48 protein-coding genes (1 of these 48 running past the window's edge) are annotated in these 57671 nt (G+C 72.4%); 19 read left to right on the forward strand and 29 right to left on the reverse strand.

Annotated elements, in window-relative coordinates:
- Together AB0I21_RS03285 and AB0I21_RS03290 are read left to right on the forward strand one after the other, a co-directional pair.
- A partial coding sequence (locus tag AB0I21_RS03285) for a hypothetical protein (RefSeq protein WP_360558689.1) occupies positions 1-320 on the forward strand: 320 nt, incomplete at its 5' end.
- Between the two features lie 504 nt (positions 321-824).
- Positions 825-1433, forward strand: coding sequence for a hypothetical protein (locus AB0I21_RS03290; protein ID WP_360558690.1), 609 nt, complete (start codon positions 825-827; stop codon positions 1431-1433).
- 1057 nt (positions 1434-2490) lie between these two features.
- Here the strand turns inward: AB0I21_RS03290 and AB0I21_RS03295 are convergent.
- Positions 2491-5001 carry a SpoIIE family protein phosphatase gene (locus AB0I21_RS03295; protein WP_360558692.1) on the reverse strand — a complete coding sequence of 837 codons (2511 nt, stop codon included), beginning with the start codon at positions 4999-5001 and terminating at the stop codon, positions 2491-2493.
- 263 nt (positions 5002-5264) lie between these two features.
- Between AB0I21_RS03295 and AB0I21_RS03300 the strand changes: the two genes are divergently transcribed.
- Positions 5265-6515, forward strand: coding sequence for a glycosyltransferase (locus AB0I21_RS03300; protein ID WP_360558694.1), 1251 nt, complete (start codon positions 5265-5267; stop codon positions 6513-6515).
- Positions 6516-6727: 212 nt separating this feature from the next.
- Entirely contained in the window at positions 6728-7552 is an 825-nt protein-coding gene (locus AB0I21_RS03305; RefSeq protein ID WP_360558696.1) for an RNA polymerase sigma factor SigF, read from the forward strand.
- 15 nt (positions 7553-7567) lie between these two features.
- On the opposite strand, the gene AB0I21_RS03310 is transcribed toward AB0I21_RS03305, so the two are convergent.
- The 4 genes from AB0I21_RS03310 to AB0I21_RS03325 are packed head-to-tail and all read right to left on the reverse strand — an operon-like array spanning position 7568 to position 9578.
- Positions 7568-8329 (reverse strand): metallophosphoesterase, encoded by a 762-nt coding sequence (locus AB0I21_RS03310; protein WP_360558698.1) that lies wholly within the window; start codon positions 8327-8329, stop codon positions 7568-7570.
- Positions 8326-8571: a hypothetical protein gene (locus AB0I21_RS03315; protein WP_344506131.1), complete on the reverse strand. Its 246-nt coding sequence runs from the start codon at positions 8569-8571 to the stop codon at positions 8326-8328. Before AB0I21_RS03315 ends, AB0I21_RS03310 begins: the two co-directional genes overlap by 4 nt.
- A 10-nt stretch (positions 8572-8581) precedes the next feature.
- The gene (locus AB0I21_RS03320; protein ID WP_344506132.1) at positions 8582-9181 is read right to left on the reverse strand and encodes a nucleotidyltransferase family protein; all 600 of its coding nucleotides are present in this window, start codon (positions 9179-9181) and stop codon (positions 8582-8584) included.
- A gap of 22 nt (positions 9182-9203) precedes the next feature.
- Positions 9204-9578: a hemerythrin domain-containing protein gene (locus tag AB0I21_RS03325; protein ID WP_360558700.1), complete on the reverse strand. Its 375-nt coding sequence runs from the start codon at positions 9576-9578 to the stop codon at positions 9204-9206.
- A 142-nt stretch (positions 9579-9720) separates the two neighbouring features.
- On the opposite strand from AB0I21_RS03325, the gene AB0I21_RS03330 reads away from it, so the two are divergent.
- The 3 genes from AB0I21_RS03330 (at position 9721) to rocD (ending at position 12142) form a co-directional block, all read left to right on the forward strand.
- Positions 9721-9936, forward strand: coding sequence for a hypothetical protein (locus tag AB0I21_RS03330; protein WP_344506134.1), 216 nt, complete (start codon positions 9721-9723; stop codon positions 9934-9936).
- A 197-nt stretch (positions 9937-10133) separates the two neighbouring features.
- Complete coding sequence (ddaH, locus tag AB0I21_RS03335; RefSeq protein ID WP_360558702.1) at positions 10134-10934, forward strand: dimethylargininase; 801 nt, start codon at positions 10134-10136, stop codon at positions 10932-10934.
- Positions 10931-12142, forward strand: a complete 1212-nt coding sequence (gene rocD / locus AB0I21_RS03340) for an ornithine--oxo-acid transaminase (RefSeq protein ID WP_360558704.1) — start codon at positions 10931-10933, stop codon at positions 12140-12142. The genes ddaH and rocD overlap by 4 nt, the downstream gene beginning before the upstream one ends.
- A gap of 90 nt (positions 12143-12232) precedes the next feature.
- On the opposite strand, the gene AB0I21_RS03345 is transcribed toward rocD, so the two are convergent.
- From AB0I21_RS03345 to AB0I21_RS03365, 5 genes are all read right to left on the reverse strand, one after another.
- The gene (locus AB0I21_RS03345) at positions 12233-13510 is read right to left on the reverse strand and encodes a nitric oxide synthase oxygenase (protein WP_360558705.1); all 1278 of its coding nucleotides are present in this window, start codon (positions 13508-13510) and stop codon (positions 12233-12235) included.
- 191 nt (positions 13511-13701) lie between these two features.
- Positions 13702-14709: an ABC transporter permease gene (locus tag AB0I21_RS03350; RefSeq protein WP_360558707.1), complete on the reverse strand. Its 1008-nt coding sequence runs from the start codon at positions 14707-14709 to the stop codon at positions 13702-13704.
- Entirely contained in the window at positions 14706-15671 is a 966-nt protein-coding gene (locus tag AB0I21_RS03355; RefSeq protein WP_360558708.1) for an ABC transporter permease, read from the reverse strand. The genes AB0I21_RS03350 and AB0I21_RS03355 overlap by 4 nt, the downstream gene beginning before the upstream one ends.
- The gene (locus AB0I21_RS03360; protein ID WP_360558710.1) at positions 15668-17194 is read right to left on the reverse strand and encodes a sugar ABC transporter ATP-binding protein; all 1527 of its coding nucleotides are present in this window, start codon (positions 17192-17194) and stop codon (positions 15668-15670) included. Before AB0I21_RS03360 ends, AB0I21_RS03355 begins: the two co-directional genes overlap by 4 nt.
- A gap of 89 nt (positions 17195-17283) precedes the next feature.
- The gene (locus AB0I21_RS03365; RefSeq protein WP_360558711.1) at positions 17284-18369 is read right to left on the reverse strand and encodes an ABC transporter substrate-binding protein; all 1086 of its coding nucleotides are present in this window, start codon (positions 18367-18369) and stop codon (positions 17284-17286) included.
- A 252-nt stretch (positions 18370-18621) separates the two neighbouring features.
- Here AB0I21_RS03365 and AB0I21_RS03370 point away from each other — a divergent pair, with 252 nt between their 5' ends.
- Entirely contained in the window at positions 18622-20724 is a 2103-nt protein-coding gene (locus AB0I21_RS03370) for an NPCBM/NEW2 domain-containing protein (protein WP_360558712.1), read from the forward strand.
- A 1-nt stretch (position 20725) separates the two neighbouring features.
- Here the strand turns inward: AB0I21_RS03370 and galK are convergent, their stop codons facing one another.
- From galK to AB0I21_RS03395, 5 genes are all read right to left on the reverse strand, one after another.
- Positions 20726-21847, reverse strand: a complete 1122-nt coding sequence (gene galK / locus AB0I21_RS03375; RefSeq protein WP_360558713.1) for a galactokinase — start codon at positions 21845-21847, stop codon at positions 20726-20728.
- Entirely contained in the window at positions 21844-22914 is a 1071-nt protein-coding gene (galT, locus tag AB0I21_RS03380; protein WP_360558715.1) for a galactose-1-phosphate uridylyltransferase, read from the reverse strand. Before galT ends, galK begins: the two co-directional genes overlap by 4 nt.
- Before the next feature lie 20 nt (positions 22915-22934).
- Positions 22935-23714 carry a DeoR/GlpR family DNA-binding transcription regulator gene (locus tag AB0I21_RS03385; RefSeq protein WP_033362424.1) on the reverse strand — a complete coding sequence of 260 codons (780 nt, stop codon included), beginning with the start codon at positions 23712-23714 and terminating at the stop codon, positions 22935-22937.
- Positions 23715-23955: 241 nt separating this feature from the next.
- Positions 23956-26118: an ATP-dependent DNA helicase gene (locus AB0I21_RS03390; RefSeq protein WP_360558717.1), complete on the reverse strand. Its 2163-nt coding sequence runs from the start codon at positions 26116-26118 to the stop codon at positions 23956-23958.
- Between the two features lie 102 nt (positions 26119-26220).
- Entirely contained in the window at positions 26221-26871 is a 651-nt protein-coding gene (locus tag AB0I21_RS03395) for a DedA family protein (protein ID WP_360558718.1), read from the reverse strand.
- Between the two features lie 117 nt (positions 26872-26988).
- On the opposite strand from AB0I21_RS03395, the gene AB0I21_RS03400 reads away from it, so the two are divergent.
- Positions 26989-27987 carry a saccharopine dehydrogenase NADP-binding domain-containing protein gene (locus AB0I21_RS03400; protein WP_360558955.1) on the forward strand — a complete coding sequence of 333 codons (999 nt, stop codon included), beginning with the start codon at positions 26989-26991 and terminating at the stop codon, positions 27985-27987.
- Between the two features lie 632 nt (positions 27988-28619).
- Here AB0I21_RS03400 and AB0I21_RS03405 read toward each other — a convergent pair.
- Together AB0I21_RS03405 and AB0I21_RS03410 are read right to left on the reverse strand one after the other, a co-directional pair.
- The gene (locus AB0I21_RS03405) at positions 28620-30146 is read right to left on the reverse strand and encodes an alpha/beta hydrolase (RefSeq protein ID WP_360558720.1); all 1527 of its coding nucleotides are present in this window, start codon (positions 30144-30146) and stop codon (positions 28620-28622) included.
- Between the two features lie 160 nt (positions 30147-30306).
- On the reverse strand, positions 30307-30636 hold the full coding sequence (locus AB0I21_RS03410; protein WP_360558722.1) for a hypothetical protein: 330 nt from the start codon (positions 30634-30636) through the stop codon (positions 30307-30309).
- 317 nt (positions 30637-30953) lie between these two features.
- On the opposite strand from AB0I21_RS03410, the gene AB0I21_RS03415 reads away from it, so the two are divergent.
- A complete protein-coding gene (locus AB0I21_RS03415) occupies positions 30954-31445 on the forward strand; it encodes a DUF3145 domain-containing protein (protein WP_344506148.1) in 492 nt (163 codons plus the stop codon).
- 252 nt (positions 31446-31697) lie between these two features.
- The gene (locus tag AB0I21_RS03420) at positions 31698-33383 is read left to right on the forward strand and encodes a glycoside hydrolase family 3 N-terminal domain-containing protein (RefSeq protein WP_360558957.1); all 1686 of its coding nucleotides are present in this window, start codon (positions 31698-31700) and stop codon (positions 33381-33383) included.
- A 586-nt stretch (positions 33384-33969) separates the two neighbouring features.
- Here AB0I21_RS03420 and fabF read toward each other — a convergent pair.
- From fabF to AB0I21_RS03450, 6 genes are all read right to left on the reverse strand, one after another.
- Complete coding sequence (gene fabF, locus AB0I21_RS03425; protein ID WP_360558724.1) at positions 33970-35187, reverse strand: beta-ketoacyl-ACP synthase II; 1218 nt, start codon at positions 35185-35187, stop codon at positions 33970-33972.
- Positions 35188-35292: 105 nt separating this feature from the next.
- On the reverse strand, positions 35293-35538 hold the full coding sequence (locus tag AB0I21_RS03430) for an acyl carrier protein (protein WP_033362432.1): 246 nt from the start codon (positions 35536-35538) through the stop codon (positions 35293-35295).
- Positions 35539-35611: 73 nt separating this feature from the next.
- Entirely contained in the window at positions 35612-36565 is a 954-nt protein-coding gene (locus AB0I21_RS03435; protein ID WP_360558727.1) for a beta-ketoacyl-ACP synthase III, read from the reverse strand.
- Complete coding sequence (locus AB0I21_RS03440; RefSeq protein WP_360558729.1) at positions 36562-37722, reverse strand: acyltransferase domain-containing protein; 1161 nt, start codon at positions 37720-37722, stop codon at positions 36562-36564. The genes AB0I21_RS03435 and AB0I21_RS03440 overlap by 4 nt, the downstream gene beginning before the upstream one ends.
- 216 nt (positions 37723-37938) lie before the next feature.
- The gene (locus AB0I21_RS03445) at positions 37939-39165 is read right to left on the reverse strand and encodes a helix-turn-helix domain-containing protein (RefSeq protein WP_360558731.1); all 1227 of its coding nucleotides are present in this window, start codon (positions 39163-39165) and stop codon (positions 37939-37941) included.
- Positions 39166-39177: 12 nt separating this feature from the next.
- Positions 39178-40185, reverse strand: coding sequence for a cellulase family glycosylhydrolase (locus tag AB0I21_RS03450; protein WP_360558733.1), 1008 nt, complete (start codon positions 40183-40185; stop codon positions 39178-39180).
- A gap of 112 nt (positions 40186-40297) precedes the next feature.
- Here AB0I21_RS03450 and AB0I21_RS03455 point away from each other — a divergent pair, with 112 nt between their 5' ends.
- Positions 40298-42544, forward strand: coding sequence for a UvrD-helicase domain-containing protein (locus AB0I21_RS03455; protein ID WP_360558734.1), 2247 nt, complete (start codon positions 40298-40300; stop codon positions 42542-42544).
- A gap of 41 nt (positions 42545-42585) precedes the next feature.
- Here AB0I21_RS03455 and AB0I21_RS03460 read toward each other — a convergent pair whose 3' ends face one another.
- Complete coding sequence (locus tag AB0I21_RS03460; protein ID WP_360558736.1) at positions 42586-43470, reverse strand: hypothetical protein; 885 nt, start codon at positions 43468-43470, stop codon at positions 42586-42588.
- A gap of 9 nt (positions 43471-43479) precedes the next feature.
- On the reverse strand, positions 43480-44412 hold the full coding sequence (locus AB0I21_RS03465; protein ID WP_360558738.1) for a sulfotransferase: 933 nt from the start codon (positions 44410-44412) through the stop codon (positions 43480-43482).
- Positions 44413-44505: 93 nt separating this feature from the next.
- On the opposite strand from AB0I21_RS03465, the gene AB0I21_RS03470 reads away from it, so the two are divergent.
- The 7 genes from AB0I21_RS03470 to AB0I21_RS03500 all read left to right on the forward strand — a co-directional run bounded on the left by AB0I21_RS03470 (position 44506) and on the right by AB0I21_RS03500 (position 52177).
- Entirely contained in the window at positions 44506-45402 is an 897-nt protein-coding gene (locus tag AB0I21_RS03470) for a ParA family protein (protein WP_360558739.1), read from the forward strand.
- 13 nt (positions 45403-45415) lie between these two features.
- Positions 45416-45811, forward strand: coding sequence for a Rho termination factor N-terminal domain-containing protein (locus tag AB0I21_RS03475; RefSeq protein ID WP_360558741.1), 396 nt, complete (start codon positions 45416-45418; stop codon positions 45809-45811).
- Positions 45812-46290: 479 nt separating this feature from the next.
- The gene (locus AB0I21_RS03480; RefSeq protein ID WP_360558742.1) at positions 46291-47331 is read left to right on the forward strand and encodes a hypothetical protein; all 1041 of its coding nucleotides are present in this window, start codon (positions 46291-46293) and stop codon (positions 47329-47331) included.
- 64 nt (positions 47332-47395) lie between these two features.
- Entirely contained in the window at positions 47396-48739 is a 1344-nt protein-coding gene (locus AB0I21_RS03485) for a protein phosphatase 2C domain-containing protein (RefSeq protein WP_360558743.1), read from the forward strand.
- The gene (locus AB0I21_RS03490; protein WP_360558745.1) at positions 48736-50061 is read left to right on the forward strand and encodes a hypothetical protein; all 1326 of its coding nucleotides are present in this window, start codon (positions 48736-48738) and stop codon (positions 50059-50061) included. The genes AB0I21_RS03485 and AB0I21_RS03490 overlap by 4 nt, the downstream gene beginning before the upstream one ends.
- An 82-nt stretch (positions 50062-50143) precedes the next feature.
- A complete protein-coding gene (locus AB0I21_RS03495; RefSeq protein WP_344506162.1) occupies positions 50144-50812 on the forward strand; it encodes a VWA domain-containing protein in 669 nt (222 codons plus the stop codon).
- A gap of 63 nt (positions 50813-50875) precedes the next feature.
- Entirely contained in the window at positions 50876-52177 is a 1302-nt protein-coding gene (locus tag AB0I21_RS03500; protein WP_360558747.1) for a TIGR04013 family B12-binding domain/radical SAM domain-containing protein, read from the forward strand.
- A gap of 106 nt (positions 52178-52283) precedes the next feature.
- Here the strand turns inward: AB0I21_RS03500 and AB0I21_RS03505 are convergent, their stop codons facing one another.
- From AB0I21_RS03505 to AB0I21_RS03520, 4 genes are all read right to left on the reverse strand, one after another.
- Positions 52284-54251, reverse strand: a complete 1968-nt coding sequence (locus AB0I21_RS03505; protein WP_360558749.1) for a cutinase family protein — start codon at positions 54249-54251, stop codon at positions 52284-52286.
- A 289-nt stretch (positions 54252-54540) separates the two neighbouring features.
- Positions 54541-55818, reverse strand: coding sequence for a cellulase family glycosylhydrolase (locus AB0I21_RS03510; RefSeq protein ID WP_360558751.1), 1278 nt, complete (start codon positions 55816-55818; stop codon positions 54541-54543).
- An 85-nt stretch (positions 55819-55903) separates the two neighbouring features.
- Positions 55904-57325, reverse strand: coding sequence for a glutamate--tRNA ligase (gene gltX / locus AB0I21_RS03515; protein ID WP_360558752.1), 1422 nt, complete (start codon positions 57323-57325; stop codon positions 55904-55906).
- A 9-nt stretch (positions 57326-57334) separates the two neighbouring features.
- Positions 57335-57671 carry the 3' portion of a MarR family transcriptional regulator gene (locus AB0I21_RS03520; protein ID WP_360558753.1) on the reverse strand. Its footprint extends 155 nt past the window's final position, so 337 of the gene's 492 nt are visible here — the last part of the coding sequence; its start codon lies off the right edge, out of view — the gene reads right to left on this strand; its stop codon occupies positions 57335-57337.

Genomic DNA, 57671 nt, shown 5'->3' on the forward strand with positions numbered 1-57671 from the left:
AGCTCGACGAGCCGGGTGCGCGGGACGGCGACGTCGTCGACCATGATGCCGCCGCTGCCGCTGCCGTCGCCGTCGCTGCCGTCGCCGTCGCCGTCGCTGCCGTCGCCGTCGCTGCCGTCGCCGCCGCTGCCGTCGCCGTCGCCGTCGCCGTCGCTGCCGTCGCCGTCGCTGCCGTCGCCGTCGCCGCCGCTGCCGTCGCCGTCGCTGCTGCCGCCGCCGCCGCCGCTGCCGCCGTCGCCGTCGCCGTCGCCGCCGTCGCCGTCGCCGTCGCCGTCGCCGCCGTCGCCGTCGCCGTCGCCGTTGACGCCCCCGCCTGTTGACGCGGCTGCCGTTGACGCGGCTGCCGTTGACGCTGCTGCCTGTTGACGCGGCCGCCTGTTGACCCCGGTCGCCCGTTGACGCCCCCGCCACAACCCTCATTCCCCTGACCGCACCGTCCGCTGCGCCGCTCTCGCATGGTCCAGCGCGGCCGAGGAAGGAGGGCAGCGCGGCCTGCGCGGTCGCGTAGATCACCGCGCGGGTCGCGGGCTGCTCCAGCGCGAGCAGCACGCTGATCACCAGCAGTGACGCGAAGTGGTAACGAACCGGCCCAGCAGCGCCCACAGCGACGTCCAGCGGGGTGCCGTAGAAGCCGCTCTGCGAGTTCAGCGGAAAGGCGCACGCCACTGGCCGCCCTGCGCGAGTGGGCGGAACACCTGCCACAGGACGAGCGCGGGGGTGGCGGCGGCGACGACCGTGACGCCGGCCTCGACCGCCCCGCCGAGCCGCCGCCCGGGCGTTGGTCGCGAACGGGCAACGGTGGGTCACAGGGCATGATTTGGGGCGTGTACGAGCTCGACGTGATCGCCGACGACAGCCTCGGTCGCTTCGTCTCCCGCTGGTACGGCCTGCCCGACCGCCCCCGCCGCGACCTCGACCTGCCGCCCGGCCTGCCCGCCGCGCTCGCCGACTGGCACCGCGTCGCGTCCCGCTACTGCCTGCCGTTGAGCCGTGACCACGTGATGCTCGCCCCCGCCGACCTCACGGAGTCCGCCGGCCTGGTCCGCTTCTGGTCCGGCACCGACGACTGGTACTCGTACGCCCCCGGCCCCGCCGACCCGCTCGTCGTGGAGAGCGACACGATCGAGACCGGCCTGCCGTTGTCGAGGTTTCTCGTGTACGCCGCTGTCTACGAGGCCACGTACACCCCGCTGCACGGCCTCGTCTGCCTGTCCCCGGACCCCGACGGCCTCCGCCAGGTCCAGCTCCGCCTCCGCGAACTGGACGACCCGCTGTGGCGCTGGCCGTCCCCGGACACCCGCTACTACGGCGACGACGACCTCCTCGCCCACCTCGGCCCCGACCGCATCGTCATCTCCGCCCGCCACCGGGACGCCCTGGGCCGCTTCGACAACCTCGGCCTCCCCTGGACCTGGGACTCCCGAACCCCCTGACCCGCCCCGAACGACGACACGGACGTGCCACCCCCACGACCTGGACGGAGGCGAGCAGCGACCCGCGCCCCGCATGGCGGAGCCCGCGGCCGACGGCGGACGCCAGCGGTCCGGGGTGTGGATGGGTGCCGCGACTCCCGGCCGGCCGAGACCCGGCGCTGGGTAGTGGCGGCTTCGGGGCTGCCGGAACGGCCGGGAGTTGGTGGAGATCGGAGCCGGGCGCCCGCTTGTCGGCGGCGTGCGCGTGGCGGCCGGCGGATTCGGGGTGGTGGGAGGTGCAATCGGGCGACTTGTCGGCGGTGGCGTCGGCCCGGTGGGTGGTGGCTTCGGAGGTGCGGGAAGGACTGCGGCTGTTGCGGCGGCGGGGTTTGGAGCTGGGCGGATGCTTGTCGGTGGTGTGAGCGCAGCGGTCGGCGGGTTCCGGGAGGCGCCGGGGTGCGGTAGCGCGCGGCGTGGCTGCTTGTCGGTGGTGTGGGTGTGGTGGCCGGCGGATTCGGGGTGGTGGGAGGTGCGGTCGGGCGACTGGTCCGCGGCGGTGTCGGTCCGATGGGTGGTGGCTTCGGAGGTGCTGGAAGGGGCTGCGGCAGTTGCGGCGGCGGGGATTGGGACTGGGGGCTGTTTGTCGGCGTGGTGGCTGGCGGATCCGGGGTGGTGGGGGGTGCGGTTGGGCGGCATGTCGGCGGCGGGATGGTTGGGGAAGGGGTTGCGGCGGCCAGCTCGCGGGCGTTGCGCAGGCGGGTCAGCTTCGTGGTGTGGCGGGCGGCCAGGCCGTGTGCGCGAGCCGCCGCGAACTCCGCCTTGGCGCGGTGGCGGTCCGTGCGGCGGCGGGCGGACTCAAAGGCCTGCGTGGCGAGGCGGGCGGCCTGGGCGGCGAGCAGGGCGGCCTGCGTGGGGATGCGGGTGGTCGGGCACAACGCCCCCGCGCCCGGTGCTTCCAGCGAAAAACATGGTCGTGGCACAGGCTGCCTCCCCCGATAGCCGCCTCCCACATTCTCCCGCCCGCCCAAACCCCCGTCCAGCGTGGTATCACCATGTGGGCACAAGCACCTCAGGTGGGTCAGGGGACGTGCACGAGCATGGCGCAGACGTCTTCGTCGTCGGGGATGTTGAGGCTGGTGACGAGGTGGGTGACGACGGCGTCGAAGTTGGACAGGTCGATGTGTTCGCCGGCGCGGCGGACGAGGTCCAGGCCGCCGCCGCGGCGGCGGTCGACGCGGGCCTGGCCGCCGGTGTAGAGCAGGACGCGGTCGCCCGGGTCCAGGGTCACGGTCGTGTCGGAGTAGCGCATCTCGGTGACCTCGCCCAGGGGGAGGCCGAGGGGGCCTGACAGCACGGTGCCCTGGCCGGTGGCGGTGTAGCGGATGGGGGCGACCTGGCCCGCGGCGGCCCAGCGGAGCTCGCGGGTCGTGGGGGAGTAGCGGGCCACGACGAGGCAGGCGGTGTGCTCGACCTCCATCGCGCAGAGCATCCCGTTGACGGCGCTGAGGATGTCGCCGGGGGTCATGTCCAGGGCCGCGTAGGCGCGCACCGCGTACCGGAGCCTCGCCGCCGTCGTCATGGAGGACAGGCCGCGGTCGTCGACGTCGCCGAGGACGAGGATCGTGCCGCCGTCGGGGAGGGAGGTGGCGTCGAACCAGTCGCCGTCGACGGTGCCGACGCGTTCGGGGGAGCGGCAGTGGCCGCAGATCTCGACGCCTTCCATGTGGCCGAGCTCGGGGTCGGTGGGCAGGAGCGCCTTCTGCAGGGCCTGGGCGGCGCGGCGCTCGTCGGCGACCCGGTGCCGCTGCGCGGCCAGGGCCTCCTCGGCGCGGCGGAGGCGGGCCTCGATGGCGCGCTCCTCGGTGACGTCCTGGACGGTGCCGCGCACGGCGGTGACGTTGCCGGTGTCGTCGAAGAGCGGCTCGGCGGTGAGGCGCAGGCGGCGGCCGTTGACCCGGCCGGCGCCGCGGACCTCGGCGAGCAGGTGCTTGCCCTCCACGACGGTGCGGCGGACGGCGTCCTGGACGGCGAGGAGGTCGTCGGCGTGCACGCTGGCGGTGAGCTCGTCGACGGGGACGCGGGCGGCGTCGCGGCCGCCGTGGAAGAGCCGGATCAGCTCCGGTGAGCAGCGCGGCTCGGGGTCGCGCAGCTCCCAGCAGAACGAGCCGACGCCGGCGATCCGCTCGGCCTGCAGGAGCTGGTCGTACAGGAGGTCGGCCTCGGTCGCGATCCGCCACACCGCGAACACCCGGTCCCACAGGCGCACGGCGTGCATGGAGATCGACTGTGTGGTCGGCACGCCGTCCGCCCGCGGGTCGGCGCGCAGGCCTTCCATCCGGCGGGGCTGGCCGTCCTGGAGCATGCGGGCGAACTCCGGCAGCAGGGTGGCGCTGCCGAGGGTCGGGTAGGCGGCGAGCAGCGTGGCCTCGTCGGGGTCGACCCGGGCGGTGGCGAGGACCTGCCTGGCCATGACGTTGGCGTACTCGACGCGGAAGTCCACCAGCTGGCCGTCGACGGTCACCGGGGACAGCAACGCGGCGGGGTTGTGCAGGACGTCGACGACGGTCGGCAGCCACACCTGCGCCGGGGCGGCCTGCGCGCTCTCCTCGCCCTCGACGTGGAACCAGGCGCTGGCGATCTCGTCGCCGATGAGCGCGTCGACCTGCCGCGCGACGGGTTCGAGCAGGGCCGCCACGTACCGCCGCAGCTCGTCGCCGTCGGGGAGGCCCTCGGCCCAGCTCATGATGATGGCGCCGAGCACCCGCTCGCCGGAGATGAGCGGCGAGGCGAGGACGGTGTCGCCGCTGAACGGCAGCTGGTCCATCACCGGGAACCGGCGGGTGACCTCCTCGCCGCCGACGAGCCAGATCGTCTCGACGTCCTGGACGGCGACGACGAGCGGCAGCGCCGGGTCCGGGGGGATCCGGGACCAGCGGCTGCGGACCTCGCCGGGGATGCCGAACGCGCCGACGCCGCGCTGTGCGCCGTCCGGGTCGAGCAGCGTGATCATGATCGAGGTGGGGGCGGGCCACGCGGTCGGCGCGGTGCCGAGGACCTCGGCGATCTCGTCGTAGCCGCGGGCGGCCGCGATCCGGGCGCTGAGCAGCTGGTGCTGGGACTGCAGCGCCTCGACCTCGGGGGAGCGGCTGGCCCGCCGGCGGGGCTTCTCCACCGCCGGTGCGGGGACGCCGGAGGGCGCCGCGGTGCGGGCACGGCTGCGCGCGACGTGCTGGCGCAGCTCGTCATCGATGAGATTCACCACATCGGGCGCGTCCGGGTCGGGCGAGGTGGTGCCGACGATCGCGGCGGCGACCTCGATCAGCTTGATGTTGGTGCGCTGCGACAGCCGGACCAGCTGGTCGAACCCCTGGTCGGGGCTGACGCCGAGCCGCTCGACGAGCACCCCCTTGGCCTGCTCGATGACGGCCCGGTTCCGCATGGCGGTGCGCACGCCGGTGAGCTCGGCCCGCAGCTTGGCGACGAGCGCGGCGAGGGCCTCCGCCGGCTCCGCACTGCCACCATCAGCACCACCGGCGGGCGCCGAGGCCGCCCGAGACGGCGCGGTGCCCTCAGGTGTCGGGGTGCCCACGCCGCCGTCAGACGGCGTCGACGCACCCGGCCGACCTGTGCCCGACGGCTTGGCCACCATGCCCTCCACATCCCGGTCCTGTGCAGTTGAACGTGCAACCGACCCTAGAAGTCACCCGAGCCGGTTGCGACTCGACCGTTGATGTTTACCACCAACCGGCCAGGGTAGGGGCGTTGGCAGGTCAGCACGGTCGGCCACGTGGAGGTGCGCGCAGTGCAACAGGCGTCTTCGCCGCGGGCGGGTGCGGCTTGAGGATCGCGATCGTGTCCGTGCACGCGAGCCCCCTGGCGCTCGGTACCTCGGGCACGGGCGGCCAGCACACCCACGTCACCGCCCTCGCCGAGGCCCTCGGGCGCCGCGGGCACGACGTGCGGGTCTACACCCGCCGGGACGCCGCCGCCCCCGACGACGTCGTCATGACGGGCGCCGGGTTCACCGTGGAGCACGTGCCGGCCGGCCCCGTCGAGGAGCTGCCGGCGGACGCGCTGCTGCCGCACGTCGGCGACTTCGGGCGATGGCTCGCCGCCCACTGGCGCGGCGACGCGACCCGCCCCGACGTGATCCACGCCCACTTCTGGCTCAGCGGCCTGGCCGCCCTGACCGCGACGGCGGAGCGCCGGATCCCGGTCGTGCAGACGTACCACGGGCTCGGCACGGTCAAGCGGCGCATGCTGAAGGACCGCGACGCCAGCCCCGAGGCGCGGATCGGCCTGGAGCGGACCCTCGGCACGATGGTCGACCGGGTCGTCGCGCAGTGCGAGGACGAGGTCGTCGAGCTCGGCCGGATGGGCATCCGCCGGTCCGACACCGTGGTCGTGCCGTCCGGCGTCGACGGGGAGGTGTTCGCGCCGAACGGTCCCCGCGCCGACCACCTGCGCCCCGGCATGCGCCGCATCCTCAGCGTCGGGCCGCTCGTGCCGCGTAAGGGCTTCGCGGACCTGGTCGAGGCGCTGCGCCGGGTCCCCGGCGCGGAGCTCGTCATCGTCGGCGGGCCCGCACCGGACCGGATCCACCGCGACCCAGAGGCCCGCCGCCTGATGGAGCTCGCCGACCGGTTCGGGGTCGGCGACCGGGTCAGGCTCATCGGCGCCGTCGCTCAGCAGGATCTGCCCAGCTGGTACCGCTCCGCCGACGTGCTCGCCTGCGCGCCGTGGTACGAGCCGTTCGGCCTCACGCCCCTGGAGGCGATGTCCTGCGGTGTGCCGGTCGTCGCGTACGAGGTCGGCGGCATCGGCGAGAGCGTCATCGACAACGTCACCGGGCTGCTGGTGCCGGCGCGGGACGTGCCGGCGATGGCGTCCGCGCTGCGCGGGCTCCTCGGCGACGAGGTGCGCCGGATGAGCTACGCCAGCGCAGCGATCGACCGGGTCCGCTCCCGGTACACCTGGGAACGCACCGCGACCGACGTCGAGCGGATCTACCGGGCGGTGACCGGGCAGAGCGGGACCGGCGACGCCGACAGCGACGCGGACGCCGACGCCGACGACGAGGCCCTCACCGACGTCTCTTCGTAGTCTTGTCATCACAGGGCGACAGGCGTACGTTTGTATGACCCGCAACATCAGCTGAACAGCTGATTGGCTCGACCGTCAAACCAGTCGCGGTCGCCGTGCCGGGTTGCGCGCCGGACGTTCGAGACCAGGGCGTCTGCCGGCGAAATCTCTCCCGTGACCGCTGCCCGCACCCAAGGGCGGACGGATCACGGCAGCAGGCAGGGGGATCCCCCATGACCGCCACCGTCCACCGCCCCGCCCCGCGGCCTCACGCCCGCGCCGGCCACCGCGCCGGCCACAAAGACCTCGAGACCGAAGCCCGCGCGCTGCTCGCGCTGCTGAGCGAGCTGCCCGCCGGCAGCGCCGACCACGACCGGATCCGGGCCAGGGTCATCGAGCTGCACCTGCCGCTCGCCGAGTACCTCGCCCGCCGGTTCCGCAACCGCGGCGAACCCCTCGACGACCTGACCCAGGTCGCCAACGTCGGGCTCATCAAGTCCGTCGACGGCTACGACCCGGCGCGCGGCGCCGTGTTCACCAGCTACGCCATCCCGATGATCGTCGGTGAGCTCAAGCGGCACTTCCGCGACAAGGGCTGGGACGTCCGGGTGCCACGCCGGCTGCAGGAGCTGCGGCTGGAGATCTCCAAGGTGTCCGGTGACCTCGCGCAACGGCTGGGCCGCTCGCCGACCGTCGCGGACCTCGCGGAGAAGCTCGGCGTCAGCGAGGAGGACGTCATCGAGGGCATCGAGTCCGGGCACGCGTACCGGGCGCTGTCCATCAACGCGCCGACCGGCAACGAGGAGGCCGGCCCCGAGCTCGCCGACCTGCTCGGCGGCCTGGACCGCGACCTGGAGGCCGTCGACGACCGCGAGTCGCTGCGGCCGCTGATCGCGGAGCTGCCGGAGCGCGAGCAGAAGATCATCGCGATGCGGTTCTTCGGCAACATGACACAGACGCAGATCGCCGACCGGCTCGGCATCTCGCAGATGCACGTGTCGCGCCTGCTCGCCCACGCCCTGGCCCACCTGAGGGGCGCCCTGGTCACACCCCTGTGACGCCCCTCCCAGGAGCTAGGCGGGCGTCAGTACCGACGACAGCTGATACACGTTGTAGGCCTGCTTGATGACCGGGTGGGCGACGTTGCGGACGGGCACCCCGCCCGGCGTCGTCCCCCGCTCCGACCCCGCGTGCGCGTGCCCGTGCACGGCCAGCCCGACGCCCGGTGCCGCGTCGATCGCCTGCGCGAGCAGGTACGACCCGAGGAACGGGTAGATCTCCAGCGGCTCGCCCAGCAGCGTCTCGGGGACCGGCGAATAGTGGGTGAGCGCTATCCGTACATCAGCGTCCAACGCCGACAGTGCGGCGCCGAACCGCTCGGCCAGCTCGCGGCTGTGCCGGGTGAACGCCTTCATCTCAGGCTCGCCGAACTCGCTGGCGCACGCGCCCGCGAACCCGCCGCCGAAGCCCTTCGTGCCGGCGACCCCGACCCGCACGCCGTCCACGTCCAGGACCGTGCCGGAGCACTCCAGGACGGTGATCCCGCCGTCCTCCAGGACCTTCGTCACCTCGGCCGGCTGGTCGCAGTGGTGGTCGTGGTTGCCGAGGATCGCGATCACCGGCACGGCCAGGCCGCCGAACTCCTCCGCGACGCAGTGCGCCTCGTCGGCGGTGCCGTGCCGGGTCAGGTCACCGGCGAGCAGCAGCATGTCGGCCTTGTCGCCGATGTGCTCCAGCGCTGGCCGGTACCGGCCGAGGACGTCCGCGTCGAGGTGGACGTCGCCGACCGCGGCGACTCTGACGCAGCCATTGGCACTGCCTTCGTCGAACGTCATAGCTCCTCCACGTCCTGCGGCTCGTTGACCCTGGTGAGCCCGATGTTGCAGTGCACCGGCAGGTCCGGGAACGTCTCGTGGACGACCTGGCAGATCAGGTCGCGGCGTTCGGCGCTCTCCACCTCACCGACGAGGCTGACCCCGTCCTCGGTGCGGACCACCCGGATGCCCTGCTCGGCGATGCGGGCGTCCTCGATGAGCAGCTGGTGCAGCTCGCTCTCGACGTGCTGGTCGATGATCACGAGTGCCTCCTCACAGGGAAGCGGCGAGGGCGCTGGTCTCGTCCAGCGACATGACGCCGAGGCGGTCGATCAAGAACAGGAAAGCATGCGCGTACGGCGAGTGGGCCGTTTCCCGGTACACCCGCGGCCAGTCGATCTGCTCCCGCAGCGACCGCGCGACCGGCAGCCCGCGCGCGTAGTCGCAGTAGTGCGCCGACCACGTCAGAACCTTGTGGATCATCAGCTCGGTCGCGGACAGCACGGGCATGTGGCACGCGTTGACGGCGATCACGTCGGTGTCGGCGAGCGTCGCGTCGGTGACCGGCCGCTGCACCGGGCAGAAGATGAAGTCGATGAGGTTGTCCTCGTTCTCCACCGAGTCCCAGGCCTTCACCAGCCAGCCCTCGGGCGGCACCTCGCCGCGGAACCCGACCTCCGCCAGCGCCGTCAGGACCCGCTCCGCGTCCTCGGCCTTGATGAGGAAGTCGATGTCGTGGTCGACGGACTCGCCTCCCCGCGCGTACACCGCGAAACTGCCGGCCAGGCAGAACGGGATGCCGGCGTCCTTCAAGTGGAACGCCGCACGTTTCAGCGTCGCGATCAGCGGCTGCCTGTCCTCCGGAACTGCCATGCAGAACGGCTTACCCGTCTGGTCATTCCGTCACACGCACCGATTGCGGCAGCCGCGGGAAGAGTTCGGTCTCTTCCTCCTGTACGTGCTCCCGCACCGCCTCCAGGAGCGCCGCCAGCAGCATCCCGAACGCGGGATCCACGTCGTTGAGCTCCGTCAGCCGCGCCACGAGCTCGCTGATGCGCCGGTGCTCGGCCGCCTCGTAGTCGGCGAGCTCCGCAGGCAGGTGCGCGTGCAGCAACCGCTCCTCGGTCGCCGTGTGGGAGGCCAGCATCGTGACGGCGGCGTCCAGCGCGCCCCGGCGGGCGGCCGGCGACTCCGCGGTCTCGATCTCGGCGAACAGCGACTCGAGCCGGCGGTGTTCGCCGACCAGCAGGCCGATGAGGTCCTGCTCCATGGTCAGCTCCCCAGGTTCCGTGGCACAGGCATGCGTTGGCGTACCCTGCCCGCCACCCGGCTAACCGTCACGAAGCAGACCTGATCGATTTCGGCGGGGCGGGCTTCCATCTGCCTTGGTACGTGTGTTCGAATGTCTCCTCATGGAGCGCAGGAAGCACTGGTGGAACGGCACCTGGGGGCGGCTCGCCCGCCGCGACGTCTATCTCTTCGAGGACGCCGGCCACTGGTGGGTCGAGTCGCGGGAAGGCGGCGCCGACGGGCGCTCCCGCACCTACGAGTTCGACGCCGAAGAGCCGGCGATGGACTGCGTCTCCGGCCTGCTCGCCCAGCCCGGCGACTGGCGCGAGCTGCGCTGAGCCGGTTGCCTGCCGGGTGCGGGGCGGGTGTGGGGCGGCGGCTGCGCGGTTGCCCGTCCCGGCCACCCGGCTCGGGTCCCGTCCGGGTCCGCTTGGTTCTGGGCGCAACGAATCGCCGTCTGATCGCGGTACAAGACAGGAAAACGCCGGCAAGAAGCAGCTTTCCGCAATGGAACGCCGGGCGGGCGGCGCCTACGTTGGATCGCATGAGCCGTCGCTACCTGATGTGTCGACCTACGTACTTCGCCGTTGACTACGCGATCAATCCCTGGATGGACCCGACCGCGCCCGTCGACGCCGACCTCGCCGTCGCGCAATGGACCCGGCTGCACGAGCTCTACCTGTCGTTCGGCCACACCGTCGACCTCATCGACCCGGTGCCCGGCCTGCCCGACATGGTCTTCGCCGCCAACGGCGCCACCGTCGTCGACGGGGTCGTCTACGGCGCGCAGTTCCGCCACCCGGAGCGCGCCGACGAAGGCCCCGCCTACCTCGCCTGGTTCGAGCGCAACGGCTTTCAGATCCACCCGGCGAAGAGCGTCAACGAGGGCGAAGGCGACATCCTCCTCGCCGGCGAGCACCTCCTCGCCGGCACCGGCCTGCGCACCGAGCTCGCCGCGCACGCCGAGGCGCAGGAACTCTTCGGGCGGCCGGTGATCACCCTGCAGCTCGTCGACCCGCGCTACTACCACCTCGACACGGCGCTGACCGTCCTGTCGCCGACCAATGTCGCCTACTACCCGGGCGCGTTCTCGCCGGGCAGCCAGGCGGTGCTGCGCCGCCTGTACCCCGAAGCCGTCATCGCGACCGCCGACGACGCCGCCGTCCTCGGCCTGAACGCCGTCAGCGACGGCCACCGGGTCGTCCTGCCATCCGCCGCCACCCGCCTCGCGCGGGAGCTAGCGTCGAAAGGGTTCCAGCCGGTGCCAGTCGACGTGTCCGAACTGCACAAGGCCGGCGGCGGCCCGAAGTGCTGCACGCTGGAGGTGCGCGCATGACCACCGCTGTTTCCTCGTCGACCGGCCCCTTCCTGGACCAGGCCGAGCGCTGGACCGCGCACAACTACCACCCGCTGCCCGTCGTCATCGCCTCCGGTGAGGGCGCCTGGGTCACCGACGTCGACGGCCGCCGCTACCTGGACTGCCTCGCCGGCTACTCCGCGCTCAACTTCGGCCACCGCCACCCGGCACTCATCGCCGCCGCACACGCCCAGCTGGACCGGATCACGCTGACCAGCCGCGCGTTCGTGCACGACCAGTTCGGCCCCTTCTGCGAGGAGCTGGCCGCGCTGTGCGGCAAGGACCTCGTCCTGCCGATGAACACTGGCGCCGAGGCCGTCGAGACCGCGATCAAGGTGGCCCGCAAGTGGGGCTACAAGGTCAAGGGCGTCCCCGACGGCCAGGCCACCATCGTCGTGGCCGCCGACAACTTCCACGGCCGCACCACCACGATCATCAGCTTCTCCACCGACCCCGACGCGCGCGCCGACTACGGCCCCTACACGCCCGGGTTCCGGATCGTGCCGTACGGCGACCTGGACGCCCTCACGTCGGCGATCGACGACACCACCGTCGCCGTGCTCATCGAACCCATCCAGGGCGAGGCCGGCGTCCTCGTCCCGCCACCGGACTACCTGCCCGGCGTGCGCGACGTGTGCACCTTGAAGAACGTGCTGTTCATCGCGGACGAGGTGCAGTCCGGCCTGGGCCGGACCGGTTCGACCTTCGCCTCGTCGCCGGTCGTCCCCGACATGTACGTGCTGGGCAAGGCCCTCGGCGGCGGCATCGTGCCCGTGTCGGCGGTCGCCGCCTCGCACGACATCCTGGGCGTGCTGCGCCCCGGCGAGCACGGCTCCACGTTCGGCGGCAACCCCCTCGCGTGCGCCGTCGCCCGTGCCGTCATCGCGCTGCTGAACACCGGCGAGTTCCAGGCGAACGCGCGGACCGTCGGCGCCCATCTGCACGAGCGGCTCAACGCCCTGGTCGGCCACGGCCTGACCGCCGTCCGCGGCCGCGGCCTGTGGGCCGGCATCGACATCGACCCCGCCCTGATGACCGGCCGCCAGGCCTGCGAGGCCCTCATGGCCCGCGGCGTCCTGGCCAAGGACACCCACGGCTCGACCCTGCGCCTGGCCCCGCCGCTGCACGTGACCGCAGAGGACGTGGACGTCGCCGTCGACGCCCTCCACGCCGTCCTGAAGTCCTGACACCCACGCTTCCCTGCGCTTTCCTGGCCCTCTGTTGCGGAGGGTACCTGGCCGACGTTGCTCGCCATGTGACGTGTGGGGGTGTGGGGGTCAGGGGCGGTGGAAGAGGCGGCCGAACCAGCTGCGGGGTTCGGTGGGGGTGGCGGGTGGGGTGGGTTCGTGGAACGGGCATGAGGGTGGGGCTTCAGCAGGCTCGGCGGTGTTCGGGGAGCGGCCGCGGCGGCCGAGGTCGCGGGCCTCGGAGTCCAGGTAGAAGGCGGGTCGCTGGTCGGCCTCGTGGTAGTAGCGGTGGAAGACGCCGGTGGTGGAGCCGCTCATCGGGGGGACGATCCAGGACCAGTCGGCGGGGACCTCGCGGCCGGCGCGTTCCTCGCTGGCGATGTGGGCGAGGAAGCGCTCCGACTCGGAGTGGTGGTCGCTGATGCGGGCGCCCGCCTGGTCGAAGGACCACAGGACGGCGCGGTTGAGTTCGAGGAGGGCGCCGTCGCGCCAGAGGGAGCGTTCGGTGCTGGTGTCCAGGCCCATCCGTTCGGCGATGACCGGCAGCAGGTTGTAGCGGTCGGGGTCGGCGAGGTTGCGGGCGCCGATCTCGGTGCCCATGTACCAGCCGTTGAAGGGGGCCAGGGGGTAGTCGACGCCTCCGATGGTGAGGCGCATGTTGGCGATCGCCGGGACGGCGTGCCAGCGCAGGCCCAGCTCGGCGAACCAGCGCAGCGTCGGGTGCTCGATCGGCACCTCCCAGACCGCGTGCTCGGGCAGGTCGTACAGGTTGACGTCGCCGCCGGGGCCCTCGATGGCGAGGGGGAGCACGTCGAAGGGGTTGTCCGGTTTGCCCCGCCAGCCGTACTGCTGCAGGGTCTCGGTGAACTGGGTGTTGCGCGGGTCGCCGGTGATCAGGCCGTCGGGCTCGCGGTGGCCGGCGTACCGGATGAGCTGCTCGTTCCACAGCCGGGCGGAGGCGCGGCCGGGGACGTGCTGCGCGAAGACGGAGATCACGGGGCGGATCACGTTGCGTTCGCGCTGGCCGGCGAGGCGCAGGTGGCGGACGAGCTCCTCGAAGATCTCGTCGGGGGCGCCGACCTTGCGCAGGTCGCGCACGACGAGGCTGCGCCAGTAGAGCCGGCCGATGCAGCGGCTCGCGTTGCGCCACGCCACCCGGCAGCCGAAGACCAGCTCGGCGTACGTGTGGGTGTACGTGCCCGTCTCGGCGATCTCGTCGACGACGCGGGCGAGGCGCTCCCGGACGTCGCCGCGCTGCGGGTTCTCCCGGTGGAACAGGTCGAGGAAGTCCTCGGCCTCGCGGGCATCCACGGGCTGCTGCGGATCCCACTCCTGACCTGGCATGTCGCGGTATCCAGGCACACTCATACTGGCCTCCCAACGCCGACGGGGGTCCCGACGCGGCAAGGAGTTCATGTTGTGTGCCGGGCCATCGTGAGAGTCGCACACCGTGTGCGCAACATGTCGGGCAGTCAGCAATGCAAGGTGCAAAACGGCATGGCACCCCGGCCGAAAGGACGACCGGGGTGCCATGCAGAACCGCTGTGCGGCGCGGGGCGCTAGCCTGACGCGACCCGCCGCAGCCGGGCCAGGTAGGTCTGCGCGACGACGACGAGCGCGATGAACGCCCCGCTGATCACCGTCTGCCACGCCGACGTGATCTTGCCGTCCTGGTTGATCAGGTTCTGGATCACCTGGAGCAGCAGGACGCCGGCGATCGTGCCGCCGAGGGTGCCGGCGCCGCCGGTCAGCAGGGTCCCGCCGACGACGACGGCGGCGATCGCGTCGAGCTCCATGCCGGTGCCCAGCACGGTGACGCCGGAGCCGAGCCGGGCCGCGTTGATCGTCCCGGCGAGGCCGGCGAGCAGCCCCGACAGGACGTAGACCTTGATCTGGGTGCCGCGGATCCGCACGCCCATCAGCCGGGCCGCGTCCTCGCTGCCGCCGAGGGCGTAGACGGACTGGCCGAAGCGGGTGCGGTACAGCGCGACCATGCCGATCACGAAGAGCACCACGACCAGGTAGACGGAGTATTTGATGCCGAGCAGCTCGCCCTTGCCGAAGTCCTTGAAGGCGCCGGGGTCCACGAGGTACGTGGTGCCGCCCTCGTCGGACAGGGCGAGCATGAGCCCCCGCGCGCCGAGCAGCCCGGCGAGCGTGACGATGAACGGCGCCAGCCTCGCGTACGCGATGACGAGCCCTTGCACGAGCCCGAACACCCCGCACGCGGCGAGCGGCACGGCGAACGCGGCGGCGACGCCGTACTGCGACGCCCACGCGGCGAGGACCCCGCCGAGCACGTAGAGGGAGCCGACGGACAGGTCGATCCCGCCGGTGATGATCACGAAGGTCATGCCGAGCGCGATGAGGGCCGCCGGCGCCGCCGAGACGAGGATGGTGGCGGCGTTGTCGAAGCTGCGGAAGTTGTCGTACGCGACGAGACCGACGACGAGCACGATGCCGAGGACGGCGAGGGCGCCCTGGCGCTGGACGAGCTCGACGATCCGCTCGGTGCGCAGCGAGGCCGCCTCGGCCTTCTCGAGCTGGGGTTCGGCGACGAGGGTCATCGGGTCCTCCGTTCGCGGGCCGTGTAGACCGCGACCAGGATGATGACCGCCTGGACCATCTGGGCGGTCGAGTCCTTCAGGTTGTTGGCGATCATCGTCGCGGTCAGCAGCTGCATGAGGAACGCGCCGGCGACGGTGCCGAGGACGCGGACCTTCCCGCCGGTCAGCGGCGTGCCGCCGACGACGACGGCGGTGATCGCGGACAGCTCGATGAGCAGGCCGATGCGGGACGCGTCGGCGGAGCCGATCCGGGACACCTGGATCACGCCGGCGACGGCGGCGAGGACCGCGGCGATCATGTACACGCCGACCAGGACCCGTTTGACGGGGACGCCGGCGAGCTGCGCGGCGGCCCGGTTGTCGCCGATGGCGAGCAGCCGCCGGCCGAACACGGTGCGCCGGACGACGAACCCGACGACGACGGCGAGGACGGCGGCGATCCACACGGTGTAGGGCACGCCGAGGAACGCGTCGGTGCCGATGGCGAGGAAGTCCTTGTCGCGGATGTCCTTGTACTTGCCGTTGGACACGACCAGGGCGACGCCGCGGCCGGCGACGAGCATGGCGAGGGTCGCCACGATCGGCTGGAGGCCGACGAACGCGACGAGGCCGCCGTTGATGAGCCCCACGATCACGCCGCCGACGAGGGCGAGCACGATCGCCGGGACCATCCCGTACCCGAGGTACAGCGGGATGAGGGCGGCGCCGAGCGCCATCACGGACCCGACCGACAGGTCGATGCCCTCGGTGCCGATGACGAGCGCCATGCCGAGCGCGACGATGACGACCGGCGTCACCTGGACCAGCTGGATGCGCAGGTTGTTCCAGGCGAGGAAGTTGTCGGTGTAGACGATGTTGAACAGCACCAGGGCGGCGAGGGCGACGTACACCCCGTACAGGGGCAGCAGCCGGCGGACCGTGGCGCTGTTGAACGACGAGGAGGAGGACACGGCGGTGGTCATGACGCCGCCGTCGCGATCACGTTCATCAGATGCTCCGTTGTCACTTCTTCGCCGCGCAGCATGCCGGCGACGGCGCCGTCGCGCAGCACGACCACACGGTCGGACCCCTCGATGAGCTCCTCGGCGTCGGAGGAGACCAGCACGACGCCGAGGCCTTCGGCGGCCAGCTCGTCGATGAGCGCCTGGACCTCCGCCTTCGCGCCGACGTCGATGCCGCGGGTGGGCTCGTCCAGCAGCAGGACCTTCGGGCCGGTCGCGAGGAGGCGGGCGAGGAGGACCTTCTGCTGGTTGCCGCCGGACAGGTCGCCGACGCGCTGGTGCGGGCCGGACGCCTTGACCCGCAGCCGGGTCATGAAGGTCTCGACGATCTTGTCGATCTTGCGCTCGGAGACGATGCCGGCGGTCGACAGGCGGGGCAGGACCGCGAGGGCGATGTTCTCCCGGATCGACAGCCCGAGGGCGAGGCCCTCGGCCTTGCGGTCCTCGGGCTGCACGGCGATGCCGGCCTTCAGGGCGGCGACCGGGTTGGGCCGGCGCACGACGGTGCCGTCGATCTCGACGGTGCCGCGGTCCAGCGGCAGCGCGCCGGCGACGGCCTTGATGGTCTCGCTGCGGCCGGCGCCGAGGAGCCCGCCGAGGCCGACGACCTCGCCGGGGAGCACCTCGAAGCTGACGCCGGTGAGCTTGTGCCGGCTGTTGAGGTCGGCGACCCGCAGCACGGGCTTGCTGTCGGCGGCCGCGTGCTCGCCGCCGAAGCTGGTGAAGCCTTCCTTGCGGACCTCGGACATGGGCCGGCCGAGCATGTGCGAGACGAGCTGCAGCCGGTCGAGGTCCTTGATGAGGCCGGTGTGCACGAGCTTGCCGTCGCGCAGGACGGTGACGCGGTCGCAGATGCGGTACAGCTCGTCGAGGCGGTGGCTGACGTAGATGATGCCGACGCCGCGCTCGTGGAGGCGCGCGATGACGCCGAAGAGGGTCTCGACCTCGCGGGGTTCGAGCGAGGAGGTCGGCTCGTCCATGACGACGACGCGGGCGTCGACCATGACGGCCCGGGCGAGGGCGACCATCTGCTGCGCGCCGAGCGCCATGAGGCCCAGCGGGCGGCGCACGTCGGAGGTGATGCCGTAGCCGGCGAGGATCTCGGCCGCCTCCCGGTTCATGCGGGAGACGTCGACGAGGCCGAGCCGGTTGCGGGGTTCCCGGCCGAGGAAGAGGTTCCGTGCCACGCTCATCAGCGGGACGAGGTTGACCTCCTGGTAGATCGTGGAGATGCCGGCCGCCTGCGCGTCGAGCGGGCCGTTGAACGTGACGGGCTGCCCCAGGTGCCGCAGGTCGCCGCCGTCGGGCTGGTAGACGCCGGTGAGGACCTTGATCAGGGTCGACTTGCCGGCCCCGTTCTCACCGACGAGGGCGTGCACCTCGCCGGCGCGCAGGGTGAACGAGACGTCGTCGAGGGCGCGCACCCCCGGGAACTGTTTGCTGACGCCTGCCACTTCGAGCAGCGGCGCGTCCGGAGCGGACATGCGAGAGGTCCCATCTGGAAGAAGGCCCAGGCCGGGATCATCCCCGACCTGGGCCATGCTGCGACAGTCAGCTGCGAACGGTCAGTGGGTCAGTACGCGAGGCCCAGGTCGGCCGCGGCGTTGGTGGAGTCGTACTCGCGGTCGGAGATGATGATGTTCTCCGCGATCTCCTCGCCGTTGAAGAACTTCGTGGCGGTGCCGAACGCGAGAGGGCCGAAGCGCGGGTTGGACTCGATGACCGAGTAGATCCAGCCGTCGACGATGCCCTGGACGGCGCCCTTGGTGCCGTCGATGGTGACGATCTTGACGTCGCCGGCCTTCTTGCTGGCGCCCTTCAGGGCCGTGATCGCGCCGAGCGCCATCTCGTCGTTCTCGGCGTAGATGCCGTTGATGTTGGGCTTGGACTGCAGCAGCTGCTCGGAGACCTTCTGGCCCTCCTCGCGGGAGAACTGGCCGGTCTGCTCGAACTCGATCTTGATGTTCGGGGCGATCTTCGCGATCTGGTCCTTGAAGCCCTGCGTCCGCAGCGTGGTCACGTTGTTACCGGGGGCGCCCAGCAGGATCGCGACGGTGCCGGTGTTGTTCAGCGCCTTGGCCATCTTGTCGGCGGCGCGCTTGCCCTGCTCGGCGAAGTCCGAACCGATGAACGTCAGGTAGTCCGTGCAGTGCTTCGCGTTGATCTTCCGGTCGATGGTGACGATCGGGATCTTCTTCGCGGACGCCTTCTGGAACACCGAGTCCCAGCCGTCGGAGTTGAGCGGCGCGATGACGAGCAGCTGCACGCCCTGGTCGATGAGGGTGCTGACGTCGGTGATCTGCTTGTCGAACTTCGAGTCGGCATTGGTCACCTTCAGGTTCGCGGCCGGGATGCCCAGCTTCGCCGCCTCGTCCTTGATGGACTGGGTCTCGGCGATGCGGAACGGGTTGGCCTCCTTCTCCGACTGGGAGAAGCCGATGGTGGCGGTCTTCAGGTCGACCTTCTGGCCGCCGAACTTCGTCAGCGTGCAGGTGGAGCCTCCGGCGGCGGCGGACTTCGTCGTCTGCACCGCGGCGGAGCTGTCGGCGGTGGTCTTCGCGGCCGGGTCGTCCTCGGACTTCGCGCAGCCGGTCAGCAGCAGGGCGGAGGCGCTGAGAACGGCCAGGGCGGGCCGCCAGCGGCCACGCAGATCGATCATGTCGGGTCACTCCCTTGAGCGAGGGGGACCGCGGCGCGAGGCACGCCGCGTTCGGGGTGTACCGCATTCACTCATCCTCCAACTTTTTCTGTCAAGACTTTCCACCCACCCGACCAAAACCAAACACCAACTGTCACATGTTCGAGACCTTGCCGAAGTTGTCCCGACACCGAGGCGATCGATCGTGTCCATTCGCGCCCGTGTATGCCACAATATTCAACACTTTCGATCTTACTCAACCTGGGAGCTGGGATGAACCGAAGTCCCCGGGCGCTGACGCGCGCCCTGACGGCCGCCGCCACGGCCCTGCTCGCATCAACAGTCATCACTTCGATCGCGACAAAACCGGCGTCCGCCACCGCCACCCCGCAGCCCGGTCCCGTCACCGCCCCCGTGATGGGGTGGAACAGCTGGAACCGGTTCGGCTGCAACATCGACGAGAACCTCATCAAGGCGACCGCCGACGCCATGGTGAGCACCGGGCTGAAGGCGTCCGGGTACACGTACGTCAACATCGACGACTGCTGGATGGCCTCGACCCGCGACGCCCAGGGCCGCCTGCGCCCCGACCCCGTCCGCTTCCCCGGCGGGATCGCCGCCATCGCCGACTACGTGCACGCCCGCGGGCTGAAGCTCGGCATCTACTCCTCGGCGGGCACCGCCACCTGCCAGGGCCTGCCGGCCAGCCTCGACCACGAGACCGTCGACGCGCAGACGTGGGCGTCCTGGGGGATCGACCTGCTCAAGTACGACAACTGCAACAACCAGGGCCGCCCCGCCGCGCAGCGGTACAAGGCGATGGGCGACGCGCTGAAGGCCACCGGCCGGCACATCGTCTACAGCATCTGCAACTGGGGCGACGACGCGCCGTGGGAGTTCGCGCCGAACACCGGCGGCAGCCTGTGGCGCACCACCGGCGACATCAACGCCAGCTGGGGCAGCATCACGTCGCTGCTGGACCAGCAGGCGGGCCTGGAGACGTTCGCGCGCAAGGGGTACTACAACGACCCCGACATGCTCGAGGTCGGCAACGGCCCGCTCACCACCGACGAGAACGTCGCGCACTTCTCGCTCTGGTCGCTGCTGTCCTCGCCGCTGCTGCTCGGCAACGACCTGCGCAGCGTCCCCGCGGCCACGCTCAACGTGCTGCGCAACGCCGACGTCATCGCCGTCAACCAGGACTGGGGCGGCTCACAGGGCCGCCGCATGGCCGACTTCGGCGACACCGAGGTGTGGGCGAAACCGATGAGCGACGGGTCGGTCGCGGCCGTGCTGTTCAACCGCGGCGGCGCCGCCGCCTCGATCAGCACCACGACCGCCGCCCTCGGCATCGGCGGCTCCAGCTCGTACACCACGAAGAACCTCTGGACCGGGGCGACCGGCACCACGTCGGGCACGCTCTCGGCGACCGTCCCGTCGCACGGCGTCGCGATGTTCCGGGTGACCCGCGCCGGCACCCTCGCGGCCGCACCCGCCGCCGGCACCCTCCAGGTGAGCGACCTGCCGTGGCTCGCCTCCAGCGGCGGCTGGGGCCCCGTCGAACGCGACCGCGCCAACGGTGAACAGGCCGCCGGCGACGGCGCCGCCCTGAACATCGGCGGGACCGCGTTCACCAAGGGCATCGGCGCGCACGCCGACGCCGCCGTCCACGTCTGGCTCGGCCGCGCCTGCCGCACGTTCACCGCCCAGGTCGGCGTCGACGCCGAGGCCGGCGCCAACGGTTCCGTGCGGTTCGCGGTGTACGGCGACGGCCGGCTCCTCGGGTACACGGGCGTGAAGACCGGCGGCCAGGCACCCACCAGGCTGACCGTGTCCACCGGCGGCTACCTGACGCTGGAGCTGCGCGCCACCGACGCCCGCAACGGCATCAGCTACGACCACGCCGACTGGGGCGCACCCACGCTCGTGTGCGGCGGCAGCGGCGCCGGGACGGCCGTCAGCGACCGCGCCTGGGGCACCGCCACCAACGGCTGGGGGCCGGCGGAGCGCGACGCCTCCAACGGCGAGCAGGCCGCCGGCGACGGCAGCGTCATCACCGTCGGCGGGGTCAGCTACCCGAAGGGCGTCGGCGTCCACGCCGCCGCCGACGTCACCGTGCCCCTCGGCGGCGCGTGCAGCCGGTTCACCGCCGTCGCCGGCCTCGACGCGGAGGTCGGCACGTCCTCGACCGGGGTGGTGTTCAGCGTCGTCGCCGACGGCGTCACGCTGTGGACCAGCCCGACCGTGACCGCGGCGGCACCCGTCGCCGTCGACGTGGCCGTCAGCGGGCGCACCAACCTGCGGCTCGTGACCGCGGGGGCCGGTTCGATCGACTACGACCACGCCGACTGGGCCGACGCCCGGCTGACGTGCTGACTCACCCGCTGAGGCTGTAGGTGCCCTGACCGGGCGTCACCACGAAGGTGTCGGGAGGCGTGAAACCGTTCGCGGCGAACGCCTCCCGCACCGCCGTCTCCACCGCGTCGCAGCACTCCTCGTCGACCAGCGCCAGGACACAGCCGCCGAAACCGCCGCCGGTCATCCGGGCGCCGTGCGCGCCGTGCTCGAGCGCCACCCGCACCGCGGTGTCGACCTGCGGCACCGTGATCTCGTAGTCGTCGCGCATCGACTCGTGCGACGCCGTCATCAGCGGACCCGCCGCGCGCAGGTCACCGGCGCGCAGCACGTCGACCGTGTCCAGGACCCGCTGGTTCTCCGTCACCACGTGCCGGACCCGGCGGCGCATGGTCTCGTCGTCGAGCTTCGCCAGGGCGTCGGGCAGCCCGTCGACGTCGACGTCGCGCAGCGCCGTGACCCCCAGGATCGCCGCCGCCTCCTCACACGCCCGGCGGCGGGCCGCGTACTCGCCGTCGACGTGCGCGTGCGGCGCCTTGCTGTCCACCACCAGGATCTTCAGACCGGCGCCGGCGAGGTCGAACGGCACCTGCTCCGTCGCCAGGGACCGGCAGTCCAGGAACAGGGCGTGACCCTCCCGGCACAGCGTCGACGCGGCCTGGTCCATGATGCCGGTCGGGGCGCCCACGTACTCGTTCTCGGCGCGCTGCGCGATCCGCGGCCGGTCCCGCATCGGCACGTCCGCGCCGGCCAGGTCCACCAGCACGGCCATGACGGCGCACTCCAGGGCCGCCGACGAGGACAGGCCCGCACCGAACGGCACGTCGGAGGCGACGCTCAGGCGCGCGCCCGGCACGTCGACCCCCGCCTCCCGCAGCGCCCACACGACGGCCGCCACGTAGGACGCCCAGCCTTCCACCTTGTGCTGCAGATCGAAGGTCACCGTCTCGCCGGTCTGCTCCGACGTGACCTCCCAACGCTGCTCCGGCAGGAGGCTGCCGCTCACCGCGGTCGCGTGGGGGAGGGCGAAGGGCAGCACGAAGCCGTCGTTGTAGTCGGTGTGCTCGCCGATGAGGTTCACCCGCCCCGGGCTCACCCAGAGACTCTGAGCGGGTCCGTCGAGGCGTTCCGCGGCCGTCGTCACAGCTGGACCTCCCGCAGCATCGCGGCGGCCTGCTCCGGCCGCACGTCGTTGACGAACACACCCATGCCGGACTCGGACCCGGCGAGGTACTTGAGCTTGCCCGGCGCCCGCCGGGTGCTGAACAGCTGCAGGTGCAGGTAGGCCAGGTGCCGGTCGACCCGGACCGGCGCCTGGTGCCACGCCGAGATGTACGGCATCTGCAGCCCGAACATGCCGTCGAGGCGCCGCAGCACCTCCAGGTAGATCGGGGCGAACGTGTCGCGCTCCGACGGGGTCAGCGCCGGGATGTCGGGGACCTGCCGGTGCGGGTACAGGTGGACCTCGAACGGCCACCGCGCGACCGCCGGCACGAACGCCGTCCAGTGCATGTTCTGCGCGACGACCCGCGACCCGTCGGCGCGCTCGGCCGCCAGCACGTCGGCGAACAGGTTGCCCTCGTGCGCCCGCGCCGACTCCAGCATCCGGCGGGTGCGCGGCGTGACGAACGGGTACGCGTAGATCTGCCCGTGCGGGTGCGGCAGTGTCACGCCGATCTCGGTGCCCCGGTTCTCGAAGCAGAAGACCTGCTCGACGTCGTCGCGGGTCGACAGGTCGGCGGTGCGGTCCGCCCACGCCTCCATCACGGTGCGGACCCGGGCCTGCGACAGCGACGCGAACGACGCGTTGTGGTCGGAGGTGAAGCACACGACCTCGCAACGGCCCGCGCCCGGCCGGGTCGGCACCAGCCCCGGCAGGATGTCGCCCTGCTCCGGCCCGACCCGGTGGCTGAACGACGGGAACCGGTTCTCGAACACGACCACGTCGTACTCGCTCGCCGGGATCTCGCTCTGCCACGCCGGCGACGACGGGCACAGCGGGCACTCGTCCGACGGCGGATGGAACGTCCTGGACTGCCGGTGCGCGGCGATGGCCACCCACTCATCGAGGATGGGGTCGTGACGCATCTCTGACGCGGCGGGCGGGGGCGGCAGCTCCCGCAGGTCGACGGCGTCCCTGGACGCGTCGTCGCGTTCGTCGAAGTAGATGAGTTCCCGACCGTCGGCGAGGTGGGTGACCGTGCGCTTCACTCGTTCTCCAGTTGGGGTGGCTAACCGTTCGGATCGACCACGATGAGTTCACCGACGCGCTCAGCGAGCTGCACCCGTGCCTCGGCGGGAAGCCCGACGTCGGTGATGAGGATGTCCGCCTCGTCGAGCGGGGTGATGGTGGCGATGCCGACCATCTCCCACTTGGTGTGGTCGGCGAGCACGACCAGCCTGCGGGCGGCGGAGACCATCAGGCGGTTGGTGCCGGCCTCCATGAGGTTCGGCGTGGTGAAACCGGTGCGCGGGCTCATGCCGTGCACACCGAGGAACAGCACGTCGACGTTGAGGGAGCCGATCGCCGCCTCGGCGACCGGGCCGGCGAGGGCGTCGGACGGGGTGCGGATACCGCCGGTGAGCACGACCGTCTGGTCGGGCCTGCCGGCGTGGTACAGGGTGTCGGCGACCGGGATCGAGTTCGTGACGATGGTCAGTCCCGGGACATCGACCAGGTGCGCGGCGAGCGCCGCCGTGGTGGTGCCGGCGGACAGCGCCACCGCCGTGTGGGGTTCGATGAGCTTGGCGGCCCGCTCGACGATCGCGGCCTTCTCGTTGCGCTGACGCACCGACTTGGCGTCGAAGCCGGGCTCCTCGGTGGATCCGGGGCCGGCGATGGTGGCACCGCCGTGCACCTTGTCGACCAGGCCGCGGTCGGCCAGTGCCTCGAGGTCGCGGCGGATGGTCATGTCGGATACGCCGAACTGGCGCACCAACTGGCTCACCCGAACGCCACCGTGCCGGCGCACCAGATCCAGAATGGCCGTTTGACGTTGCTGTGCGAGCATCACGCCGTTCCCTTCGCAGGCGCAGCGGCTGGCGCGGCTGCGCGGATGGCAAATCCCATCGCAGATTCCAACGCAGACGTTACGTCGCCAGGGACGGTGTGCACCCCGGCGGCCCGGCCGAAACTGACGGCCGGGTGGACACCCCCTTGAAGGGCGGCAAGGTGCGCTCGCATGCGCTACAGCTTCGAACCTAGCCGACCAGAAGTCAACAAACTCGAACAGAGAACTGTGCGAACGATGTTCAGAAGGGTGTGGTTCCTACCGTGGTCAAACGTTGGGTGGCCCGGGACAACGCCACGTAGAGCGTCCTGAACCCGGTCTTCGCCTCGTCCCTGATCTGCGCCGGCTCGACCACCAGGACCGCGTCGTACTCCATGCCCTTCGAGTCCAGCGCACCCACCGTCTGCAGCCGCTCGTCCAACCCCGCGACCCACTTGGCGACCTCGTCGCGGCGGGCCGTCGGCGTGATCACCCCGACCGTGCCCTCGACCTGGTCCAGGAGCGTCTGGGCGGCCGCCCTGGTCGCCGCCTCCAGCTCCGGTGCCGTCACGGTCGTCAGTACGGGCTTCTCGTTCGAGGAGCGCACTGCCGTCGGCAGCTCGATGTCCGGCTGCGCCTTGCGGATGACCCGCGCCGCCACCTCGAAGATCTCCGCCGAGTTGCGGTAGTTCGTGGTCAGCGTGAACGCCGACCGGCGCCGGGTGCCGATCGCGCCGTCCATCGCACGCTCCGCCTCCGCCGCGTCGTCCCACGCCGCCTGCGCCGGGTCGCCGACGATCGTCCACGTCGCGTTCGGCCCGCGCCGGCCGATCATCCGCCACTGCATCGGCGACACGTCCTGCGACTCGTCGACGATGATGTGCGCGTAGTCGCGGTAGTCCGCCGGACGCTCCACCGCCTGCGCCCGCGCCGCCGCCATCCGGTCCGCGTACGTGGTGACCTCCCGGACCCCCTCCGCGACATGGAACGGATCCCGCGCCACCCGCTTGCGCACCGGCGGATCGCCGAGCAGCTCCTGCAGCTCGTCCAGCAGCGCCACGTCCTCCACCGACGGGTCGTCAGGCCGGATCGACCCGGCGAGGACAGCGATCTCCCGGTTGCTCAACACCCCGTTCGCCCACCGCGACAACCGGTGACGGTCCGTGAGCCAGCCGAGCACCTCCGCCGGCCGCAGCACCGGCCACCAGCCCCGCATGAACGTTACGAACTCGGGCCGCTCCGCGATGTCCGGCGCGAACTCCTCCCGCTTCTGCTGCCGGCCCGACGGCAGCAGCTCCACGCTCTGCCGCCACAACGCGTCGAGCACGTGCCCGGCCGCCTTCGCCCGCGCGGCGTTGCGGCGCACCCCCAGGTTCAGCACCGTGCGACGCAGCTCGTCGAGCGCCGGACGCTCCAGGACCAGCAGCTCCCCGCGGTACAACAGCCGAATCCGATCGGGCGAGTCCGGCACCGGGCCGCGGGCGGCACGGCTCAGCACCCGCTGCATGCGCAGCGAACCCTTGATCGCGGCCACCTCCGGCGGCTCGTGCCGGGTGCCCTGGACCCCCTCGAGCAGCTGCCCCAGCGACCGCAGCGACGCGGTGTCCTCACCGAGCGACGGCAGCACCCGCGACACGTACCCGACGAACACGTCCGACGGGCCGACGACGAGCACCCCGCCCGACTCGTACCGGTTACGGTCCGCATACAGCAGGTACGCGGCGCGGTGCAGGGCGACCGCCGTCTTGCCCGTGCCGGGCCCGCCACGGACGATCGTCACACCCAGGCTGGGGGAGCGGATCGCGTCGTCCTGCTCCCGCTGGATCGTCGCGACGATGTCCTTCATGCCGGTGCCCGTCGCGCGCGACAGGTTCGCCAGCAGCGCCCCGTCGCCGATCACCGCCATGTCGCTCGGCGCCGCCTCCGGATCCAGCAGGTCGTCCTCGATGCTGACGACCTTCTCATTGCTGCTGCGGATGCTGCGCCGCCGCACGACCCCCATCCGGTCGGCGGGGGTGGCCCGGTAGAACGGCGCCGCCGCGGGTGCCCGCCAGTCGACCACGAGCGACTCGTACGTCTCGTCGCGCAGCCCCAACCGGCCGATGTAACGCACCTCACCGCCGGGCACGACCGGGTCCGCGGACGCGGCGTCCTTGCCGTCGCCGGACCGGCCGTCCGGGCCGAGGTCCAGGCGGCCGAAGACGAGACCGTCGTGCTCGCTCTCCAGGGCGCGGCGGCGCTTCGCGGCGTGATACACCATCGCGTCGCGCTCCACCAGCGCGCCGAAGTTGCCGACCCTGGCGAGGCTGTAACCCTCGCGCTCGACCTCGGCCGCACTGATCCGCAGCTGGTCGAGGCGGGTGTAGACCCGGTCAAGGTAAGCCTGCTCGGCGGCGATCTCCGACTCGCGAACCGCGTCGTTCAACGCCCCACCCCTATGCACCGGGTTAAAAACAACCCTACGAGCCTACTGCGCCGCCGCTCCGGCGGAGCGGTCGCGGGGGCTGCTTGGGGGGCTTCTCGCGCTTTACGGGGCGGTGGCGGGGGTCTTCTCGGCTTCCTCGCGCAGGGCCCGGGCCTCCGCGGCTGCCTTGCGGCGCAGGTACCACGTCGTGGCGAGACCGGCGACGACCGCGACCGCGAGCGCGATCCAGGAGAAGTCCTTCAGCCACTTCTCCGCCACCCGGCCCACCGAGTAGATCGCGAACACCGTGCCGAACGCCCAGGTCAGACCACCCAGCGCATTGGCGACGAGAAACTTGCCATACGGCACCCGCAGCGCACCGGCCAGCGGACCGGCGAGGATGCGCAGCAGCGCGATGAACCGGCCGAAGAACACCGCCCACACGCCCCACCGCTGGAACGCCCGCTCGGCCTTCGCCAGGTGCGTGGGCCCGAAATGCTTCGGGAACCGCCGGCCGACCCGCTCGAGCAGGTGCCGCCCGCCCCGCCGGCCGATGAAGTAGCCGATCGAGTCACCGATGATCGCCCCCGCCGACGCCGACCCGGCCACCATCCACGGGTCGATCTTCGTCGTGACGGACAGCAACGACGCCGTGACGAGCGTGATCTCGCCCGGCACCGGGATCCCCATGCTCTCGATCCCGATCACGCCGCCGACCAGCAGGTAGACCCAGATCGGCGACAGCGTCGCCATCCATGTCTCGATGTGATGCACAGTCGCCTCCCCGCGGTCGCCCCGCTGGCTATTGTCGCGCCTTCGTGCTGTGCGTTCGCTGTGGCTCCACCTTTGCCGCGGCCTCCACCTTCTCATACGGTGGCGACCGTGACATGGATGGTGTACGGCGCCAACGGTTACAGTGGGTCACTACTTGCCCGGCTCGCGGCCGCCCGCGGCGAGCGCCCCGTGCTTGCCGGCCGCTCCACCGCCGTGGCCGGCATCGCGGAGCCGCTCGGCCTGCCGCACCGGTCGTTCCCGCTCACCGCACCCGACCTGTCCGGCGTCAGCGCGGTCGTCAACTGCGCCGGCCCGTTCGCCGCCACCGCCCGCCCCCTCGTCGAGGCCTGCCTCGCCGCCGGCGTGCACTACCTCGACATCACCGGCGAGCTCGACGTCTTCGACTGGATGCTCGCCCAGTCACCCCGCGCCGCGGCCGCCGGCGTGGTCCTGCTCACGGGCGCCGGCTTCGACGTCGTCCCCACCGACTGCCTCGCCGCGATGCTCACCGCCGCCATGCCCGGCGCCGTGCGGCTGGAGCTCGCCTTCGACGCCCCGGGCGGCCTCAGCCGCGGCACCGCCCGCACCAGCCTCGCCGAGGCCGCGTCCGGCGCCCGCCGCCGGGTGGACGGCCGCCTCGTCGAGACCCCGTTCGGCACCCCCTCCCGCACCGTCCCCTTCCCGTCAGGCCCACGCCCCGTCGGCGCCACCCGCTGGGGCGACCTCGTGACCGCCTACCACTCGACCGGCGTGCCCGACATCACCGTGTACATGCGGCTGCCCCGCAACGCCGCGTCGCCGCTCGTGCGGCTGCTCCGGCTCGCCCCGCTGCGCGCGGTCGCCCGAGCCCTGATCCCCGCCGGCGGCCCCTCCGAGACCCGCCGCGCGACAACCGGCTGCGAGGTCTGGGGCGAAGTGACAGACGCGTCCGGCGCCACCCTCACCGCGACCTTGACCGGCCCCAACGCCTACGCCCTGACCGCCGACGCCTCCCTCCGCGCCGTCCAGGCGGTCCTCGCCGGCGGCATCCCCCCAGGCACACACACCCCGGCGACCGCACTGGGCCCTGCCTTCGTACAAACCCTGGACGGCGTGGCCGTCACCCCACCCCACTGACCCACTGACCGGCCCTGTGACGGCGGGGGTACTGTGGGTGCTGCGCCGACAAGAAATTTGTTCGGCTGTGCTACGGTCGGATGAGCCGGTCGCGCCGCCGGGGTCGAACTCCAGGCACTCCTCGGAGCGGACCTCGCGTCAACGCCGGTCGCCTTCGCCGTCGACGTGGCCTTTGCTGCAGCGCCGCTCGCCCCCGCGCACGGGCCCGCGGCACCGGGGCGTCGCACCATCGGGGTGTCGCAGCACCGGGGTGTCGCACGGGCTCGTGCGCATCGCTGTCGCGGTGCACGGGGCTTCGGCGGTGGATGGGTCGGCCGTGGGCGGTGAAGGCCACGTCGACGTCGACGGCGACCGGCGTTACATGGGTCCGCGTCGCTGCGGTGTACGGGTCGCTGCGGCGGCGGTGCGTGGTCGGCTGCGGCGGTGCATGGGTCCGCGTCGCTTGCGACGGCGTCCGGGTCGGCGTCGCTGCGGCGGTGCACGCGTCCGCGCAGCTGCTGCTGCGCCATCGATGTGCCTTGCCCGCGCCGTCGTTGTGCGCCGCTGCCGCGCCATCGATGTGCTTTGCCGGCGCCGTCGTTGAGCCTTGCCTGTGCCGCCGGGCCGCCGTCGCGCTGCCTCCGGGTCGGTCGTCAAACCGCCGTCGCGCTGGTCTCGTGGTCGCCGGTGCCGGTCTCGGTGGCCGTGGGAGGGGACGGCGGGGGCTCGGTGGCTGCGGGAGGGGACGGCGGGGGCTCGGCGGGTGCGGGAGTGGACGGTAGAGGGGCGGAGGTCGTCTTCGCGGCGGGTGTGGTTGCGGTCGGCGCGGGGGCGGCCGGCTCCGCGGCCGTGGTCGTGCCGCTCGTGACGTCGACGGTTGTGGCAGGCGTGACCTTGACGGCCGTCACCGCTGAGGTTGCGACAGCCGTGACCTCGACGGTCTTGCGCGCTGTGGGTGCGGTGGGCGTGACCTTGACGGGTTTGCGGGCCGAGGGTGCGGTGGGCGTGGCCGCGGCGGTCTTGCGGGCAGAAGTTGCGGCAGGTGTGACCTTGACGGTCTTGGGGGCCGGGGTCGGGGTGGGTGTGACCTTGACGGTCTTGCGGGCAGAAGTTGCAGTAGGCGTGACCTTGACGGTGCTGCGCGCCGGGGTTGCGGTGGGTGTGACCTTGACGGTTGTGTGCGTGGGGTTTGCGGTTGGTGGGAGCTTGACGGGCTTGGGGGGTGGGGTTGCGGCACGGGGGCGGTGGCGGGCCATGCGGATGGTGTTCGCGGCGCGGCGGATCACGTCGGCGATGGCGTCGGTGACGGCGTCGGGGCGTTCGATGGGCAGCATGTGGCCGGCGTCGTCGCAGGTGATCAGCTCGGCGTCGGGGAGTTCGCGCGTGATCGTCTCGGCGCAGGCGGGGGGTGTCAGCCGGTCCAGGGTGCCGACCAGGACCGCGACCGGCAGGCCGCGCATCGCGGCCAGGGTCTCCACGCGGTGGTGGAGGTCGACCGAGGGGCGGAAGCCGCCGATCGCGCACAGGGGGGCGTTGCCGACCATCGAGGCGGTCAGGGCCACCCAGGACGTGTCGACGCGGTCGCCGAAGACGAGCCAGCGGACGCCGGGGGACAGCAGGGGCATCAGGCGGCGGTGGGGGCGCCAGGCGCCGGAGCGGGCGAGCAGGCCGGCGCCCTGGATCTCGAGGATCCGCATGACGCGGGCGAGGCGGGGGCTCAGGCCGTAGCTGGTGCGGGACGAGCCCTCCGCGGACGTCGAGATGAGGACCACGCCGACGACGCGGGCGGCGAAGGCCTTGGCGTGGCGTTGGGCGTACTCCATGATCGCCATGCCGCCGAGGGAGTGGCCGACGAGGACGACGGGGCCTTCGGGCACCAGCTGGGTCACGACCTCGGCCAGGTCGTCGCCGAGCTGTTCGAGGGTCGCGTCGGTGCCGGAGGTCGCGGAGGAGCGGCCGTGGCCGCGCAGGTCGAAGGCGAGCAGCTGGACGGGCCTCGTCGTGAACGTGGCGAGGCGGGCCGGGAGATCGGCGATCTGCTGCCGCCAGAGGCGGTTGTCGAGCGTCCAGCCGTGCAGGAGGACCACCGTGACCGGGGTCCGTGCCGCACCGTGCGCCGCCGGAGCGGGGTCAGGCGTGTGCAGCACGCTGTGCAGGCGGGCGCCGTCCGGGAGCCTCACACTGGGGGATGAGACGACGGTACCCATGAACCATTGTTACCCGGAAGTACGTCGAACTACCCCGGCGATCTTCGGGAGCATTTCAGGAGTGATGGAGTGACACGGCCGCCGCCCGGGACCCGGGCGGCGGCCGTGTGGAAGAGCTGTGCGGAGGAAGCGATCAGGCGGCTTCGAACACGCCCGCGTCGACGAGGCGCTGCTCGGTCGCGTCCCAGCCGTGGCCGGGGTGGGCGGTGTTGAGGGCCTGCAGCTCGACGCGCACCTTGGTCGCGTGGCCGGCGCCGGCCAGCACGCGGATCTCCTCGATGAACGCGTCGGACGAGGTCGCCAGGCGGTTGGTCTTGCCGTTGGTCAGGTTGCGCACGTAGACGTGCTTGCCGCCGTTGAGCGGGATGAGGTACTTGAACTCACCCAGCACGCTCAGCGCACCGGCTGCGCCCTGGCCTGCGCGGACTGAGGCCCGCGCGGTCTTTGAGGTGTTGGTCGCCACGGCGGGAACTCCTTGTCGAGGCTGTAACTACGGAAGGTCGTGCTGTACTACCCAAGGGGCCGCGAACCGCGAAGATCGCAGACTGCTGCCCAGGAAGACAGCAAAACTGTAACACCCGCCGGGTCCGGCCCAAAAAAGTGAGTTACCTGGTGGAGGCTCCACCCGTTGGACATTTCGTAGGACCCGAGTTGCCGATTCTCTGGCGCACCGAGAGCATCATCGTCATCATGAGTCCCACAAGCACATAGCTACAGGGCAGACCGTGCCGGGTTCGAGGTCGTAGGGGAAGACGCACCTCGGTCTCCGGGAGGTTGTACGTGCCCACGCGTGGCGTCATATATGTCCACTCGTCACCGCTCGCCGTGTCGTCACACGTCGAGTGGGCGATCGCACGCGTCCTCGGAGCGCCGGTCAGACTCGAGTGGACGCCGCAGCCTGTCGAGCCGTCGGCTCGCCGGGCGCAGTGCTCTTGGTCCGGCATGTCCGGCACCGGGGGCGAGCTGGCGGCTGCCCTGCGGCAGTGGCCCATGATCCGTTTCGAGGTGACGGAGGAGCCGAGCAACGGCGTCGACGGCGAGCGGTTCATGCACGTGCCGGGGCGCGGGCTGTTCCACGGCTCCACGAGTGCCAACGGCGACATCGTCCTGTCCGAGGACCGCCTCCGCAGCCTGATCGCGACGTCTCGGGGGTACGAGACGCTCGCCCACGCCATGGAGAAGGCCCTCGGCGGCCCGTGGGACGCGGAGCTGGAGCCCTACCGGCACGCGGCCGACGGCGTCCCCATGACGCTGCTCACCCGCGTCGGCTGATCGAGGCCCGGCGCGCTGAGCGAACCACGGCGCGCTGAGCGAACCACGGCGCGCCGAGCGAACCACGGCGCGCCGAGCGAACCACGGCGCGCCGAGCGGCGGCGACCTGAGCGACGCGGCGAGCGGCGAGCCGAGAGCGGCGAGCCGAGACGGGACCCGGGTGATCTGAAGAACAACCCGGGTCGGGTGAAGATGCAGACAGCGTGAGTTGCACGTGCATGGTTGAGTGGCACGGTGCCGCGTCTGGAATCCATGTCCCGCCTGCTCGTGCCCGTGACGGCCGTCGCCGTCCTAGTGAGCGGGTGCTCCGACGGGAAACCGGGCTCGCCGGCGCCGTCCGCCACGGCGCAGGACTCGGCGGTCAAGCCCGGCGGCGACCCGGCGAAGCAGGCCGCGGACCTGGTGGCCAAGCTGTCCGACGAGGAGCTGGTCGGGCAGCTGCTGATGCCGTACGCGTACGGCAACAACGCCGACAAGGTGTCGTCCGGCTCGGTGTCGGCCAACAAGGCGTACGCGGGCGCCGCGACCCCGGCGGAGATCGTCAAGAAGTACCACCTCGGCGGGATCATCCTGGTGTCCAGCAGCGCCGACGACCCGACCGCCGGCACCAACAAGACCACCAACGTCGAGTCGCCGGCGCAGGTCACGAAGCTCACCGCCGGCCTGCAGGCCGCCGCGCTCAGCCTGCCCGCGAAGATCCCGCTGCTCATCGGCACGGATCAGGAGTACGGCCAGGTCACCCGCATCCGCGAGGGCATGGTGCAGCTGCCCAGCGCCCTCGCCCTCGGCGCGGGCGGCGACCCGGCGCTGACGGAGGCCGCGTGGAAGGCCGCGGGCACCGAGCTCGCCGCCATCGGGATCAACCTCGACTTCGCCCCCGACGCCGACGTGCTCGGCACGCAGCCGGGCGGGGTGATCGGGTCCAGGTCGTTCGGCAGCGACCCGAAGCTCGTCGCCGCCCAGGTGTCCGCCGCGGTCAAGGGCCTGCAGGCGGCGGGTGTCGCCGCGACGGTGAAGCACTTCCCGGGGCACGGCCACACCACCGTCGACAGTCACAGCAGCCTGCCCGTCCTCGGCCAGAGCGCCGGGGCGCTGGAGTCCGGTGACCTGCCGCCGTTCGTGGCCGCGGCGCAGGCCGACGTCGGGCTCGTCATGTCGGGACACCTGGACGTCAAGTCGGTGGATCCGGGTGTACCGGCGTCCTTCTCCAGCAAGGTGCTCATCGACCTGCTGCGGACGAGACTCGGCTACACCGGGGTCGTGGTCACCGATGCGCTGAACATGGAGCCCGCTGAGCAGTGGGGGCCGGGCGAGGCCGCGGTACGGGCCGTCCTGGCCGGCAACGACATCCTGCTGATGCCGCCGAAGCTGACGGAGGCGTACAAGGGCCTCCTCGACGCGGTGCGCTCCGGCCGGATCACGAAGCAGCGCCTCACCGAGGCCGCGACCCGCATCCTGACGCTCAAGTTCCGGCTCGCCGCGGTGCCGCGCCCCGAGGCGTCCGTCGTCGACGGCGACGCCGGCAAGGCGGCGGCCCGGGCGAGCGCCGCCGCGGCCGTCACGGTCCTGCGCGGCCCCTGTACGGGTGCGCTCGTCACCGGACCGGTCCGGGTCACCAGCGCCGGCAGCGAGACGGCCCGCGGCTGGCTGGAGGCGGCGCTGACCGCGGCGGGCGCGACCGTGGTGAAGCAGGGCGGCTCGGAGGTCCGGCTGCTCGGGTACGGCAAGGGCACCTCCGACCTGTCCTCGTCGGCGGCGGTGACGGTGGCGGTGGACACCCCGTACGTGCTGCGCTCGGCGAAGGGGACCCTGGTCGCGACCTACTCCTCGACGCAGGCGTCGATGCTGGCCCTCGCCGACGTCCTGGTCGGCAAGGCGAAGGCCCCGGGCCGCTCCCCGGTGCCGGTGCAGGGCCTGCCGGCAAGCGCCTGCAGCTGACGGGGTGCCGGTGCAGGGTCTGCCGGTGAGCGTCTGCAGCTGACGCGAACCGGCCACTGGCGCCGGTTGGCCCGCGCCCGCTCGCACCCTCCCCGACATAACCGAAATTTCGGATATGTTCGCGCAGCGGACATATCCGGGGAGAGCCGTCGGTGTGCGCGATGCGGCTCCTGTACGGGCGAAGCCGGAGAACTTCGCGCGGCGGACAAGCCCGGGGAAGCTGTGGTGCGCACGATGCGGCGCCCGTGTGCGCGGAGCCGGGAACTTCGCACAGCAGACATGCCCGGGAAGCCGTGGTACGCGCGATGCGTCCGGATGCGCGAAGCCGGGAACTCCTCGCAGCGGACATGTCCGGGCTGCCGTAGTACGCGCGGTGCGTCCGGATGCGCGGAGCCGGGAACTCCTCGCAGCGGACACGTCCCGGGAGCCGTGGCACGCGCGATGCGTCCGAATGCGCGGAGCCGGGAACTCCTCGCAGCGGACACGTCCCGGGAGCCGTGGCACGCGCGATGCGTCCGGATGCGCGGAGCCGGGAGACGAGAAAGGACCGGAGGCCCGCTGGCCCCCGGTCCGATCAGGCGAAACTTCAGGCGCGGGCGAAGACCAGCGCCGCGTTGTGGCCGCCGAAGCCGAATGAGTTGTTCAGCGCCGCCGGGATGTCCAGGTGGCGGGCCTTGTGCGCGGCCACCTCCAGGTCGAGGCCCTCGTCGGGGTCGTCGAGGTTGATGGTCGGCGGGACCACCCCGTGGTAGATCGCGAGGATCGTCGCGATCGACTCGACCGCGCCGGCCGCGCCGAGCAGGTGCCCGGTCATCGACTTGGTGGACGTGAGCAGCGGGTGGTCGCCGAGCGCCCGGTGCAGCGCCTTGATCTCCGCCAGGTCGCCGACGGGCGTCGAGGTGGCGTGCGCGTTGACGTGGACGACGTCGGACTTGGCGATCCCGGCGTCGCGGAGCGCGAAGTCGATGGCGCGGACGGCACCGTCGCCCTCGGGGTGCGGCTGGACGATGTCGTAGCCGTCGGAGGTGAGGCCCGAGCCGGCGAGCCGGGCGTAGATGCGGGCGCCGCGGGCGCGGGCGTGGTCGGCGCGCTCCAGGACGATGACGCCGGCGCCCTCGCCGAGCACGAACCCGTCGCGGCCCTTGTCCCACGGGCGGGACGCGCGCTCGGGCTCGTCGTTGCGGATCGACATGGCGCGCATCGAGGCGAACCCGGCCATCGGCAGCGGGTGGATCACGGCCTCGGTGCCGCCGGCGACCACGACGTCGGCGCGGCCGAGGCGGATCAGGTCCAGGCCGTGCGCGATGGCCTCGGCGCCGGTGGCGCAGGCGCTGGCGACGCAGTGCACGCCGGCCTGCGCGCCGAGCTCCAGGCCGACCCAGGCGGCGGGGCCGTTGGGCATGAGCATCGGGACGGTGTGCGGCGACACCTTGCGCGGCCCGCTGGCCTCCAGGATGTCGTCCTGGGCGAGCAGGGTCTGCGCGCCGCCGATGCCGGAGCCGACGCTGACGGCGAGCCGCAGCTTGTCGACCTCGGGGGCGCCGGCGTCGGCCCACGCCTCGCGGGCGGCGATGATCGCGGTCATCTCGGACCGGTCCAGGCGGCGGGCCTGCACCCGGTCGATGACCGTGCTGGGCTCCACGGCCAGCTGCGCGGCGATCCGCACGGTCAGCTGCGCGGCCCAGTCCTCGGTCAGCGCCGACACGCCCGACTTCCCGGCGAGCATGGCGTCCCAGGTGGATGCGACATCCCCGCCCAGGGGCGTGGTGGCCCCGAGTCCGGTGACGACGACCTCAACACTCACAGCACTACACCTCTCTGGCTGACCCACATGAGGGCTGACCTTCTTGACGCGGTCTCGGGCAGGTCCGGGGTGACCGTCCACGACCCGAGACCGCGGCAACGGCTCTCAGGCCTGCGACTTCACGATGTACGACACGGCGTCACCGACGGTCTTGAGGTTCGGCACCTCGTCATCCGGGATCTTCACGCCGAACTTCTCCTCCGCCGCCACCACGACCTCGACCATCGACAGCGAGTCGACGTCCAGGTCGTCGGTGAACGACTTGTCCTCGGCGACGTCGTCGGGGTTGACCCCGGCGACCTCTTCGAGGATTTCGGCGAGACCGCCGGCGATCTCTTCACGGGTGGACATAGAGCTTTCCTTCCTTGGGTTGACGCAGCACCGACCTGAAGTCGAACGCTGGCGAAACAAAAGCTGGCGTGCCTCAGGGGCAGCGGACGACCTGGCCCGCGTACGTCAGGCCGCCGCCGAAGCCGAACAGCAGCACCGGCGCGCCGGAGGGTACCTCACGCCGTTCGATGGCTTTCGACAGCGCGAGGGGGATGCTCGCCGCCGACGTGTTGCCGGACTCGACGAGGTCCTTGAGGATGATCGCGTTGGGCAGGTCGAGCCGCTTGACGATGCCGTCGATGATCCGGGTGTTGGCCTGGTGCGCGACGAACGCGGCGATGTCCTTGCCCTGCACACCCGCCCGGTCGAGGGCGGCCTGCGCAAACGGGGCGATGGCCGTGGTGGCCCACCGGAAGACCGACTGGCCCTCCTGCTTGATGTAGGGGCGCCAGCCCTCGATCTTCAGCACGTCGCCCTTCTCGGGCGCGGAGCCCCACACGACCGGTCCGACGCCGGTCGGCTCGTCGCCGTAGGTGGCGGTGACGACCGCGGCGCCGGCGCCGTCGCCGAAGAGCACGGCGGTCGTGCGGTCGGTCCAGTCGACGACGTCGGAGAGCTTCTCCGCGCCGATGACGAGGGTGTTGCGGCTGGCCCCGGCGCGGATCGCGTGGTCGGCGCTCGCGAGGCCGTAGCAGAAGCCCGAGCAGGCGGTGTTCAGGTCGTACGCGGCGGGCGCCAGGATGCCGAGCTTCGCCGCGACCCGGGTCGCCACGTTGGGGCAGCGGTCGACCGAGCTGCAGGTCGCGACGATCACCTGGTCGATGTCGGCGGCGGTGAGCCCGGACGCGGCGAGGGCCTTCCCGGCGGCGGCGGTCGCCATGTCGGCGACGGTCTCCGCGCCGGCGACGCGGCGCTCGGCGATGCCGACCCGGTCGCGGATCCACGCGTCGTTGGTCTCGATCACCTTGGACAGGTCGTCGTTGGTGACCACCTGCGACGGCTGGTAGTGCCCGAACGCGAGGATCTTCGACCCGGTCGGCTGGTTCATAGCTTGTCTCCAATGCGAGCGAGCGGCTGGCCGGGCGCGACCGGGTCATCGAGGGTGACGAGCCATTCGGCGAGCACACCGGCGCCGTGGGTGGTGACGTCGACCGGGCCCTGCGGGGTCTGCACCGTGCCGATGCGCTGCCCGCCGCCGACCTCGGCGCCCTCGGCCAGGTCCTCGGCGGGGGTGAACGTGCCTGCCGCCGTCGCCAGGACCACGTTGCCCTGCGGGTGCGGCTCGAGGACCGGCGCGCTGCCGTGGCGGGTGATCACGTCACGGGCGGCGGTCAGGTCGTCGGGCGTGTGGACGGTGACGATCTCGATGCCCTTGATGGTCCGTTTGACGAGCCCGGCGAGGGTGCCGGCGGGGGCCAGCTCGATCACGGCGGTGACGCCGAGGTCGGCGAGGGCGGTCATGCACAGGTCCCAGCGCACCGGCGCGGTCACCTGCTTGACGAGCCGCTGCAGCATGCTCGGGCCGTGCTCGACGACGGCGCCGTCCCGGTTGGACAGCAGCAGCTTCGCCGGGGCGGCGGTGGGGACGCCGGCCGCGATCGCGGCGAGGGCCTCCTCGGCCGGTGCCATGTAGGGGGTGTGGAACGCGCCGGCGACCTGCAGCGTGATGATCCGCGTGCGGGCGGGCGGCGCGGCGGCGAGCTTCTCCAGGCCGGCGAGGGAACCGGCGGCGACGACCTGGCCGGCGCCGTTGCGGTTGGCCGGGTAGAGGCCGGCCGCCTCGATGGCGGCGATGACCTCGTCGGGGTCGCCGCCGAGGACCGCGCTCATGCCGGTCGGCTCCAGCGCGCACGCGGCGGCCATCTCCCGGCCGCGGACGGCGGCGAGGGTGACGGCGGCCTCGGGGCTGAGCACCCCGGCCAGCGACGCGGCGGCGAGCTCGCCGACGCTGTGCCCGGCGACGATCGTGGTGTCGTACATCGGCAGCTGCTCCGCGGCGAGCAGTGCCGCGGCGACGAGCAGGGGCTGGGTCTTCGCGGTGTCCTTGATCTCGTCCGCGTCGGCCTCCGTGCCGAGGTGGACCAGGTCGACGCCCGCGAGGACGGACCACCAGCGCAGGCGGGCCTCGGCGCCGGGCAGCGCGAGCCACGGTGTCAGGAAGCCGGGTTTCTGGGAGCCTTGCCCTGGGGCGAGTACGGCGAGCACGTCTATGACTTTTCCGGATTTCCGTCAATCGCGCGGGTAGCGCGACGCACCAAAGTGAACCAGGTCGTTTGTAGGAACCCTACAAGAGTTTGCGTGGTGTTGCCCCAACAGATCCACGCCGTCACCCACCGCAACGCTCTGTTCACCTGTCCTGCGACGTGCGTCACGTGGCGCTGCGACGTGCGTCACGCGACTGCGTCACAGCTGCCGGGTACATCACTGGGACGGCGGATTCGAGGGTGCGGGTGCGAACGGATCCAGTCTGCCGATCGTCAGCGCGATCCGCAGGGCGAACGCGTCACGTGGCACCAGCGGGACGAACCCGGTGACCTCGCCGATGCGGCGCAGCCGGTACCGGACCGTGTTCGGGTGCACGAACAGCCCGCGCGCGGCGCTTTCGAGGACGCCGCCGCCGGCGTAGAACGCGTCCAGGGTCTCCAGCAGCTCGCCGCCGGCCCGCACGAGCGCGCCGTAGATGTCCTGCCGCAGGATCCGCCGCGCCTCCGCGTCGCCGGCGAGGGCCCGCTCCGGCAGCAGGTCCGCGGCGGCGACGGGGCGGGGCGCGGCCGGCCACGCGGGCGCGGCCCGGAACCCCGCCAGGGCGGCCCTGGCCGACTCGGTCGCCTCGTCCAGCGACGGCACCGCCGGCCCCACCACGACCGGCCCTTCGCCGAACCCGACGAGGAGCCGCTCGGTCGCCGCGATCGGGTCGGGCGCGCCGCCGAGGACCACGACGAGGCGGTCGCCGTGCACGCCGCCGAGGATCTCGACCCCGATGCGGCGGGCCGCCCGGTAGACGGTGTGCAGCACCGCGGTCGCCTCCCCGCCGGGGGACCGGCCGACCGCGACCGCGACCGGCGGCGCGTCCGCCCAGCCGAGTGCCGCCGCCCGGCTGGCGAGGACGTCGGAGGAGTCGCCGCGCAGCAGCGCGTCGACGAGCAGCGCCTGCAGCCGCGCGTCCCAGGCGCCGCGGGTCTCCGCCGCCCGCGCGTACACCCGGGCGGCGCCGAACGCGACCTCCCGGCTGTAGTGCAGCACCGCCTCGCGGATCCCGGCCTCCTCACCCTCGGCGGCCAGGAGCGGCAGCTGCTCCTCGACGACCTCGATCGTGACCCGGATCAGCTGGACGGTCTGGCCGAGGTTGATCGAGCGGGCCAGGGCACGCGGGGCGGCGTCGAAGAACTCGTCGGAGCTGTCGGGCGGCAGCGGCGCGCCCTCCTGCCGGTTGCGCAGCCAGTCGACCAGGGACCGGACGCCGGCCTGCGCGACCAGCATCACCCACGCCCGCTGGTCGGCGGGGAGGTCGCGGAACCAGGGCAGCGTCTCGTCCATCCGCGCCACGCTCGCGGTCGCGAGGGCGCCGGCGGCCCGCTCGATCGAGCGCACGCTCGCCTCGAGGCTTCGGCGGGTGTCACGCCCCGCCGGCGGCTCCTGGTTCGTCACCCGCACAGCTTTTCATCGTCTGGCCGCCAACCAGAAGCCGCCGTAGATCCCGGCCTCCCGGGAGGTCTGCCGCAGGCCGTCCGGGCCGTCGATGAGGCGCCTGCCCCAGGCGGTCCTGCGGGCCGGGCTGAACGCGTCGACCATGTCCAGGTAGTGGTACTCGGCGCTGTTGCCGCTCCACGCCCAGCCGAGGTACCCGAGGTCGTGCTGCTGGCAGTACGCCATGATCGCGTCCTCGTCCGGGTCGCCGTACTGGTGCATCGAGGAGAACTCCCCGACGACGATCGGCAGCCGCTGCCGCACGAACGTGTCGAGGTAGCCGGAGACCTTGTCCGGGGTGTTGAACGGCCCGTACATGTGCACGTCGAAGACCGTGTTGTGCTCCGGGTCGGCGGCGAACACCTCCGCCGCGTGGTCGTACATGACGTGGAACGAGTCGTTGCCCCAGTTCGGCGCGTCGACCATGATCGCGTGCAGCAGGCCGGCGCCGCGCAGCCGCTCGATCGCCCGCTTCGTGTCGCCGATCCAGTCCATGTTCACCGCGTGGCCGGAGGGCTCGTTGGCGACGTTGATGATGACGTACGACTCCTGCCGCAGCAGCACCTTGCGCAGCGTCAGCCAGTAGTCGACGGCCTGGGCGATGGTCGCCGCGCCGGGCTCCGTGCCGTACCCCATCGTGTCGTGCACGTCGAGCACGCAGATCAGCCGGTTCGCCCGGCACTGCCCGATGATCCCGGCGACCTCGGCGGGGGTGGTCGCGGGGAACCCGGTGCCGCTGGACAGCGCGACCCGCACCGAGTTGGCCCCGGTCGCCTTGATGTCGGCGAACACCGACTTCGGCCCCTTGCCGAAGTAGTACCCGTGGTTCACCCCGCGCAGCACGAGCCGTTCCCCGTTCGCCTCGACGAGATGGCCGCGTTCGGCCTTGATGCCGCTGGCGCCGTAGGCGGGCTCCACCGAGACGTATGCGGCCCCGAGCAACGACAGCAGCAGGGCGAGGAACGCCGCTCTGATCAGCACGGCCCGGCGCTACCCGCCGATCTGCCCACGAAACGGGGGATCGACCGAGGTCCTTGTCGGCGGGTAACCTGGAGATCACGTAGCGTGGTCAAGATCGTGCGAGAGGCGGGCCGTGGAGTCCAAGCCGGCTGAGCTGGCCACCGAGATCGCCTTGGAGCAGCAGCACTTCGACCTCGCCCGCAAGCACCGCGAACGCGCCCGGGCGGAGCTCGGCGAGGTCCCCGACGCGGCCGCCAACGCGGGCGCCGGCCGCCGGCTCGCGGTCTTCCGCCGCAGCCGCAAGGAGGCGATCGCCCCACCGGAGGAGCAGGTCGCGTTCGGCCGGATCGACTGCCTGCCCGCCGACCCGCCCGGCCGCTCGGGCGTCGACGACACGTTCTACATCGGGCGCGAGACCGTCTTCGACGACCAGCGGCAGGTGCTCGTCGTCAACTGGCAGACCCCGATCGGCGCCCTGTACTACGAGTCGACCCACGAGGACCCGCGCGGCCTGCGGCGCAAGCGCACGTTCCACTGCGACGGCAACCGGATCCGCGACTTCGACGACGTCGTCTTCGCCCAGCTCGCGACGGCCGTCGCCGCCCTCGCGGAGGCGGGGCCCGACGACGCGCTGCTGGCCGAGCTCGACCGGGGCCGCACCGGCACGATGACGGACATCGTCGCCACCATCCAGGGCGCCCAGTCGCGGCTGATCCGCTCACCCCTGGACCAGCTGCTCGTCATCGAGGGCGGCCCGGGCACCGGCAAGACCGCCGTCGCGCTGCACCGCGTGTCGTGGCTGCTGTACAACCACCGCGACCGCCTGCGCCCCCAGGACGTGCTCGTCGTCGGCCCGCACCCCGCCTTCACCCGCTACATCCGCACCGTCCTGCCGAGCCTCGGCGACGCCGACGTGGTGCAGCTCGACATCGACCAGCTGGCGCCGCCCGTACAACGTGGACGCCCGGAGCCCGCGCAGACCCGGCGGATCAAGGGTGAGGCGAGGATGGCCCGGCTGCTCGCCCGGGCCCTGGAGAACCGGGTCGGCACCCCCGAGCCCGCGGAGCGGATGCTCTTCGACGGCACGTTCCTCACCCTCTCCGGCGTCGAGGTCGCCGCTGCTGTCGCGTCCGCGCGGCAGGCCGGGGGCCCGTACGCGCAACGCCGCCAGCGGCTCAGGGCGCAGCTCGCCGATCTCGTCCGCGCCCGCGGCGGCCCCACCGACCCGGAGCGCCTCGGCCCGGTCGAGAACCTCCTCGAGCGCCTCTGGCCCCTGCAGAGCGCCGCCGCGTTCCTGCGCGCCCTCCTCGGCTCCCGGGCCAGGCTCGCGGGCGCCGCCGGCGACGAGTTCACCGCCGACGAGGTGGCGCTGCTGCACCGCCGCGGCGCCGACAAGCTCTCCGAGCAGATCTGGAGCAACGCCGACCTGCCGCTGCTCGACGAGCTGGAGGATCTCCTCAACGGCGTGCAGCGGCGGTACCGCCACGTCGTCGTCGACGAGGCGCAGGACCTCTCCCCGATGCAGCTGCGCGCCGTCGCCCGCCGCTGCCCGACCGGCTCCCTCACCGTCGTCGGTGACCTCGCCCAGTCCACCGGCGCCTGGGCCCGCGACCACTGGGAGGAGGTCACCGAGCACCTGCCCGCGGTGCTGCCCCAGGTCGTCGTCGGGCTCCGGTACGGCTACCGGGTCCCGCGCCAGGTCTACGAGCTCGCCGCCGAGCTGCTACCGGTCGCCGCCCCCGACGTCGAGCCGACCCGCGCCGTCCGCGAAGGCCCCGCCGACCCGGGCATCCACGTCGTCGAGCCCGCCGAACGCGCGGCCCGCGCCGCCCTCGTCGCCAAGGACCACGCCCTCGGCGGCCGCTTCGTCGGCATCGTCTGCCCCGCCGCCTGCCGGTCCGAGCTCGAGTTCGCCCTGCACGCCAACGACCTGCAGTGGGGCCGCGCCGACCAGGGTGAGCTGGACCACCCGATCAACCTGGTCAGCCCCCAGGAGGCCAAGGGCCTCGAGTTCGACGCCGTCATCGTCGTCGAACCGGAGGAGATCGTCGCCGAGGACGACCGCGGCCACCGGCTGCTGTTCGTCGCCCTCACCCGCACGATCCGCTACCTCGACATCGTCTGCTCCGGTGACCCCCTCCCCGTCGAGCCCGGCCCCGACGTCACCGCCCGCATCCCCCGCCAGCGCGCCGTCGTCGAGCCCGACCCCGACCCGACCCTCGAATTGACCCAGCTGGACCGCCTCGCCGAGGACCTGGCCACCCTCATCGCCGGCAACACCCCCACGTCCATGTGGGACGAGGTCCTCCACCGCACCGCCGCCCTCCTCGACACCCGCGCCGACCGCCCCCGCCCCACCGGCCGCCACCGCCGCGACTGACCCGCCGGCCCGCCCGGTGCCGGTCCGGTGCCGGTCCGGTGTCAGTCCGGGGTGGGTTCGGTGCGCAGCTCGTGGGCGCCGTCGGGGCGGGTGACCTCGTAGTACAGGCGGCCCGGGACGGTGGTCAGGTAGCGCAGGCCGTGCGGCGGGTGGGGGGAGCCGCAGGGGGCGGCGGACGCGGCGGTCAGCGGGCCGAAGAGGCCGTCCGGGCCCAGGGCGCCGGTGGCGGTGCCGGTGCGCTCCTCCCAGTTCTCCTCCGCGGTGGCGCGGCCGTCGTACGTGGCGGTCAGCGTCCCCTCGTGGACCGAGACGGCGGAGAGGCGGACACCGCGGGCGTCCCAGTGGCCGGGGCGCGGGGCGAGGGCGACGCCCTGCCAGGCCCAGTCGACGCCGTCGGGGCTGGTGGCGTACCAGGTGGACATGCGGTCGGCGTGTTCGGGGGTCTCCAGGGGGTGGACGGAGGCCCAGAGGTGCCAGCGGAGGCCGTCGAAGTGCAGGACGGGGTCCTTGACGCCGATCTCGGCGGAGCCGGGCAGGACGGTCAGGGCGGGGGCGTCGCCGAGCTTCCCCGGCTCGTCGGCCTCCAGGAGGTCGACCCGCCAGTGCTTGGTGCCGGGGGTGGCGACGCTGACGTACAGGCGCCAGCGGCCCTCGGGGGTGACGACCAGGGCGGGGCGTTCCAGGGAGGCGCCGCCGAAGCGTTCCCTGGTCACCTCGGCGACCGTGGTGAAGTGCACGCCGTCCGACGAGCGGGCCACGACGTTCGCGTACCCGCGGCCCGAGCCGATCGGGCGGCGCAACCGGTACGCCAGGAACACCGACGAACCGAGCATGACCGCGCTCGGTCCGCCGGCCCAGTTGCCGGGCCCGCCGGCGGGTGGGGCGACGACGACGTCGGAACCTGTCAGGCGGGGCAGTGCGGGCAACGAAGGCTCCTAGCGGTAGTTGCTGGCGTGCTCGAGGCTCAGCCAGTCGGCGTACGACTCGCCGGAGACCTCCTGCAGCAGCTCGATCTCCTCGACGAACCGGGGCAGCAGCGCGGCACGCTGCTCGGCGGTGACCTTCGGCCGCCTGCCGTGCTGGCGGTGCAGGAGCGCGAGCAGCGGGGTGCTGAACGCCCGGCGCACCGGCACGGGGAACCGATGCCCGATCCTCCCACCGTTGCGCAGCAGGAGGCGCAGGCCGGCGTTGACCCGCGTGTCGGCGACGTACCGGCGCACGTTCTCCGGCGGGATCTGCGCCACGTGCCCGGTGCCGACGCCCAGGAACGCGCACACCCGGTCGACGGTGGCCGCGGGGTCGTCGCGGAGGTCCCTGTAGCGCAGCAGCAGGAGCCGCTCACGAGGGAAGAAGCGCAGCAGGTGGCGCAGCTGGCTGCCGTACCGGCCGAGGGCCGTGTAGTGCCAGAAGTCCGCCCAGCCGGCCGCCTTCCTGGTCTCCTCCAGCTCGACCGCCCGCAGGAAGTCCGCCTCGGACTCCAGGCCGGCGCCCCACAGGTGGGACCAGTTGGAGTGGGCGCGGTCGACCGGGTCGCGGAGCACCAGGACGAGCTTCGCGTCGGGGATCAGCTTCGCGATGCGTTCGTGCGCCGCCAGGTCGTACAGGTAGAACGGCGTCGCCTCGCCCCGCAGCGCCCCTGCCGGTGCGGGGTCGAACAGCGCCTCGTAGTCCGCCCGGCGCCACACGTGCTCCTGGTAGGTCTGCCGGTCGCCGGGCCCGCCGGCCGTGGGCGGCGGGCCGTCGGACAGGAAGAACTTGGGCTCCTTGACCTCTGGGAGGAAGAGCTGCGGGTGTCGTACGAGTGCCGCGTGCAACGCCGAGGTGCCCGCCTTCGGCACCCCGGCGACCAGGAAGTCCGGCAACGCCATCACAACCTCCTACCTATCTTGTCGATAGGAAAGACAGCCTAACCGCCACGGGCGGGGGACGACAACGGAGTCCGCCGATGGCATGCTGCGGTGATGAGCGTGGTCTCTGTCATCAACTACAAGGGCGGGGTCGGCAAGACCACACTGACGGCCAACATCGGCGCCGAGCTCGCCGCCCGCGGGCGCACGGTGCTGCTCATCGACCTCGATCCGCAGGCGAGCCTCACGTTCTCCTTCTACCGGCCCGCCGAGTTCGAGTCGCGGCCCACGATCCTGCCGTGGTTCGCCGGTTACCTCGCCACCCGCGCCGCCGAGCCGCTGCACAAGTACGTGGTGAGCCCGCGCGAGATCAACGCCGTGGTGCAGCCCCTGGGTGGCCGGCTGGACCTGCTCGCCGGCGACCTCGGGCTCATCGAGGTCGACCTCGACCTGGCCGCGGCGCTCGGCGGTGCCCGCCTGCGGGCCGGCAGCCCCCGCTACCTGCCGGTGCACCGGCTGCTCGCCGACGCCCTCACCGACCACGCGTTCGACGGGTACGACTCGATCCTCATCGACTGCGCACCCAACTTCAACATGGTCACCCGCACCGCCATGGTCGCCAGCGACCACGTCGTGGTCCCGGCCCGCCCCGACTACCTGTCGACCCGCGGCATCGACTACCTGCGGGCCCGCATGTCCCGGCTGGTCGAGGAGTACAACGCGGCCGCGCCCCACCCGATCAACCCGGAGATCATCGGCGTCGTCTACACGATGGTCCAGTACACCGGCGCGGGCCCGCTCATCTCGCAGCGCACCTCGGTCAACGAGACCTCCCGCATCGAGATCCCCGTCTTCCGCCAGACCATCCGCGACAACAAGACGGCCGTCACCGACGCCGGCGAGCGCAGCCTCCCCGTCGTGCTCGCCCCACCCGGCACCGCCTCGATCGAGACCCTACGATACGAGTTCCAGCAGCTGACGAGCGAGTTCCTGGCGCGCACCCGGATCTGAGGAGCCTTCCGCGATGACCGACCCCGCCGACCTCGCCCACGACGTCCTGCTCAAGGTCGCGGCGTTCGTGAAGTCCCTGCCGGCCGCGGAGCTGGCCGACCTCGCCTCCGGCGCGGCGAAGCTCACCCTGGTGTCGAAGGCCGGCGCTCCCGCCACCACGTCGAGGCCCCTGTCCCGCCCCGTCGCCGAGATCGAGACCATGCTGTCGGAGATCGGCACCCGCGCCGCGGCCGTGCAGTACCTCAACGACGAACGCCTCACGGTGCCCCAGCTCCGCGAACTGGCCAAGGTCCTCGGCGTCGCCCTCCCCGGCAGGTCCACGAAGTCCGACATCACCACGAGAATCGTGGACTCCGTCGTCGGCCGGCGCCTGGACGCCTCGGCCATCGACCGCCTGGCCGGCCGCTGACCATCAGCATCGGGCCGGTCGTCTCCTCGCGCCCGCCGGCGGACTCCGGCACGCAGCGGTGAGCGACGCCGGCTCGCTCCTCTGCGCGCTCCGACCGGGTGAGCGGGTCGGTCGCGGCCGGACCTGAGGGGCGGTCGCGCCCGCCTGCGCCGCTGTCCGTCAGATGGGGGAGGACCGCGACAGGCGACCGACCGGAGGATGCCGATGGGCACCGTGTGCGTCACGCCGCGGCCGCCCGGCCCGCCGCGGTCGGCGGCATGACCGGAATCCTCCGGAGGGCCCTCAATGGCAGGCGTATGCATCAGTCGTCGCGTGGCGCCGCTCGTCGTCGGGCGGCCCGGCCGCGAGCCCGGCGCCGGCGAGGTGGTCCGGAGCGGCGGGTCACCGCGGGCGGGGTCGCCTGACGTCCGTGGGCGGCCGGCATCCGCAGGCCGTGCCGGCCGCCGTCACCTGAAGGTTGGAGACCGGTGATGTACCCGATGCATCGACAGGACCCTCGACAGGGCCACCCGGCGCAGCCCCGCTCGCTGATCCTGAGCGAGCAGCCGGTCGCCAGGGTGCAGCTGCTCGCCAGGCCGATCCTCAGGGCCGGCGTGACCGCGGTGTACTCGACTCAGGAAGGCAAGTTGGAGGACCTCGGCCGGCTGCTGACCTTCGGCGAGGCGATGTCCGGCCGGTACAAGACCATGTACGAGGTCGACATCTCCCACCACGAGTGCACCGTCTCCACCGGGCGGGACCCGCTGCCGGCGAAGAGCGACAGCTCCTTCTTCGCGGCGAAGGTCGACATCGGCTGGCAGGTCACGGACCCGGTCAAGGTCGTGCGCGAGGGGGTCCGCGACGGCGAGCAGGTCGTCGTCCGGCGCGTCATGGACGCCATGCGCAAGGTCAGCAGGAAGTACGGGATCACCGACTGCGACCAGGTCGAACAGGAGATCAACGAGCTCTACGACCCACCGGTCCGCATCTTCGGCTACGGCCTGACGATCGACCACGTCTCCGCGCACGTCACGCGCGACGACGCCGCCCGCGACCACCTGCGACAGCAGGCCCAGATCGAGCGTCAGACGGATCCCGGCGCCCGCGGGCACACCCTCGACGGCGCGGTGGCCGCCGGGGTGCGGGGGGAGTTCGGGTCGCTCGCCGCCCACCTGCGGCACCACCCCGACCAGACCCTCCGGGTGCTGCGGCTGATGCACGCCCGGCAGCAGGAGCTCGAGCAGCGGCAGGACGCGGTGTTCCGCAGCTCCGACGAGATGTTCCGCACGATGCTCGACGCCGGCCTGATCCAGAACATGGACATCGAGGAGATCCGCGACCAGCTGCTCCGCGACACCCGGAACATGACGACCGGCGGGCCGCCGCCGGCGAACGCGAGGCTCGGCGGGCCGGTCGCCGCCCCGCCCTCGAACGCAGCCGCGGCGCCCGGCCCGCACCAGACCGCCGCGCCGGCCGACCCGACCGGTGTCGCCGGTTGGCGGAAGCGCAGGCCGGCCCAGTCCGGGCCGACCAGCAACTGACCGCCGTCCCTACCCGGTGTTCGCGCTCATCGCGGTGGGCACCCTGGCGAACGAGAAGAGATCGATGTCCATGCAGATATTGACGCGGCTGCGCCACGGCATCTCGAGCGTGCTGCGCGGCCAGGGAACCACCACCGGCGCCACCGGCGCATCAGAACCGGACGACCGGGACACCGCGCGCCAGGACGGTACGCGCCAGGACGGCACGCGCCGGGACATGCACCAGGGCGAAGCCCGCCGGGGGTGGCGGGAGCACGCCCGCTCGGTCCAGCGCGGCGGCCGGGAGCGCGCCGGCGGCCGCGTCACGGGCCCGGACGGCGCCGACGGCGGCCCGCCGGCGCCGGTCCCGCCGCCGATCGACCGGGAGTTCGAGCGCCGGTACCCGTCGCCGGGCCACGACCACCGGGACGGCCGGCCGCCCGCGGAGCGCGGCAGGAACGGCACCGACCAGGCGCCGCCCCCGCGGCAGGGCCGTCCCGAACCGGTGCAGGATCCCCCCGCCGGCAGCCCCGCGCACAGCGACCTGGTGCCGGCGCACGCGGTGCCGCCCCGGTTCGCCCCCGTGTCCCGGGCCTCGCAGATGGCGTGGCTGCTGCCGCAGGAGCCGGCATCGCCGCCCGGCGTCGCGGCCGACCAGGCGCGCGTGGGCGACCTGCGGATCCGCGCGGCGTCCGTGGTCGGCGCGGGACACCGGTGCGAACGCCCCGCGAAACCGAGGCAGGACGCCTACCGGGTCGCCCAGGACGCCACCGGCGACCACCTCATCATCGCGGTCGCCGACGGCATGTCGGACAGCTCGCGCGCGGAGCTCGGGGCGTCGGTCGCGGTCGGCACCGCCGTCGGGCTGCTGCGCCGGGAGCTGGACCAGGGGGTGCCGCCCGACCGCCTGTCGGTCGAACGGATCTTCGCCGAGGTCGCCGGCAACATCGCCGCGGCCGCCCGCGAGCGGGGACTCGACCCCGCACACGTCCGGACCACCCTCGCCTTGGCCGTGCTGCCGACGCGCTCCACCGGCGTCCGGCGCATCGCCTGGGCCGGGCAGCTGGCCGACACCCACCTGTGGATGCTGCGGCGGCAGCGCTGGCAGTGCCTGACCGGCGAGGCGAAGGAACAGTTCGACGGCAGCGCGCTCAGCGCGTTCCTGCCGCACTACCCGCAGGCCGCCCGGGCGATCCTGTTCGACCTCAACGAGGCGGTGGCGGTCGCGCTGCTCTCCGACGGCGTCGCCGACGCGTTCAGCCAGGTGGACGGCGCCGAGCACTGGTTCGCCGACCGGTGGCGGGATCCGCCGCCGCTCGCGTCGTTCATGCTCGACGTCGACTTCCAGGCCAAGGGCCTGCTCGACGACCGCACCGCGGTGGTGGTCTGGCCGCACGCGGCCGGCGGCCCGGAAGTGGCACGGCCATGAGCGTGATGCACCTGCCGGCCGTCGTGCAGATCCCCGTGCTCGGCAAGTTCGACGGCCCGCCCCAGTTCCAGGGCGGCGGGCAGAGCGAGGGCGTCTGGCGCATCCCGGCGCGCCCGGGCCTGCTGTTCAAGCGGTACACCTGGGACGCGGCGGCGGCCCTGGACATCGCCGCCATGGACCGCCTGATCGCCCAGCCCGCGGCCCTGCAGGACGCCACGGACCGCACGCTCGTGGCGCAGTCGACCGCCTGGCCGGTCAGCCGGGTCACCGACGGCGACCGCACCGTCGGCGTCGTCATGCCGGAGGCCCCCGACGACCTGCTGGTCTCCTGGAAGTCGACGAACTCGAAGACGGCGTCGATCAGGCGCGAGCGGCTCCCGATCGACTGGCTCGCCAAGCCGAACGACTACCTCGTCAAGCGCGGGGTGCCGGAGCAGTCCGCGCCCGACCGGACCCGGTTCTGCGTCATGCTGGCCCAGCTCGCCGGGCTCTTCGAGCGCTGCGGCATCGTCTACGCGGACTGGTCCTACGCCAACGCGTTCTGGCACCCCACCAGGCACACCGTGTACCTCATCGACATCGACGGCAGCTCCTACGGGCCGCGCCCGCACGTCAACACGGCCAACTTCGAGGACCCGCTCACACCGATGCCGCAGCAGGTCGACACGTACGTCGACCGGTACCGGGTCGCGCTGCTGATCGCCCGGGTGCTCACCGCGAAGCGCGAGGTACCCGAGGTCACGGCCGCGCTCTCCGGCTCGGGTGGCGCCGTCCCGGACACCCTGCTGCGGATGCTGACGGCCCCGACCCGGCAGGGACGGCCGAGCCTCCGGCAGCTGCTGCAGGCGTTCGGCACGGTCGACCCGTCCGGCGTCATCGACTGGCGGCCACGGCAGCGGACGGGCCCGCCCACCCGAGCCGGTGCGCCGGTCACCCCCACCCAGACGATCCGGCCGGGCCCGCCCAGCCAGCCCACCCTGACCACTGGGCCTGTCACCGCCACCGGCCGGGCGGCGGTCACGGGCGCGATCCGGCCGATGCCCTCGCAGCCGCGGCGGACGCCCGCCGGCACCCAGGGCACCCGGGCCACCCCTTCGATCGTGCCCGGACCGGCCGGAAGGAACCCGGCGCGCACCTCGCCGGCCCGGCCGGGCGGCGCCACGGGGAACATCCGCCGGCCGCCGCCGCGGGCCAGCGCCAGGGCGACGCGTTCGTCGTCCGCCGGCGCGAACCCGGTCCTGGGGTTCATCGCGATCGCCATCCTCATCGCCATCGCGGTGGCGCTGTTCTGCGGCGGTTACGCCCTGCTGTCGTCGCTCTGAGCGCGTGCGTGCCAGCCGTCCGTCAGTACACGAGCGAGCCGGGTGACCGTGGTACGTCCGACAACCGAAGGGATCGAGCGCCGTGAACGCGCCAGCACTGAAGTCGAAGTGCCTGCCGACCTATCTGGTCATCGACACCTCGTCATCGATGAAATCGCACGAGAGTCTGCTCAACGACACGGTCGACCACGTGTTCGACGTGGTCGGCAACAGCCCGCGCGTCGCCGAGTTCGCACACGTCTCCATCATCACCTTCAACACGGACGCGCACGTCGTGCTGGAGCTGTCGGACATCGAGACGGTCGAGAACCTGCCCACCATCACGTGCCAGGGCACGACCAACTACGGCAAGATGTTCCAGCTGGTCAAGCAGCGCATCGACGCCGACATCAGCGGGCTGACGCACGACGGCCGCCGTGCCGTGCTCCGGCCGGCGGTGTTCATCCTCACCGACGGCGAGCCGATGGACAAGGACTGGGCCACCCAGTTCAACGCGCTCACCGACGCCTCGTGGCGCCGCAGGCCGCACATCATCTCGTACGGTTTCGGCACCGCCAACGCGACGGTGCTCGGGAAGATCGCCACGAAGGCCGCCTACCTCGCCACCGACGTGGACAAGGAGAAGGAGGCGATCGTCTCGATGCTCACCAGCCTGCTCAACACCCTCGTGGCCTCGGCGAGCGCCCAGGAGTTCCGCATCCCGGACGACGTCCCCGGATACACGCGCGTGCCGATCGAGTTCGTCGACTGACCGAGGGCGCGAGCGGCACGGCACGCGGCGGCGCCCCGCTGCGGCCTGCCTACACTGCACCGTGTGAGCGACCTGGTCCTGATTCTGCGGTACCGCAAGGCGGTGACCTACGGGTTCCACACGCTGCTGGCGGCGCTCGAGGAGCACGTCACGCAGACGCGGTACGAGGTGGTGTTCGCGGAGTCGGCGCGGGCCACCATCGAGGCGATCAACGACCGGCCGGGGCGCAAGCTGGTGCTGTGGTCGTTCTACTCGCCGGACGCCGCCGCCCTCGCTGAGGAGCTGGCGACGATCAAGGAGCAGGCGCCCGGGGCGGTGCACGTCGCCGGTGGGGTGCACGCGACCGCGGAGCCGGTGCAGTCGCTCGACGCCGGGTGGGACGTCGCGGCGGTGGGGGAGGGGGAGCGCACGTTCCTCGACCTCGTCGACAGCGGCGGCGAGCCGGAGGGCATCGCGGGGCTGGTCCACCGGGACGGCACCGGCGCGGTGCGGCGCAACGGGAAGGCGCACAAGGAGCCGCTGGGGACCTATCGGGCGTTTCCCCTGTCGTACAAGCGGATGAACCCGATCGAGATCACCAGGGGCTGCATCTACGCGTGCCGGTTCTGCCAGACGCCGTTCATGTTCTCGGCGCGGTTCCGGCACCGGAGCGTGGAGAACGTGCGGTGGCACGTGGACCGGATGCGGGAGCTCGGGAAGCGCGACGTGCGGTTCATCACGCCGACGTCGCTGTCCTACGGGACCGACGGGGAGGAGCCGGACCTCGCGGCGGTGGAGGAGCTCCTCGCGAGCTGCAAGGAAGGGATCGGCCCGGACGGGCGGGTGTTCTTCGGGTCGTTCCCGAGCGAGATCCGGCCCGAGCACATGACCGTCGAGGCGTTGCGGCTCGTCAAGCGGTACTGCGCCAACGACAACCTCATCGTCGGGGCGCAGTCGGGGTCGGAGCGCGTCCTGGCGGCCGCGAAACGCGGGCACGACGTCGAGTCGGTGCGGCGGGCGGTGCGCATCGGCATCGCCGAAGGGTTCCGGATCAACGTCGACATGATCTTCGGCATGCCGGGGGAGGACCCGGCGGACGCGGAGGCGTCGCTGCGGCTGGCGCAGGAGCTGGCGGGGCTCGGCGCCAGGATCCACTCGCACGTGTTCATGCCGCTGCCGGGCACGCCGTGGCGGGACGCGCCGCCCGGGGACGTCGACCCCGAGACGATCCGCGCCGTGTCGCGGCTCGCGCAGCAGGGGGCGCTGTACGGGCACTGGCAGAAGCAGCGCGAGCACGCCACCCGCCTCGCCGCCGCGGCGGTCGAGTACCCGCGCCCCGGCCGCAGCCGCACCCTGCTCCCGCTCGCGGACGAGCCGCGCGGGTGAGCCCGGCCAGGGTCAGGGCGGCGGCGTGGATCGGCATCCTGGCAGTGGTGTGGCTGACCGTCGCGGGGTTCCTGACCACCGCGACGGTCAGCCGGCGCAAGGACGGCTAGCGCAGGCGGCGGCGACGGATCGTCACCAGCAGCGCCGCGCCGGCCACGATCAGGCCGAAGCCGGCGTAGAGCAGGGGCATCAGGTTCGAGCCCGTGCGTCCGAGCTGGTCCTCGGCTTTCGGTGGCGTCGCCGGCACCGGTGAGGCCGGCGCACCGGAGGGCGTCGACGGCGGGGTCGCCGGCGCGGTCGGGGTGGCGCTCCCCGGCGGCTCGGACGGGCCGCCGAGCGGCACGGTCACCACGCCGGGGGCGGCCGTCACCGTCTGCGTGGCCGTGGCGACCGTCTCGTGGCCCTTGCCGTCCTTGACGCGCACGGTCACCTTGTACGAGCCCGCCTTCGCGTACGTGTGCGTCAGCTGCCCGGTCGTGGTCGTCTCGTCGGCGGTGCCGTCGCCGTCGACGTCCCACTCGTAGGTGAGGCCGGCGGCGGCGTTCGCGTCGGTCGCGGTCATCGTCGTGGGGACCCCGGCGAACGCGGCGGGCACGCCCAGCGTGACGACCGGCGCGGACGTGGCGTCGGCGAGCGACTCGAGGATCTTCGCGGCGACGTCGGCCGGGTCGCCGATCGGGGCGACCTCGCCGCCGGTCTCGGCGGCGATCGCGCTCAGCTGGGCCTGCAGGGTGGCGTCGGCGGCCAGCCCGTACAGGCGGATCGGCCCGGTCGACGACGGTGCCAGCTTGGCGGAGGCGAAGCTGCCCGCGGCGTTGAACGCCTTGACGACGTCGTCCTTCGTGTAGCCGGTGACCGCCTCCGGGTCGTGGGCGGGGGCGTCGCCGATGACGATGACGACCCGGCGGGCGGTGGGCCGCCACGCGACCCCCGCGGCGGTGATCATGCCGGAGTAGACGGCCTCGGGGGTGTCGCCGCCGCCGGCCGCGACGAGCTTGTCCAGGCCCGACCGGAAGGCGGTGGCGTCGCCGGTGAGCGGCGTGACGACCCGCGCCACGAACTCGTCGCCGTGGTCGCGGTACTCGGCGAGCCCCACCTGGAAGCTGGAGGACGACGTGCGCAGCTTGTCCGCGATGCTCGCCGCGGAGCTGCGGGCGTTGGTGATGTACGGCGTCATCGAGCCGGTCGTGTCGATCGCGAACACCACGTCGAGGGCGACCTTCTCCGTCGCCGGCGGCGGGTTGTTCCGCGCCGTGCGGTACATGTCGACGATGACGGTGGCGAGGGTCCTGCGCTCCGCGGCGGCCACGCCGTAGTTGGTGTGCTCGCCGGAGTTCCACAGCAGCCGCGCGTCGCAGACCGGGTCGTGGACGTGGCAGAAGCTGTACGTGGCGAACTTCCGCCCGGCGAGCTGGTCGGGCAGCAGTGCGTCGACGTCGCCGCCCATGGTCCGGTACGCGGCGAGCAGCGAACCGCCGCCGCCGGTCGCGCCGGTGCCCTTCGCGTAGCCGGCGCCCGGGTGCAGCTCCGGGTCGCCGATGAGGAACGTGCCGGCGATCCACGAGTCGGGCGTGTACTTCAGCGCGATCCGGGCCGCGGTCGCGCCCTGGGAGTAGCCCAGCAGCACGAACCGGCGGCCGGGGCAGGCGCGGCGGGACTCGACCATGTGCTTCCAGGCGGCGGTGCCGCCCTTGCCGGCGGACTCGAGCATCTTCGCGGGCTCGGCCTTGAAGCTGAGCGGCGACAGGTCGAGGTAGTCCTCGAGCGGGATCGCCGGGTAGTCGGCGAGCGGCACGCCCCAGACGGGTGCGTGGTTGAGGTTGACGCCGTCGGACGTGGTCATCGTCCGGGCCTCGTCGACGATGCCCTTGAGGCGCGGGCCCATCCACTCGTGGGCTTCGCCGTCCTTGGTGTTCTGGTCCTCGCCGGATCCGCGGAACGCGATCACCTCGACGAGGTCGTCGCAGACTGGGGCGTGCGCGGCGGCCGGCGCCGCGCCCACCGGGGCGACGGCAGGCAGGACGGCGGCGAGCGCCGCGCAGAGTAAGACGGCGGGTTTCAACGGTAAGTGCATCTGCGGGCACTCCTCTGACGGGTTGAGACCGGGTGCGCGTGACGTCGGCGCTACCTTCGGTGAACCCGGACGAGCCTATTGAGCGTGCCCGCTGCGGACATCGGTCGTCACGGTGCGTGCGCCGCTGTTCCGGCGCGGATCCGTCACCGGGTCGGGCAGACCTGGTGTCGTTCTCCCGATCGGCCCGTGTCGCCGGTACGGCGCGGCTCGTTGATGCACGGCAGTGGCCAGCGACTGGTCACCGCGGCGCGGTGACCGGAGACCGGTGACACACCGGCCGGGTGACCGGTCAGCTCGCCGGTGTGGTGACGGCGGCGACGAGTGCGGAGCGTGGTGAGCGGGTGCCGAGGAGGTCCCTGGAGTACACGGCGAACGTGTGCTCGGTCGAGCCGCGCAGCCCGCGCAGCGTCACCGTCGACCGGCTGGTCGTGAGGACGCGGGTCTCCGCGGCGCCGTCGACCGCCACCACCTGGTAGGTCGCGTAGCGCCGGGGCTTCCAGGACAGCACGACCTGCGAGCTGGTCACGTCCAGGACCCGCACCTCCTGCGGTGCCCGGGGCTGGGAGGCGGCGCCGCTGTTGCGGTAGACGGTGGCCTCGCGGGTGCCGGTGGTCAGCCCGTTGGGGCCGGAGATGAAACGGCGGCCCCAGGCGGTGAGCTTCCCGGCGTCGAAGTTGTCGACCAGGTCGAGGTAGCTGTACTGCTTGTCGTTGCCGCTCCACGACCAGCCGAAGTAGCCGAGCTCGCGGGCCTCCGCGAAGGCCATGATCGCGTCCTCGTCGGGGTCGCCCCACTGGTGCTCGCCGGAGAACTCGCCGATGAGGATCGGCAGGCGGCGCTCGGTGAACGAGCTCAGGTAGGAGTTGACCTTCCCGGCGGTGCCGAACTCGCCGTACATGTGGATGTCGAACAGCGTGTTGCCCTGCGGGTCGGCGTCGCGGACCTTCTCCGCGTTGTCGCGCATCACGAACGACTCGTCCTGACCCCAGCCGGGCGCGTCGACCATGAGCGCGTTGCGGTAGCCGGCGGCGCGCAGCGCCCGGATCGCGTCGGAGGTCTGCTGCACCCAGGGCATCGTCGTGCCGTTGCCGAACGGCTCGTTGGCGATGTTGACGACGATGTAGTCCTCCGAGCCGACGAGGGCCTCGCGGACGTCGAGCCAGAACTGGACGGCCTGCGCCATCGTCGCGGCCTTCCGGTCCTGGCCGAAGCCGGTCGTGTCGTGCGCGTCGAGGATGCAGATGAGCCGGTTCGCCTTGCACAGCCCGACGACCTTCGCGATGTCCTCGGTGCCGCTGCGCCGCCACTGGTGCCCGATGCCGAGCGGGAGCCGGACCGCGTTGGCGCCGGCGGCCTTGATCGCGGCGAACGAGCTGTTGCGGTCCGGGTACCACATGAAGTCGTGGTTGACGCCGCGCAGCACGAGGTCGCTGCCGCTGGCCTCGACGAGCCGCCCGTCGCGCACATGGATCCCGGTGCGCGGGGCGGCCTCGGCCTCGGCGTGGGCGGCCCGGGCGGGTGTCAGCAGGGCGCCGGCGAGCACGGCGAGCACGACCAGGCTTCTCACGAGGCGAACCGCTACCCGGGCGGGTCCGGGTCACACCCGCGGGCAGGGTGACGCCGCCGGACGAACCCTGCCCGGGGTCGCCCGGTCAGAGCTTGTCGAGGGCCGCGCGGAGGCGGGCGAGGGTGCGGTCGCGGCCGAGGACCTCGAGGGACTCGAAGAGCGGCAGCCCCACCGACCGGCCGGTGACCGCGACCCGGATCGGGGCCTGGGCCTTGCCGAGCTTGAGGCCCCGCTCGGCGCCGACCGCCTCCAGGGTCGACTTCAGCGACTCCGCGTCCCACGCCGCCGTCCCGAACGCCGCGATCGCCGCGCCGAGCAGGTCGGCCGCGCCGTCCTTCATCGCCTTCGCCCAGGCGGCCTCGTCGACGGCCGGCTCCGGCAGGAACGCGAAGTCGACGTTCTGCACGATCTCGGCGAGCAGCGCGATGCGGGTCTGCGCGTGCGGGGCGAGCGCGTCGAAGACCTTCGGGTCGTAGTCGGCCGGGTCCCACGGGGGAGCGGCGACCGGGGTGCCGCCGGGCGCGACCGGCGTGCCGGTGAGCCACGGCCGGCAGGCGTCGGTGAACTCCTGCGGCGTCAGGGCGCGGATGTACTCCCCGTTGAACGCGCGGAGCTTCTTCTCGTCGAAGAACGCCGGCGACGGGTTGACCTCCTCCAGGCGGAACTCGTCCTCGATCACGGACCACGGCACGATCTCGCGGTCGCCTGCCGGCGCCCAGCCGAGCAGCATCAGGTAGTTGCGCATCGCGTCGGCGAGGTAGCCCTCGTCGCGGTACTGCTCCAGGGCCACCTTGTCGCGGCGCTTCGACAGCTTCTGGCGCTTCTCGTTGACCACCACCGGCACGTGCGCCCACACCGGCGGGGTCTTGCCCAGCGCCGCCCACAGCAGCTGCTGCTTCGGCGTGTTGGGCAGGTGCTCCTCGGCGCGGATGACGTGGGTGATGCCCATGGTCATGTCGTCGACGACGTTGGCGAGCAGGAACACCGCGGAGCCGTCGGCGCGGGCGATGACGAAGTCCTCGATGAGCTTGTTGTCGAACGTGGGCTCGCCGCGGACCAGGTCGACCACGACGGTCGAGCCCTCGTCAGGGGTGCGGAAGCGCAGCGCGCGGCCCTCGCCGGGGCCGAGGGACCGGTCGCGGCAGAACCCGTCGTAGCCGCGGAACTGCGGGCCGGACCGCTCCTGGATCTGCTCCCGGGTGCAGTCGCAGTAGTACGCCTTCCCGGCGGTGTAGAGCTCGTGCGCGGCGCGGGTGTGCTGCTCCGCATACGTCGACTGGAAATACGGCCCCTCGTAGGTGTCGCGGGCGATGCCGATCCACGCGAGGGCGTTGAGGATGCCCTCGGTCCACTCCGGCCGGTTGCGGGCCGCGTCGGTGTCCTCGATCCGCAGCACGAACACCCCGCCCTGCTGCTTGGCATAGATCCAGTTCTGCAGGGCCGAACGGGCACCGCCGACATGGAACATCCCGGTGGGGGAGGGGGCGAAACGCACGCGAACCGTCACACCCCCAGCCTAGTGGCTGGCATTTTCGAGGTCATCCGGGATTGCGATGCCCTGCTCCAGCGCATCCTCGCGGGCCGCTTCCAGCAGCCGGGCCAGGACGGTCTCCAGCATGAGCAGCGTGTCGTCGTCGACGCGGCTCAGCAGCCGCTGCTGGGCGCGGGCGCCGCTGTCCATGATCTCGACCAGGAGCTCCTGCCCGGCGGCCGACAGGTGGAGCCGGCGGATCCGGCGGTCGTGCGGGTCCTCGGCCCTGGTGACGTAGCCGTGCGTCACGAGCCGGTCGACGATCCCGGACAGGGTGGCCAACGTCACGCCGAGGTGCCGGGTCAGCTCCTGCGAGGCGACC

This window comes from Dactylosporangium sp. NPDC050588, assembly GCF_040654975.1.
Taxonomy (GTDB): Bacteria; Actinomycetota; Actinomycetes; order Mycobacteriales; family Micromonosporaceae; genus Dactylosporangium; species Dactylosporangium maewongense.

Excerpts from the sequence above, each read along its gene's own strand:
- AB0I21_RS03370 (WP_360558712.1), top strand. The coding sequence starts at position 18,622 with ATGAACCGAAGTCCCCGGGCGCTGACGCGCGCCCTGACGGCCGCCGCC.
- AB0I21_RS03475 (WP_360558741.1), top strand. The coding sequence starts at position 45,416 with ATGACCGACCCCGCCGACCTCGCCCACGACGTCCTGCTCAAGGTCGCG.
- AB0I21_RS03345 (WP_360558705.1), bottom strand. The coding sequence starts at position 13,510 with ATGAGTGTGCCTGGATACCGCGACATGCCAGGTCAGGAGTGGGATCCG.
- AB0I21_RS03310 (WP_360558698.1), bottom strand. The coding sequence starts at position 8,329 with ATGACGTTCGACGAAGGCAGTGCCAATGGCTGCGTCAGAGTCGCCGCG.
- AB0I21_RS03400 (WP_360558955.1), top strand. The coding sequence starts at position 26,989 with ATGGTGTACGGCGCCAACGGTTACAGTGGGTCACTACTTGCCCGGCTC.
- AB0I21_RS03350 (WP_360558707.1), bottom strand. The coding sequence starts at position 14,709 with ATGACCCTCGTCGCCGAACCCCAGCTCGAGAAGGCCGAGGCGGCCTCG.
- AB0I21_RS03480 (WP_360558742.1), top strand. The coding sequence starts at position 46,291 with ATGCATCGACAGGACCCTCGACAGGGCCACCCGGCGCAGCCCCGCTCG.
- AB0I21_RS03465 (WP_360558738.1), bottom strand. The coding sequence starts at position 44,412 with ATGGCGTTGCCGGACTTCCTGGTCGCCGGGGTGCCGAAGGCGGGCACC.
- AB0I21_RS03505 (WP_360558749.1), bottom strand. The coding sequence starts at position 54,251 with ATGCACTTACCGTTGAAACCCGCCGTCTTACTCTGCGCGGCGCTCGCC.
- AB0I21_RS03435 (WP_360558727.1), bottom strand. The coding sequence starts at position 36,565 with ATGAACCAGCCGACCGGGTCGAAGATCCTCGCGTTCGGGCACTACCAG.
- AB0I21_RS03490 (WP_360558745.1), top strand. The coding sequence starts at position 48,736 with ATGAGCGTGATGCACCTGCCGGCCGTCGTGCAGATCCCCGTGCTCGGC.
- AB0I21_RS03325 (WP_360558700.1), bottom strand. The coding sequence starts at position 9,578 with ATGGAGCAGGACCTCATCGGCCTGCTGGTCGGCGAACACCGCCGGCTC.
- AB0I21_RS03420 (WP_360558957.1), top strand. The coding sequence starts at position 31,698 with ATGTCCCGCCTGCTCGTGCCCGTGACGGCCGTCGCCGTCCTAGTGAGC.
- AB0I21_RS03385 (WP_033362424.1), bottom strand. The coding sequence starts at position 23,714 with ATGCTCGCACAGCAACGTCAAACGGCCATTCTGGATCTGGTGCGCCGG.
- rocD (WP_360558704.1), top strand. The coding sequence starts at position 10,931 with ATGACCACCGCTGTTTCCTCGTCGACCGGCCCCTTCCTGGACCAGGCC.
- AB0I21_RS03485 (WP_360558743.1), top strand. The coding sequence starts at position 47,396 with ATGTCCATGCAGATATTGACGCGGCTGCGCCACGGCATCTCGAGCGTG.
- AB0I21_RS03360 (WP_360558710.1), bottom strand. The coding sequence starts at position 17,194 with ATGTCCGCTCCGGACGCGCCGCTGCTCGAAGTGGCAGGCGTCAGCAAA.
- AB0I21_RS03355 (WP_360558708.1), bottom strand. The coding sequence starts at position 15,671 with ATGACCACCGCCGTGTCCTCCTCCTCGTCGTTCAACAGCGCCACGGTC.
- AB0I21_RS03430 (WP_033362432.1), bottom strand. The coding sequence starts at position 35,538 with ATGTCCACCCGTGAAGAGATCGCCGGCGGTCTCGCCGAAATCCTCGAA.
- AB0I21_RS03330 (WP_344506134.1), top strand. The coding sequence starts at position 9,721 with ATGGAGCGCAGGAAGCACTGGTGGAACGGCACCTGGGGGCGGCTCGCC.
- AB0I21_RS03305 (WP_360558696.1), top strand. The coding sequence starts at position 6,728 with ATGACCGCCACCGTCCACCGCCCCGCCCCGCGGCCTCACGCCCGCGCC.
- AB0I21_RS03470 (WP_360558739.1), top strand. The coding sequence starts at position 44,506 with ATGAGCGTGGTCTCTGTCATCAACTACAAGGGCGGGGTCGGCAAGACC.
- AB0I21_RS03365 (WP_360558711.1), bottom strand. The coding sequence starts at position 18,369 with ATGATCGATCTGCGTGGCCGCTGGCGGCCCGCCCTGGCCGTTCTCAGC.
- AB0I21_RS03320 (WP_344506132.1), bottom strand. The coding sequence starts at position 9,181 with ATGGCAGTTCCGGAGGACAGGCAGCCGCTGATCGCGACGCTGAAACGT.